Here is a 57,671-nt window from a genome sequence, read left to right on the forward strand (position 1 = left end):
ATCAGGGATCAGGGATCAGGGATCAGTTAAGACTGAGTTTTTTTCAGCAATTTGAGTTCCCTAAATGCCCGTTTTTTTTACTTTATTCTTTACCTTTTTCCTGATTTCCGCTTTACTGTTCACCTGTTTTCCTGACCAACTGTTATACTGACTTCTGTTTTCCTGATTTCCTGTTATACTGATCAACTGAACACTACCCCCCAAATTTCCCCCTCAAAGCAGCCAACTTACTGGCCATATCGCCTTCTGATTCTTTTTGAACTTTGGCTTTTGGTTTAGCTCTTTCGCTTTTCTTTACCTGAGGTTTTGCTTCGCCCTTCATTGAAAGTGAAATTCGTTTTCGGCTGGCATCTACTTCGAGTACCGTAACCTCTACCCTTTGCTGAACACTGACAATGTCGGCAGGATTGCTCACAAATGTATCCGACAAATGGCTGATGTGGACCAAGCCATCCTGATGCACTCCAATGTCTACAAAAGCACCAAAATTGGTTACGTTGGTCACAATGCCCGGCAGTTTCATACCTGCCCTTAAGTCTTCTATACTATTCACGCCCTCCATAAAACTGAAGGCTTCAAACCGTTCCCTAGGATCACGACCGGGCTTGGCCAGTTCGCTTAGAATATCCTTTAAAGTGGGTAAACCAATTTGATCGGTGATGTACTTTTTCAGGTCGATTTGCTTTCTCAGTTCTTCTTTCTGAATAAGATCTGTAACCGAGCATTTCAAATCCTTCGCCATTTGGTTGACAATGGCATAAGATTCAGGGTGTACCGCACTCTCGTCCAATGGGTTGGCAGCCCCACGAATGCGCAAGAAACCAGCCGCTTGCTCAAAGGCTTTTTCACCCAAACGCGTTACATTTTTTATAGACGCCCTGTCCTTAAACGGACCATTCGTATTTCTATATTCTACAATATTTTTGGCCAGCTGTGGTCCCAAACCCGCCACATAGGTTAGCAATTGCTCAGAAGCCGTATTGACTTCCACACCAACGGCATTTACGCAACTCATCACCACATCGTCCAACGAATGCTTTAATGCGCCTTGGTCTACATCGTGTTGGTACTGCCCCACTCCTATGGATTTCGGATCAATTTTCACCAATTCCGCCAAAGGATCCATCAGCCTACGGCCAATAGACACCGCTCCACGCACGGTAATATCTTCATTCGGAAACTCATCTCTGGCGATTTGCGAAGCAGAATAAATAGAGGCGCCACTTTCATTCACCATCACCACGGTAATGGATTTAGGCAGCCCTAAGCTATTTACAAAAGTTTCTGATTCACGGCCCGCGGTTCCGTTGCCAATGGCGATGGCTTCGATATTAAATTTCTCGGCCAAATATTTAATGGTAGCGCCCGCTTTTGCGGTTTGCCTTTGTGGTTCGTGGGGGTAAATGGCTTCAAAATGAAGCAAACTTCCTTGTTTGTCTAAGCAAACCAGCTTACAACCCGTTCTAAAACCCGGGTCGATGGCCATTACATTTTTACTACCCAAAGGAGCGGCCATCAGCAGTTCTTTCATGTTTTTAGCAAATACCTCGATGGCTTCTTCATCTGCTTTTTTCTTAGAAATCATGCGCAGTTCGGTTTCCATACTCGGCTGAAGCAAACGTTTATAACCATCTCTAATGGCCAATTTCACCTGTTCTGCACTTTGCGAATTTCCTTGGATAAAGTGTCGATCGAGCAGTTCAATTGCATCCTCTTCTGGCGGAACGGTATCCAACATCAGAAACATTTCACTTTCACCCCTGCGCATGGCCAACACGCGGTGCGAAGGTGCCTTGGCTACACTTTCTTCCCAGTCGAAATAATCTCTGTATTTCTGCGCTTCTTCTTCCTTGCCTGGATACACACGGGCTTTGAAAACGGCTTTTTCTTGAAAGAACCTACGCATTTTGGCCCTTACCTCTTGGTCTTCATTGATCCATTCGGCCATAATATCACGAGCACCCTGTAAGGCTTGCTCAATATCTTCAACCTGCTTTTCAGCATCTACAAAGTCAGCGGCTTTGGTGTACGGGTCGGCATTGGTTTGTTCAAAAACAAGCTTGGCTAAAGGCTCTAGTCCTTTTTCGCGGGCAATGGTAGCCTTGGTTCTGCGCTTTGGTTTATAAGGCAGGTAAATATCTTCTAAGCGGGCCATGGTTTCGGCCTCGTTTACTTGTTTTTCAAGTTCGTCTGTAAGTTTTTCTTGCTCTTTTAGCGACTTTAAAACCGCCTCTTTTCTTTTGTCCAGTTCGCGCAATTGCAGCACTCGATCACGAATGGCAGCAATTTCAACTTCATCTAAACTACCCGTCAGTTCCTTTCTGTAGCGGGAAATAAAAGGCACTGTACCTCCTTGGTCCAAAAGTTCTACAGTGGTGGCTACTTGCTTTGGGTTGATAGAAAGCTCTGTGGCTATTCGCTGAAAATGTGCTTGCATGTATTTGGGTTTTTAAAGGCGACAAAACTAAACAAAGATGAATTGCGAGAAAGGGTTTGAAGGGAAAAGATGTAAACAATTCAGAGTTTAAAGTTTAAGGGTTACGAATAGACTCTTCTTTGGAAATGTTAAGGTTTTTCGATAAAGTATATACACATATTACTCACAAAGGATTGAAAAAATAAAATCACCATTAGACAATCTAAATATCAAAGTGTAGATTTAGAAAGTAAGCAATACATAACATCGGCAATAATTAAAAAATGAACGAATATTTAGACCAAATATTAGACTACACGAAAATTGTTTCATTTATATTTTCAATGGTTGCTCTATATGTTTCTCTAAAGGTGTACAAACTATTTTACTTCAGAGAAGTGCAAAAGAAACAACTTGATTTGGTGTTGAAGCTAATCAAAGATTTTCAAGAATTTGACTATGTAGTTTCACTAATGAGCTATGAAAATGGAACATCTTCAAGGGTATATATTTCAGATGGTAATATATTTTCGCTTGGTAAGACGAAAAGCGATTTAAAAATATCATTATTAAAAACGGACGAAGTTGCCGGATATCCAATATATCTCACAGAGGAAGCTACAAAACAGATTAATATTTCTGAATACACACACAACCCACTAATGCCTAATAAGATATCTAATATCTTAAGAGAGATATTTCCGGACAAAATAACCTTCTCTAAATTGGGAACTACTGTAGATAGAAGTTTTGTATTGATGGATATTTCGAGAGTTTTAGACTCTAAAGAAGCAGATGAATTACATTCAAAAAAAGCTTCACCATACGTAAGTAATTTAGGAACAGATTTAGGTTCATTTATTGAAAACTCAAATGACTTAAAAAATGAACTCGGAAAGTGGTTAAAAAAAATTGGAATAAAAGACTTAAACCTAAAATGGAACAAATAACTATTGCCAACACGAAATAAAACCCATTGAAAACGGTTTTTATTTAACCGTTGGGCATAATTAACAAACAGACATGTCAGCAGGACGTCCAAGAAAGAATTTCAGCAGTATTTATGTGAAGCAACAGCTGCTCACGTATCCAACAATGATTACCAAAAAGCTCCAGCAACAACTTTCCTAAAGTATGTAATCGAGGCTAAAAGTTCCATTGAACTTTGCGTAAGAAAATTCCCAAGAAATCTGGACGGTAATTATTCATCTGACAGTTTGGATAGCATGCAACATTTACAAGCAGCCGTCCTTCCAGCCATTATGGGACACTTTGAAACATATCAAAAAGCACTGTTTGCAGGTATGTTTGACTTAACTGTATATCGCCAAAGTTTCAATTTGGACGCGTTTATCAAAAAACTAAATGACGGTAATGTCAACATCGACCTGAAGCGATTATCCGCTTACCGAAACATTGGTGCTTCATCAGTGGGGTTTATTGTGGCAGATGCATTACATGGTTGGCATGACCCTGAAAAAGTAAATAAGCATTTTGGAGCGTTTAATCTCAATTTTAAATTCTTTTCAAATGATGCCGTTGATCGCTTGAGGGTTCTTTGGCAGCTTAGGCACTCCATAGTACATACAGGAGGTACGTTAACTTTACCTGACGCTCAAAAAGTCGAAAAACTCAAGGAACATGGCGACAAGAATATTGCCTTTGAAAACAACTTCATTTATGAAGTGTGTCGTAAGTTTCACCCAATAATCAAAAGCTCTACAGAAGGAATGGGAACAGCATTTAAAGCAGCCTTGCTTGCGGACATTGACCCGGAGGCCTTAGAAAAGATTGATGAATTTTTTGAAGTAAAATCAAGCATCAATGTTTGGTTGAGATAAATAAACTATTCCCAATCGAGTAGACGGCCGTGAGCCATAAGCCCACGGTGCGCCCCTCTGTTCTTAGGTCTCGCTGAGACCCTTAATATTTAAAAGCAGAAATGTAATTAGCCCTTCAATCTAAGTAACCGCCCCTACTGAAAAATCTAATCAGCTTTGACTTATAGTCTTAGCGAGACTACACTAAGACTAGTTGAGGTTTCAAACAACTATGATAAGAGAGCTATGCACGAGTACATCTCATTCTGCTTATCGTAAGTTCTGAGTAGATCAAATAAATTGCCTCGCTCCTATGTAACAATAGTCACAAAAAACACTGGCCTTCCTAAATACCTTTATTCCATAATCTTAAAGAAAACAGTTATGGAACAGATTCAAGAACAAGAAATAATTAGCATGCCAAGAATTGGCGATGCCGCACCAGAATTTAAGGCTATCACTACACAAGGCGAAATCAATTTCCCTGCGGATTATGCAGGAAATTGGGTGATCTTATTCAGCCACCCAGCAGACTTTACCCCCGTATGTACTTCGGAGTTTATGACCTTCGCTACTATGGAAGATAAGTTTGCAGAAGCCAATTGTAAACTAGTGGGCTTATCTATTGATGGTTTATACAGCCATATTGCTTGGTTAAGAACCATCAAAGAAAAGATTGAATACAAGGGAATGAAGAACGTAGAAGTAAATTTCCCTTTGATAGAAGACATCACAATGAATGTTGCTAAGAAATATGGAATGATTCAACCCAATGAAGACTCGACAAAAGCAGTTAGGGCCGTATTCTTTATCGATCCAAAAGGAATCATTAGAACAATCATTTATTACCCGCTTAGCTTGGGAAGAAACTTTGAAGAGCTGTACAGGGTGATTATCGCTTTACAAACCGCAGATGAATTTGGAGTGGCAACACCAGCAGATTGGCAGCCTGGTGACGATGTAATTATTGGCCCTGCTGGTTCGTGCGGAACAGCAAAAGATAGAATGGAAGACAGCGAAATCGATTGTAAAGATTGGTTCTTCTGTACTAAAAAGCTCGATAAAGACCTTGTATTGGGTAAAGTACTAAACAAGAGTAAAAAAGCATAGGCTGTGTTGTTTAGGCGACTTGTGGGCATTTAATTACCCCAGTCGCCTTTATCTTTTCTGGTACTATTTTCATCGATTGATATTTACCATTCATCGAAACCTTCTAAAAACATGTCGATTAATATGGAGTTTTGGTACATGAATACTTCGCCTAAACACTCCGATTTCAAAGTTCTTATTGTTGACGACAACCCGTTGAACTTAAAATTACTTTCTGTTTTCGCTAAAAAGTGGAATCTAGATTTCGACCTTTCTACCAATGGTAAAGAAGCACTTCTTTTGGCTGAAAAAACCAACTATGAACTAATTCTTATGGATGTTCAGTTGCCCGATATGTGTGGTATTGAAGTGGTAGAAATGATTAAATCAACAGGCAGTCAGAGCCACGTAATTTACCTTACAGGTATGGACAGCATGAAAGACACGGAAATGGATGTGCTTTTAAAGCCTTACGATCCTATGGTGCTGAAAGAGAAAATCAACATGCTGAAATTGAAAAAAATGGCAGCATAAATTTATCATTTGTCCATTCGAATCAAATAAATCGGTTCGTTGTGGTAATGAAACTCTTCAATTAGGGAATAGCCCTTCTTAGGCAAATCATCAGTATACACAAAATAGTAGCCGTCTTTCAGTTCATCTGTTTGGTATAAAACGGCTTCTCGTTCTGCTTCTAAGTAATAAACAATCGTAAGCGACATTCGCACATCGCCCAATCGGTACAAAGGCTCTCCTTTGGTAATTTCAGCAATTCTTAATCCTAAGGCTTTGTCTTCGGCAGCTCCCGTGGTTTTTTGCCGGGTTACAGGCACGGTAAACGAATAACCGAGACGAAGTACCAACAGTACTCCTAAAATGATCATATAGGCCTCAATTCCCTTCTTAAGGTATAACCACCATAGCAGAACCACCAACAACTCCAAGCCAATAACAATGAATAGCAAGTGATCCACTACTTCGAGTTCCTTCACAAAAAGCATGGCCGGGAAAGTTAAAGTAGCCACCGACACCAAGAAAACGGTGATCACTTTAGCGTATTTTCGCAGCCATATGGCATCTGTTTTTTGAATGCCATACAACAAAATCGCTATTAATAGAGGGAATAAAGGGTATAAATACCTTGATTTTGCTTCGGCCGAAAACCAATACACCACAAAATTGGCTACAAATAACAATACCAAAAATACCATCAACCGATTTGACATCAGCATTCCTCTCACCTTCTTAATAAAAAGTACTGGAATAAATAAGGTAACCGGTAGAAGGTTGGCCATTGTGGTCAACGGAAAAAGAGCAATGTGTTTTAATAAAGCCGAAAAACCACCTCCAACTGCCTTATCTGCAGACTCTGAGAAAAGTGTGGTGTACCAACCACTTGGATCTTCATGAAGCGAGTAGGTATAGAAATAACCAGTCAAGACAGCAAAGAATACCAAGATTGATACGATATGCTGTATAGAAAACAGCACCTTAAACTTCTTCTCATAAATAAAGAATACCAATAATGATATAGCCAGAAAAGGCAATGAAGTAAGTCCTTTGGTCAAGAAACCAATGGCCGTAAGCAGGTAAGCAAATAAGAACAAAGGCCAATATTGTTCTAGTTTTCCAAAATGATATATCGAAACAAAAACTAAAAAAGTAACTAAAGCATAAAATAAATCTATCTCTCCTATCATGCTGAAATAGAAGAGTATATCTACACATGACATAAAACTTATAGCGGAGTAAACCGCCAGTCGCCTTCCCAACCTAAACTTGAAGAATCTGTAAATCACAACACCCGTAACCAAGGCCGAAAGCACGGAAACAAGGCGAGTAGCAAATTCAGAATAGCCACCAAAAATTTGATAAGAAAGAATGATCAGCCAATTATAAAATGGTGGTTTTCGGTAGTATAAATCGCCCGTTTGGGTAGGCACCCAAAGGTTATCTTGAAACATCATTTCCAAGGCAATCAAACCGCGCCTGGGTTCTTCTAAATAAAGCGGATAAATACCAAGGTTAACAAACAGAGCACAAAGCAACAACACCAGCATACCAGCCAGCACCCATCGCTCATTACGGTTAAAATCGCCCTCCTTAATTAACATCGCTCAAAATTAGTGCTTTCTGCGATAATCCGTTCAAACGGAAGTAGAATCAACTAATCAATTTACTTTCAGAGTACGCGGATACGTTGGTTCACTGTTTTAGTTTAAGCGATTCCTGCTTACTTTCGCACATGAATTCTGAGCGCATATTCCTTGATCACGTAGCACAAACCACCCCTTACCCACTTAAAATTGAAGTGGCACGAGCTGAAGGCACGAGTATTTTCGATACTAATGGAAAGGAATACCTCGATTTTATTTCAGGCATTGCGGTCTCTAATATTGGCCACCGTCATCCGCATGTGGTAAAAGCCATCAAAGATCAGCTGGACAAATACATGCACGTAATGGCTTATGGTGAGTTTATCCAAAGTGCGCAAAACCGATTGGCCGAAAAGCTTGCCTCACTCCTTCCTGAACAGCTTAGCACCAGCTATTTTGTAAATTCTGGAGCCGAAGCCAATGAAGGCGCGTTGAAACTGGCCAAGCGAGTTACAGGCAGAACTCAGATTATTTCTTGCAAGAAATCGTATCATGGTGGCACACATGGCGCACTGAGCGTTTCGGGCAACGAAATGAAAAAATACGCTTTCAGGCCTCTATTGCCCGATGTCTACTTTATTGAATTCAATAATATTGAAAATTTAGCACAGATTACAGAAGATACGGCCTGTGTTATTATTGAACCCATTCAAGGTGATGCGGGAGTTCGCATTCCTTCCAAAGCTTATTTAAAAGCATTGCGCCAAAAGTGCACAGAAACTGGTGCGCTTTTAATTTTTGATGAAATTCAAACGGGTTACGGACGTACGGGTTCGCTCTTTGCTTTTCAGCAGTTTGATGTGATTCCCGATATATTGACGATTGCCAAAGCCATGGGCGGAGGCATGCCGATGGGCGCTTTTATTTCTTCTAAGAAGAATATGGAGCAGCTCACCTTCAATCCAGTATTAGGCCATATCACTACTTTTGGCGGACATCCAGTAAACTGCGCAGCTGCAGTGGCCAACCTAGAAGTGATTGAAAATGAAAACCTGATTGAAGGAGTAGAAAAGAAAGGTCAGCTGATTGAGTCACTGATCGGTCACCCTGATATTATCGAAATCAGAAGAATTGGTTTGATGTTCGCGGTAGAGTTTAAAAGTGCAGAACGTGTTGCCAGAATCGTAAATCAATGTCTGGAAGATGGATTGATCACTTTTTGGTTTCTCTCTTGCCCAGAAAGCTTCCGCTTAGCCCCACCCCTCACCATTTCAGAAGCAGATATCAAACGAGGCTGTGCGATTATCAAAAATGCAATTGAATTAACGAAGGAGGACTAAATACCCAATACCCAATACCCAAATCAACTAAACCGTATATCCGCCATCCGCTGAAATCACAGCGCCCGTAACAAATTTAGAAGCATCTGAAGCCAAAAACAGCGCTAATCCTGCGATATCTTCTGGTTGGGCGAGCATAGGCAAGGCTTGCTTCATCATCACCACTTTCATAATCTTTTCATTACTCGTGAGGGCTTCGCTGAACTTGGTATCAATAAGTCCCGGACAAATCGCATTCGCACGAATGTTATCACGCCCCCATTCCCTAGCCAAAACCTTGGTCAGTTGAATCAAAGCTGCTTTACTGACAGAGTACAGTCCCAAACCATGCCCGGGGGTAATTCCTTCGATACTAGAAATATTGATGACAGAACCGCCCCCGCGACTCTTCATACTTTCGTAAGCGTATTTGGCCAAATTGAGTGGCCCTTTTACATTCACATCCATGATTTTATCAAAAGCGTCATCACCAGCTTCTTGTACAGGCCCAAATACTGGATTGGCAGCCGCATTGTTCACAATAATGTCGATACCGCCTAGGTTTTTGATGGTGCTATCCACCAAAGCCTTGATTTGTTCATCATCTCCCATATGACATGGAAAAGCCACGGCTTCCAAGCCTTTCGACTTAAATTCTTCAGCTACTTCGGCCACCGCTTCTAACTTTCTGCTCGACACCACAACCGTTGCACCTTGTTGTGCCAAAGCCATTGCAGTGAATTTTCCAATGCCCTTACTGGCACCTGTGATGATGGCTACTTTTCCTTTTAATTCAAATTTCTCAGATATCTGCATGGGTTTTTCAGCTATTGTTACGCATAGCCAAGATAAATAATTTAATTTGTTATGCATGACGAGTATTCACCTTTCGTCACTGCGAGGAACGAAGCAGTCTTTTCAAAATAAATAGAACAAAATCATGAAAGCAGTCCAATTTACCTCCCTAGGCCTACCCACCGAAGTACTTAAAGTCGTTGAACTTCCAAAACCTGAACCTGCTGAAGGCGAGATTCGAGTAAAAGTCACCAAAGCCAATATCATTCCTGCCGACATAATGTTTATTCAAGGCAAGTATGGTATCAGACCAGAATTACCTCAAATAGGTGGGTTCGAAGGCACAGGAACTGTAGATGCATGTGGTGCTGGCGTAGAAATGCCATTAGGTACAGGGGTCATTTTCACAGGCTCAGGTGTTTGGGCAGAATATGTTTGCATTCCAGCCAAAACTGCCATACCAAAACCTCAGGCCATGAGCGATGATGTAGCTTGTCAGGCCTTTGTAAATCCGTTTACCGCCTACGGTATGTTAATGGAAGCCGATTTACAAGCAGGAGATTGGCTAATGTTAACAGCGGCCAACTCAGCTTTCAGCAAATTTGTCATCCAGTTGGCTTCACAACGTGGAATCAATGTAGTAGGCACAGTACGTAGCGATGAGCAAAAGCAAGCTTTACTCGATTTGGGTGCCAAAGCCATTATCAATGAAAAAACAGAAAACATCTATAAGGCTGTAAAAACTGCAACTGACGGTGTAATGGTGAAAGCCGCTTTTGATGCTGTAGGTGGAGAGCTTGGCGACAAGGTGTTGAATGCGATGCAAGCCAATGGAAAAATGTTTGTTTACGGACTATTAAGCCTTCAGCCTATTCCGTTGAATTCAGGACTCCTGATTTTCAAAAACCTGACCATCAAAGGGTTTTGGCTCAGCACATGGATGGCTAGCTTAACCAGAGAACAGCGTTCTACTATTATTCCTGAAGTATTGACCATGCTGACCAAGCAAGAATTAAAAGCAGACGTTGAAGCTTATTATGGAATTGATAATATCGCCAAAGCCATTGAGCATATGGAAGCTCCAGGAAGAAGCGGAAAGGTGCTATTAGATATGACCAAGTAATAAAGAGTTCAGGCGAAAAATTGAATGGATATTTCATAAACCCGTAAAACCGTTTATTCAATTTCATATATGAAAACAGACATATTTCAAGTCGATTTTTATTTTTTATTCTAATTTCAAAATACTGATATACAGATATTTAAATAATTAACTTAAGCCATAAGGACAAATTACCTAAAAATTTTATTTGGATATCAGAAATCAATTTCAGTACATTTGCAGCACAGAAAAGAAAATGAAAAACAATTACTCACATATCCTTATAGCACAGCCAATGGAGACATTGTTTAGTGATGATTGTGGTGTAATTAGGCTTGGGAATATACGTTGATTTCAACATAACGAAACTTCGAAACCCGGGCCATTTGGTTCGGGTTTTTTGTTTTAAAATGGTTTGAATATGCAAAAGAAAATAGAACGATTAAATATGTGGATTTCACCTATGGATAACCTGAGTCATTATGATTCTGGAGCCGGTGAAATACGTCTTTTGCAAAAAGATCGGGGAATTATGACTTGACAATACCGTACTCACGGCATTGAAAAGCCCGATCTGCACAAGGTCGGGCTTTTTTTATGGCCATTAATGGCTAGAAGTTAAGTCCCACTCCAACCTCCCCCAAGGGAGGATAGTAGCGGAGGTAAGTAAAACATTTCGGTAAAAGCCGACAATGCCAATCTCCCCCGCTGCCCGTATGCTGAAGCTAGAGCGCAAGCGTGGCGGGGGCAGAGGGTGGACAAAAAGTAAAATGTCCCATAGCTCAACTGGTTATAGTACCATTTTTATAAGCTGGTGGTTCGGAGTTCGAGTCTCCGTGGGACAACATACGGTGCCGTAGTTCAGGGGTAGAATAAATCACTGTCTATGATCAGGTCGAGGGTTCGAATCCCTCCGGTACCGCGCTAAAGGAGAGGCAGAACGAGTGTCTCCTCAATTTGGAGAGTGGTTAGAGCCCACAAGTAGCCTTTCGTTTGGGCTGCGATGTTTGAAAAAGCTCCAAAGCAAATAGCAGGTTATCCTGAACAAGGGATGGTTGATCGCCAGAACGATGAATGGATAACCTACATGGAAATGCGATAAAGCAGGAGAGTTATGTCGGTCTGTAAAACCGATGCGTAAGGCTGAGTAGGTTCGAATCCTACCATTTCCACGGGATTACAACAGGTAGAAGACCTGATGTGGGTTTCAGTAGAGCCCTCATAGTACCGAGCCAGTAGGCCACGGTATGCTGCTTATTATTTGGTGAAATCCCACCATAACTTGGTTGTCGGAGGTTCGAATCCTCCTCCCACAAAATGGGGTAGCTCAGTTGGTTAGAGCACCACGCTGTTAACGTGGATGGATTAGGGATCCATTTTCAGAAGTACCGACTTCTTAAAAAACGGTGACACCTGAAAGGGGTGTCGGGCAGACCCCATAGTAATCCTTAGGGAGAACTATGGAGCATTTTGAAAAATACCAGAGCAACAGGATACCGTCTGATGCAGTTGATGACTTTCTGGAAAAGAGATGATTGAAAAGAGAAGAATTTCTCCACTCATGATTCAAACTTTCAAAAACTCATTGGTGAATTCAGACTCAATGAAGCTCCCGTTTTAGACAAAAGGTTTGCCATCTCCCCTTTCTATTTTGAATGACATTATTTGGCCAATAGTGATAGATAACGTTAAACCGAGGTTTGACAAAAGGATTGAATGTTTTTGGAAGTCATCCTGAACTTGTTTCAGGATCTTTCTCAGTTGATTTTGACGGACGGATTCTGAAATAAATTCAGAATAACCAGTGATCATTCAAGCCTTTAAAGAAAGCCTCACAAACAATTGAAAAATGAAAAGGATACGAATCAACGAAGGAAAAGTGGGATTGGTTTTCAGAAAAGGCGATTACAGAACCGTAATCACCGCAGGTACCTACTGGGTATCCGTTTTCGATCAAGTAATCGAATATGACTTGGCCAAACCTTTCATTGCACCAAAAGAATTGAATATTCTTTTGAAAGATAACAAGTTGGCAGCATTGCTAGAGGTTGTCGATGTGAAGGATAATGAAATTGCAATGCAGTATGTAGATGGAAATTTCAAAACTGTATTATCTCCAGGAAAGTATGCTTTCTGGAAAGGGCTTATCGATTACAAGTTTGTGAAAGCTGACTTAAGTAAAATTGAAATTACTGAGCCAGTTGACCTTACAGTAATGAAGAGAAAGGAATTGGTGCCTTACATCAGGGTCTGCAAAGTGGAGACTTACGAAAAAGCCATCCTATTCGTAAACGGTGAGTTCTACAAGCAATTAAATGCAGGCGAATTTTACTTCTGGAAAAACGAAGTGACTTTAAGCTTGCTAAAAGCCGACATGAGACAATTGCAAATGGAGGTGTCTGGTCAAGAAATTTTGACCAAAGACAAAGCCCCATTAAGGATCAACTTTTACAGCCAATACAAGGTGGTGGATATTGTTAAAACCTTGGTGGAGAATAAGGATGCCGAAAAGCAATTGTATGTGTTAATGCAACTGGCCTTAAGAGAGTTCATTGGCATGTTTACTTTAGATGAATTGCTTGAGCAGAAAACTGCGATTGCTGATTACGTAAAAAGTACCCTTAAAGACAAGGCGAAAGACTTGGGGATTGAGATCAAGGACTGTGGTGTCAAGGACATCATTTTGCCTGGTGAAATCAAAGACATCATGAACCAAGTATTGGTAGCTCAAAAGCAAGCACAAGCCAACGTAATCACCAGAAGGGAAGAAACAGCTTCTACAAGAAGCTTGTTGAACACCGCTAAATTGATGGAAGACAACGAAATGTTGTTCAAGTTGAAAGAGATGGAATATGTTGAAAAGATCGCGGATAAGATCAACAACATCTCACTCTCTGGTGGTAACCAAGTGGTAGATCAATTGAAAGAGATTTTCTCTAGGTAGTTGATAACCGCTAAAAAGCTAATTATGAAACAATTAAATAAAACCTGAGGGCAGGTATCCCCTGCCCTCTGAATTTAAATACAATGGACATTTACGAAGAATACATCGAAAATGTGATTCAGTTGGCAGAAGATGCCATGTATGATGGACGCTATGAAGAAGCCAAAAGACTGTTTGAAAACGGGCTGATGGAAGAACCAGGCTACCCGAAATTACACGCTAAATTAGGTGACATGTATCATTATCACCATATTAATCTGGCATTGGCCGAAAGGCATTATCAATTGGCCTTACGTTTTAAACCAGATTATAAGGAGGTATATGAAGAACTCACAGCACTCTATCTGAATCATAAAAAGTACGAAGGAATTAAAGTATTAATGAAAAAAGCCATTAAGGTTGATTGCATTGACAAAACCTTTGTTCACGAAAAACTCGGAATGGTTGAAGAAGCCCTTGGGAATTATAAGGAAGCAATTGCCCATTACCGAAAAGGCCTTTTTGCTTCATTCGACAATGACAATGTGGATGAACTAAAAAAGCATATTAAGAGGAATAAGTACAAGAGAATTAAAAACCGTTGGAAATTATGGCAACGAGAAAATTAACTGGAAAAGACTTAAGAAAGCTCGGATTTCCTGAAGGCAGAGCCATTGGCGAAGCCATGAAGGTATTGGAAGAGCATTTCAAAGGAAAATCCATTCTACATAAGAAAGCTGCTTTAAAGAAAGTGGTTGAAAACCCTGGCCTATATTTGAAACATGAAGCACTTGGCCCTGTGGCAATGGCTTTAATCATTAAAACAGAGCATAATGAAACTTTGGCTTTGAGGGAAAAGCGGATACCATATAGTATATATGGAGCGGAAGGTATTGAGCAAGGCGCAATCAACCAAATGGAGATTGCAATGAAACTGCCAGTAACCAAGCATGGAGCACTAATGCCCGATGCGCACCAAGGCTATGGTTTACCAATTGGAGGCGTATTGGCCACAAACAATGCGGTAATTCCTTATGCTGTCGGTGTCGATATCGGATGTAGAATGTGTATGACCATTTATGACATTCCACCTGCTTTTGCCCATCAAAGTACTGAAGCTTTGAAGAACATGCTTTTGGAGAATACCAAATTTGGTCAAGCGGTTTTTAAAAGACCAAAGGACCATGAGGTGTTAGATAGAGGACTTTTCAATGAAATCAATATTTTGAAATCATTGAAAGACAGAGCTTGGATGCAAATTGGTTCTTCTGGTGGTGGCAATCACTTTGTGGAATTCGGTATTGCTGAAATTCTGAATGGTGACAATGAATTCAACCTGCCAATTGGCAAATACCTTTCGGTGCTTTCTCACTCGGGATCGAGGGGAGTTGGTGCTAATATCGCGAGACATTACACCAAGCTGGCCATGGATATGACCAAATTACCGGGAGAAGCCAAACATTTGGCTTGGTTGGATTTAGACACTGAAGCTGGACAGGAATATTGGTTGGCCATGAATTTAGCAGGCGACTATGCTTCGGCTTGTCACCATCAAATTCACGAAAGATTGGCTGCTGCCTTGGGAGAAAAGCCTCTAGCATTGATTGAAAACCACCACAACTTTGCTTGGAAAGAGCAAGATTTAGATGGAAATGAAGTCATTGTGCATAGAAAGGGAGCCACTCCAGCGGGTGAAGGAGTTTTAGGAATTATCCCGGGTTCAATGACTTCTCCTGGTTTTATTGTAAAAGGCAAAGGGAATCTAGAATCCATCAATTCAGCTTCGCATGGAGCTGGAAGGGTACTTTCTAGAACCAGAGCCAAGCAAACGCTTTCTAAAAAGGAAGTCAAAAAGCACATTAAAAAAGCTGGGGTAACGCTGATCGGCTCAGGTTTAGATGAAGCCCCTCAAGTATATAAGAATATTCACGAGGTAATGGCGCACCAAACCGAGTTAGTTGAAGTTTTGGGCACCTTCACACCCAAAGTGGTAAGAATGTGTGGAGATGAGAGGTTTGGAGAGGTGGATTAGTTCCACCTCTTCTTTTTTGTTTAAAGCCTTTTGTGCTGAGTATGTGTTATATACTTACTTCATTCAGTAGTTATCAACCAACTATTCGTGCCAGAAACAGGAAAAATTAAAGTTGAAACCATTTTCTTGTAACAGGCAAAGACGGTAGCTGCCAGTAAATCTTTAAACTTTACCTTCTTGATTTATCAAGGATTGATTGTATCTTTCCAACCATCAACTAACACAAGCCTGAGTATAATCATATACGTGAGTATATCTGAGATTAGAGTTCAGGGATCTTTCTCCGCGTTTAACTTTCATCTTGTTACTTTAAAATATCATATATTTAAATTTATGAAAAGCGTTTTGATCATTGATGACCATGAAGACATGCGTAAAACAACAGCCGACTTTGTGAGTATGTTGGTCGATGGTGAAGTCGAAATTGACGAAGCCCAAGATGGAGACCATGCGCTGTTATTAATAGAAAAGAAAAAGTATGATTTGATTATATCCGATCAGAATATGCCTAAATTATCAGGTACTGAATTAGCTTCAATACTTAGCAAATCTGGCAAATTTAAAACCGATAAATTTCTAATTATTACTGGTGCTGATGCTAAGGACATTAACTTAAACCCGGACTTGAAAGTTGAAGTGTTTGACAAAGCTCACCTTATTGAAAAAGTGATTCCTAGAATTAATGAATTATTGACTTAGTACGTTTAAGCGAATTTAGTCGACTTTTTTAACCTCTAACAGTCTATACTTTTCACCATAATCAAATACATCAACCCCTTCGTTTCGCTTTAACCATTTGGTAGCATAATTTGTGAGTGGCAAGGCAATAATTTCATACACCATTTTTGTCAATATTCCCGAACCAATCATAATAAGAAGTTGATTAAAAGAATAAACTCCATAAAAAGCAACTATAGTAAATACTATAGAATTAAGCCCCTGACCTACAAGTGAAGAACTAAGCGCCCTTAGCCAAAATCGCTTTCCTCGATCCCATATTTTCATTTTCGACATTACCATTGCATTAAGGTATTCACCAATAAAATAGGCTATCATTCCTCCGGCCACAACCCTAGGTACAAAGCCTACAATTGCTGAAAATTCACTCTGAAGCTCCCAGTATTCAGGGTAAGGCAGTGCATCACCGATTAAAAACATAACACTCATCAGTAATTGACAAAAAAGACCTGTCCATATCACTCTGCGTGTAATCTTAAACCCATAAACTTCTGCCAGTATATCGCCAGATATAAATGCAATTGGGAAAGTAATGATACCAGCTGGTGCATCTAAAAAGCCGAGTGTAATTACTTTCATCGATAATATGCTGGATATTAAGAGTGTGGTAACAAAAAACATACTTACAATATGTAAGTACTTAAAGCCTTCAATGGGCTTCATTTCAGTATTTTTTACGTCTAAGCTCATTCGTACACCTTTTTAAAAAAAGATAAAGCTTGAAAAATAATGGTGTTAACTATATTCATATTTACACGCGGTTAATGTGTACGTAACTCGATGGAGCAATGAATAGTTATTAGTCGTTCTGATTAAGAGGAATACAAAAGTACAATTTGTAGACGATTAAAAATACCCAAAAACCGATATTCTTGTTTAGGTTCACTGTATTACTGATTTAATAAAAACAGTAACCACTAAAACTCTAACATAATGATCACCTACAATAACCGTATCAAATAGATTTCACCTATTCGATATCTTTTCTTCCAATAGCACTTACCTACTTCAAATCTATATCTTTGCGGCCAAATTAATCCCTTATGATTTCAGTAGATGCCGTTGGTGTTGAGTTTAGTAGCACCACCCTATTTAGCAATGTTACTTTTAATGTGAACGACAATGACCGTATTGCCCTAATGGGGAAGAACGGGGCAGGAAAATCCACTTTGTTAAAAATTATTGCTGGAGAAAGTAAACCTACCCAAGGCAAAATTTCGGCTCCTAAAGATGCTGTTGTGGCCTACTTACCGCAACATCTACTGACTAAAGACGAGTGTACTGTTTTTGAAGAGGCTTCTAAAGCCTTCTCAAAAATCATCAACATGAAAAAGCAGATGGATGATTTGACTCATCAGCTAGAAACTCGTACTGATTACGAATCTGATGCGTACAGTAAAATCATAGAGCAAGTTTCTGAACTCAGCGAAAAATACTACAGCATTGAAGAAATCAATTTTGATGCTGAGGTAGAAAAAACCTTAATGGGATTGGGTTTCGTTCGTTCCGATTTAAACCGCTCTACCAGCGAGTTCAGTGGTGGATGGAGAATGCGTATTGAATTGGCTAAAATCCTTTTGCAGAAACCTGACCTTATTCTTCTCGATGAGCCTACAAACCACTTGGATATTGAATCGGTACAATGGCTAGAGGATTTCTTAAAAACCAGTGCTAAGGCGGTAATCGTAATCAGCCACGACAAGGCCTTTGTCGATAACCTCACCAACAGAACCATAGAAATTACGAGAGGCCGTATTTACGATTACAAAACCAATTATTCACATTATTTAGAGTTACGCAAAGAAAGGCGCGAACAGCAGCAAAAGCAATTTGACGATCAAGCCAAACAAATTGCAGAAATTCAGCAGTTTATAGATCGTTTTAAGGGCACTTATTCTAAAACTTTACAAGTTCAATCTAGGGTAAAAATGCTTGAGAAAATGGAAATTGTGGAAGTAGATGAAGTAGATTCTTCTGCTTTAAATTTGAAGTTCCCTCCTGCTCCTCGCTCTGGTAATTACCCAGTAATTGCAGATGGCTTAACCAAAAAATATGGTGACCATACGGTTTTCAAAGATGTATCACTCACCATCGCCCGTGGCGAAAAAGTAGCTTTTATTGGTAAAAATGGTGAAGGAAAATCCACTTTTGTAAAAGCCATGATGGGCGAAATTGATTTTGATGGAAGCTTACAGATTGGGCACAATTCTATGATTGGCTATTTTGCGCAAAATCAGGCTTCGCTCTTAGACGAAAACCTCACCGTTTTTCAAACCATAGATGAAATTGCGCATGGCGATGTGCGTACAAAAATCAAAGACCTTCTTGGCGCTTTTATGTTCTCTGGCGATGCCATTGAAAAGAAAGTGAAAGTACTTTCAGGTGGTGAACGTACCCGTTTGGCAATGATCAAATTACTGCTTCAACCGGTAAATGTTTTGATTCTGGATGAGCCTACCAACCACTTGGACATTCGCACCAAAGACATTTTAAAAGATGCGCTTAAAGCATTCGAAGGTACATTAATTCTAGTTTCTCACGACCGTGATTTCTTAGACGGTTTAGCTACCAAGGTATTCGAGTTCGGAAATCAACGCATTAAAGAACACTTCGAAGATGTTACAGGATTCTTAAGAAATAAGAAACTTGAGAATTTAAGAGAAGTGGAACGTAAGAGTTAGTGGCTGGTGCTCAGTGTTTAGTTACGTCACTGCGAGACGCAGGCCATGCGATAGCAATGGCCTGCAACGAAGCAGACTCACTTTCGATTTTCAGCAAAAAACTGGTTACGTATAGAGAACAGATTACTGCATCATAGTCTTTCACTATCGCGAAGCCTATTTCTCGCAATGACAACAAAAAAGGGCTTACTAAATCAATTAGCAAGCCTTTTTACAATCTACTGTGCACGGAACACTAAATATTACCTCCTATTTGTTTTCCCAAACGTTGTCCGCAGCATTGTTGTCTGGGAATCTGCCGTCAGGGTCAAGCGTGATCTTCTTGATTTTTCTTCCACCAAATTTCAATTCAGCATTGAAAGTACGATCGCCATTAAACCAAACGCTGGCTGGCCAAGTAACAACGGCTGTATTGGCGTCAATCATTTTTGCATTGCTCATTGACTTGATGGCCGGACCACTCGTTTCAAATTCAACCTTAAGGACCACTGGTGAAGGCATTTGACCAGCTTGGTGTACCGTAACATTGGTAGTTGATCCTGTACTCACTTTCTGTATTGAACCATTCACCGACTCGGTAGTCCATAACCAATAGTACCAAAACCACTCAAGATTTTGCCCTAATTCATTATTCATAAAGAACACGTAATCCCAAGGCGAAGGGTGTTTGAAAGCCCAAGTTTTGGTGTATTTCTTCATGGCGTTGATTACAGCTTCATCTCCCACTATTCCTCCTAACATTGATAGCATTAAAGGCGCTTTACTGTAAGTTTGGAAGCTATATCCGTCTCCAGCGTAGTTTGACAACCACATCATTGTCGCTTCATCATCATCTCCACTTCTACGACCGTAGCTCGCTCCTCTTCCATTCAAATTAGCAGGTTGGCCTCTACTATCGGCAGCAGAAAGAATGTTCATGTAGGTATTAAAGCCCTCGTCCATCCAGCCATAACGGGTTTCGTTGGTACCCACCATCATTGGCCACCATTGGTGCGCCACTTCATGATCGGCAGCTCCTTGGTTAGAGTTTACCACCATCGGGTATTCCATTCCAGCACTTGGCCCATCTTGCATGGTCATTTGGGGGAAAGGATAAGGCGCCCAAAGCTCAGAATAGAATTCCAAAGCATGTCTTGTAATCTCTCCGGCTCTTTCGAAAAGTCTTGCTCTTTCTGGTAAGTATACCATGTGAATTGGAATTGGTCCTTTTTCAGGAATAGTAGCTCTTGTGGCTGTCCACATAAAGTCTGGCGAAGCAGCCCAAGCAAAATCATTCACTTTATCAGCTACAAAACGCCAAACCAGGCTTTCTCCTTCTGCAGTAGCTTTTCCAGCTCCTCTTTCATCTTCACCTACAATTACAATTTCATCATCAGAATCAAGCACTTTGGTTAAACGCTCTCGTGTTTGGGCTGAAAGCACTTCTTCAGGGTTTTGCAAAATTCCTGTTCCACTTACGATCCAACCTGCAGGTACGTCAATACTTACATCAAAACGACCGAAGTTATTGAAGAACTCAGTTGGGCCTAAATAAACATTCGTTTCCCAACCACGCATATCGTCAAATTTAGCCAAACGCGGAAACCACTGTGTAGGCTGAAAAACATTGCTTCCCCAACGTTGGGTCATTCTATGCCCTCTACCGTTTTCGCCACCTGGTAATTTGGTATTCCAATCAATTTCTAAAGTACCAGTGCTTTTTGCTGGAATTGGCTCAGCCAGAAAAATGGTAGCAACGGTTTGTTGCAGACCCATTACCTGTAATTTCGGCTCCCCACCTCTTCTTCTAAAGCTAGTACGAGCGCCTAAATCTACTTGGTCGCCATTCACCACTATACGTGTAACGACCATTCCCTCAGTAGTTTCTGCCGGAACAGAAGAACCTCTAGGTACATCTGCACGGAAAATATTATGATCCAACCTCAGTACAATTCTGTCCATCGGCTGATTGCTATTATTATGAATCTTAATCACTTCGCTACCCCAAATGGTCTGAGTTTGCGGGTTTAAAGTGGCTTTAATGGTATAGTCAGTTTCTAATTGCCAATAATTTGGCCCGGGTTTCCCTGAGAAACCTCGAGTCTTGGCCTCGAAAGCATTCATAATAGGATTAGGAAGCGGCACATCCATTCGGATAGCACGCTTTGAAGTTTCTACAGACTTCCTTAATGGAAGTGGGTTCTGCGCCATCACTACTGTAGTAGTGATCAGCATAAGAAAGGTAAACAGGCGTTTGATCATTGTTTGAGTTTTTATAAAAAATGAGATAATAAATTACTTAATAAAGCACAATATAACTGCGAAACACGACAGACAAAAATGATCTTTGTTTAGTGGTTTCAATTTTTAAAATCCGTGTAGCTCACTAAATTAGGGGTAAACAAAACAATATGACCAAAAGGAAGATCACTCAAAACTTTATCATTTTCAGCTTATTGCTTCTTAATTTCTCATTCGCCAATGGGCAAACCATTCTTGAAGACAGTGTAATGAATGGAAACAACTTCCAAAAAGCAGCTTTTCGCTTATGGATTGGAAAGGACATTCAAAGAGTAAGAGGTGTAATCGTGATGGTTCCCGGCTCGAATGGCAATGGCCGTGACATGGTATACCAGCCAGAGTGGCAAGCCTTGGCCAATAAACACAACATGGCAATTTTGGCGGCAGACATTAAAGACAAACGCAGCCCGAATATGGCTATTGAGCAATATGCTGATGTGAAAAACGGAACGGGTCAGGCCATGTTAGACGTACTGAACCGATTGGCGACAAAAAGTGGACACCCTGAATTGAATACTGTTCCATTTGCTTTATGGGGTATGTCGGCTGGTGGTGAATTCAACTATGAATTTGCTTGCTGGAAGCCAGAAAGGGTAATTACGTTTATCGTGAATAAAGGAGGCGTTTACTATACGGCCTTGGCTTCTGAGGCCACACGGGCAGTGCCAGGCGTTTTCCTCACAGGTGAAATAGATAACCCATATCGTAATAACATTGTAAAAGGTATTTACTCTGTCAACCGCAGGTTTGGCGCTAAATGGATTTTTGCTGAAGAACCCGGCCAAGGACATGAATTTGCTAAATCTGAAGCATTCACCTTGAAATACTTTGACGAAATCATCCCTATTCGACTTGATGAAAACGGCAACCTAAAAGCATTAAGCGAAAAGGCTTTTCTAGGCGAAGTAGGCACTGGAAAAGTAGCCGCTACTGGCTTTAAAAACTCATTTACAGACATTACTTCTTGGTTACCAAACACTGCTATTGTTGATTTGTGGAAAACGCTTTTTTAGTAAAAAACTATCCTAGTTGCCGCGTCTCCTCCGGTCGCTGCGTCTCGCTGCGACCTTACCACTGTAAAAACTGAATTGTTATAATCTCTTTTCAATCTCAGTAACCACAGCTACTAATAAAATTTAATCAACTTAGTCTTTTAGTCTTAGCGAGATCAAGACTAGAACAATGGAATTATCCTTCGATCCTCACTCCTTTCCACAGCAATGCTTGTACTTCTTTCCGCTGCCGCAGGGACAGGGTGAATTGCGGCCAATGGCTTTGGGTCTGGAGTAAGAATCCTTGTCAATTACAGCGGTTAAATCTTGATGAAACACTTTGCTGAGGGTTTCATACAATTGAGGATGCTTCTCTTTGAGCAAATGGGGTCTTTCAAAAAAGTATTCACTGGCTACGGCAAAAAACTCTTGTCGGTTGGTGGTGCCATAACCATCAATATCGGAGTGACTGGCCAGTATTTCGTCTGTTTTCTTTTTCACAAAGTCCAACCAAGGTAATGCGTAGGCTTTGTCTTCAAAGCCGGGAGGAATACCGTCTACTTCACCGTTTTCTTTATCGAATAAATGTGCAAACTCATGAATGCCCACATTCTTCTTGTCGTTGGTAATATCGAAACCCGCATGCAAAGCAGGTTTGGATAGGATCATTTTACCTTCCATAGCACCTGTGCCCACCATTCCAGTAATGATTTCGGTTTTACTTCCAATATTATAATTCCGGTCGAAGGAGCTTGGGTAGAGCAGCACTTCATCTAAGTATTTGTAATTCCAAGCCGGAAAGCCAAACAAGGGAATAACGGCACTACTGGCCACCAAAAGCCGATCTACCAAATCCACTTCGGTTTGGACTCCTGTAACCCGTGTTTCGGCTAAAAACCGTTGAATATCCGATTCGAACTGCTGCTGCTGATGGGCATTTAGATTACGGTAAAAGTGGACATGCTCGGTGAGAACGGCTTTCCATTTAGATGGAGTAGCCATAAGTTGAGTTACCTCTTTATCACTCTTGTTGGACTTCTTGAGTGCTAAAATCAAAATAATAATCAGACCAAGGATAATACTAAATACCATAAGCTGCAAAGTATTATAAATCCTTTACCTCAGCAATCAGTTTTTCCAATGAATCTTTTTCTGCAACAATAAGCAGACTGATTTGACTCTTAAAATTTAGTGACACGCAGTAATGAATAGAAAGGACAATTGATTTCGAGTAAAAATATTTGAAATATTTTGAACTATATGTACGTACATATAGTTTGATGTCTTGAACGTGAACATAAAAACAAATTAGCATATGGAAACTTTAACAAAAACCACATGGAAAATTGACCCTACACATAGCGAGGTTCAATTCAAAGTAAAACACTTAGTAATCTCAACTGTAACGGGCTCCTTCAAAAGTTTTGAAGGTGGATTATCAACTAATGGAGACAATTTTGATGGAGCAAATGCCACCTTCAGCATTGACACATCTAGCGTAGACACCAATGTAGCAGATCGTGATGCACACTTGAAAAGCCCTGAGTTTTTCGATTCAGAAAATTATCCAAACATGATTTTTAAAGGTGTTTTAAAGCAAGTTTCAGGAGACGATTACAAATTAGTAGGTGACTTAACCATCAAAGAAACTACTAAACCTGTGGAATTGGCTGTAGAGCATGGTGGTATTATGAAAGATGGCTACGGACAAACCAAGGCTGGTTTTGAGATTACTGGCAGTATCAACCGTAAAGAGTTTGGTTTAACCTGGAGCATGGTAACCGAAGCTGGTGGAGTTGTGGTTGGTGACAATGTAAAATTGTTGCTCAACGTGCAGTTAACCAAAGCATAATTAAAAAGTAGAGTAGAGTAATAAAGCCAGTTTAGACGATGTTTAAACTGGCTTTTCTTTTTTACCCTTTTTGCATTTGCTGTTCAAAAGTGATCAGGATAAACTCAGCAGGGTGTGTAACTGCAACCTGTACAGACACCCTCATAATGCCGTTCAAAATATCCTCGCCTGTCATTGTACTACCCAAACCTACCGATACACTAAAAGCGTCTGCAGGTTTTGCCCCCACAAGTCCACCCTGTTTCCAAACACTGTTTAAAAAACTACTGATCATCGATTGAACACTCACCCAAGTATTGGCGTCATTCGGTTCGAATACATAAGCCATAGTTGCCGCTTTAATGGACTGTTCGATCATAATCATCGTTCTACGCACATTAATATAGCGCCAATCATTACTGTTGCCATCAAGGGTTCTTGCGCCCCAAACCAAAACACCCATACCCGTAAATGAGCGAAGCGCATTGACCGCCTTACCATCTAAAGGAACATTCAAGTCTTCTTGCATTCTATTATTTATATCCAGTGTAGGCTTAATTACAGCATTAATCGACACATTTGCTGGAGCGACCCATACGCCTTCATTGTTATCAACTACAGTGTATATACCCGCCATGGCACCACTGGGCGGAAGTACATTCACTTCAGACAACAAGCTATTAAACAGTTGATTATATACTTTACTCGCAATCATCAAAGCCTGATTCATATCTCCAATATTTGCGTCTGTTGATGCATTTTTGATTAGCGCTATGGCCTCTTCTAATGCAGGATTGGCTCCTTCTAATTTTTGTAATAGTGCAAATAATGCATCCGTATTTCCGCCATTAAAATTGGTGTAATCTAACTCGCTTGCTTGGGTAATGGTGGTTGTCAGAAACGGATAATAAGCCGCCCCATAACTCAGTCCTATGTTGCCAACGCCTTCTCTAAAATCATCAATACCTTGGGTATAAAGCACAGGGTCGGGTGAGTGACCTCCCAAAACATCTAAAATAGAAACTGCGGTTTGCATTTCTTCACTCTGACCTAGCATGGCCTGCATTAGACTGGCATTGTCGTCCTTACTGAGCAAAGTGGCTTCGGGCACCACATACATAGTGGGTTCTGTTTCTTTAATAAGGGTTTGTAAGCCTGCCTTCAATTCCGAAAGTTTAACATTGGGGTTGAATATATTTTCACCCTGCACCATTGCTGCTCCAGAAGGGCTTCCATAACCGCCAACCGACACAATGTAGGCTGTTCCCCCTCCATTCTGATAAAAGAGCCTTACACTGTTGTATAAATAGTAAATGGTGTTTGGGTCAGGGTTTAACGTGTAAACCTTATTTCCTAAAGTGAGGTAATCTCCGTTAGCTGGTGCTGCGCTCTGCTCCGTAATGTAGTATTGCGGTCTGTATTGCTGCGCAGCATTTGGTAGCATAAAATATTGTGCGAACTCAAAAAACGAATTCACTTTAACGGGTTTGTTTAAATAATTCTTGCCTTGGAATTCTGCCTTTGGCGTATAGCCAATAAAGGCAGGAACAGCCGTTGGAACTTGTACTACTGAATTGGGAAAGGCATTTGCTTCGTTTATATAAACGCCAGGGGTTTTTCTAGATCTAGGGTCAGTCATGGTAAAAAATTAAGCAGATGGATTGACCACAAACAATAATACTAAAACGGCCAGCCACCTGGTAGTGAAATTGATGAAAGTTAGCTCTTATTGGACAATAAAACCTATGAAAAATAACTTTATGTTGAAAAAAATCAAGACAGATCTATTGCCAATTTACCATAATGGCTTTCGGCATCCAGAAAAATTTAATTGGAGTTATACTAAGTGGAAGTCGATCTATTAACATATCGTAGACATTTCTTTCAACGGACAATACCCAATTTTCTTCCATTTCTTCGAGCTTCCCTTTTCTCCACAACCATGAACCACGAAAACCCTCAATTGAGCTTTTCCCAATTGCCGACCAATGAGCAATAACGGCTTCAATTAAACTATGAATCGTATTGAGTTCATCAGGTGTAACTGAAAAGTCGTTTTTGATTTCATGGTCTAGTGGCAATCCAGCAAACAGTTTATTTAAAACCAAATGGTGTTCTTCTTTTGGAGGGTTATCTAACAAAATATACTGAAGCAACAAAGCTGCTTTCTCTTGATCTTCTACCGAATTAAAAGCTGAATCCATGACCAGCCCCAGTCTTTCAAAAAGCAATGGAATAAAGCTTGACAGGATGACCAAGCCAGCATTCTCTATATAGGTTTCATTGTACATGGTTGTAATATTAAGAAAGAATCGCCTTTTATTGATCCTGTTCTTCAAACCCTCCAGGCAACTCTAAAGCTTTCACAGATTGAATGGCGTTGCCAGCAATGCCTTTGATGGAGCCGTACATGTCGATGGTATTGGTTACCACTTTATCAATTTGTTTTTCGCGTTCTTTCCAAATGCGTTGCATGGCCCTTTTCTCACTGTCCAAACCATTTTTCATAGAAGTGAAGCCTTCAACAATGGCTTCTACCTGCATGCGGAAGGTATTGCTGGTAAGGAAATCATAAAGCATATGCATTTTATCGCCTTTGTTTTCCTGTGAACTTACCGCCATACTGAGTTGTACAATGGATTCACGCAGCACCGCACAAAGCCCTTTAAATTCGTCATAATTACAAATCCAAATGCCGTCTCTTAAGCCCATCCGGTCCATTCCTGCAGGCATTACCTCAGTAACTAAAACACCAATATTGGCACCTCTTTCGCGGATATCCGCTTTGAATTTTTCAATCCAGCTGGGCTGAAAGTCTTTGGTGCGTTTACTTTCGTAGTAAATGGTGCCGCAATTCTGGCGGGCGCGGGTATTCACTACTTGAATACAATCGCCACCTCTGGCGCCTTTCTTGATCTCTTCAATGCTGTCTAAAGGAAATTGCCCCATCAGCCATTCTTCAATCGCCAGTTCTTGCACTTCGCCTTGCAGCTGCATAGAGCCCTGCTCCTGCTTACGCTTCATTTCTTCGGTAAGCTTCTTTTGGTCTTCCAGCTGCTTCTGCATTTCTTTAAAACGCATTTCATTCTTTTCTTCCTCAACTTTCCTAATTTTCTCCCTTTCGGCAATTAATGTGGCATTGAGGTTTTTCTGGGCTTCGGCTTCTGCAATTTCCTTCAGTTCCGATTTCTCGCGTTTTAGCTTTTCTATCTCTGCTTTGGTGCGGTTCAGCTCTTTAATCTGCTCTGATTTTTCGTTAAGCTCTTTTTGAAGTGTTTCAAATTGATCCAATTGCTCAGCCTGAAGTTGATGCTTCAACTTCTCTTCCATGGCCTTACGTTCTTCGCGTAGCTGCTTATCGAGTCGCTCTTTGAAAAGTTCATTGGCCTCCTTCTTCTTCTGTTCAAACTCCTCTTTCGCTTTGTTCAGTGTTTCAACTTCAGATTGATATCGCTGCTTTTCTTGCGCCAACTGCGCCTGATATTTCTGTTTGATCTCATCTTCTAACTGATGAGCGAGAATATCTTGCACATCGATACTGGTTCCACAATTAGGACATTTGATCTGATTATTGTTCTGCATGAGCTTAAACGTTCTTCAATTTTTTGTACTAATTCAATTAATGATTTTTAGCGTTTCTTTTTTCTTCGTTTCGATCTCTTGGCTTCAAATTCTGCTTTTTCTTTGTCGGCTTCCTTGATCAACTGCTGCCAGTTATTGGCTTTTGCATCCGATATATCCAAGGTATATTGGTAATCGTCATTCGTCACTTCCATGCGCTGAATAGGCTTGCCCAAGTTCTGTTCGATTTCGGCCAACACTGGTTTTTCTTCTTCGGCACAAAAAGAAAGCGCCTGCCCTTTTTGGGAGCCTCGCCCTGTTCTTCCCACGCGGTGAACATAATTGTCGGACGACTCTGGCATGTCATAATTGATTACATATTCCACATTGGGAATGTCAATTCCCCTAGCACTTACATCCGTGGCTATCAGTACTTTTAAGTCGCCAGACCTAAAGCGTTGCATGACTGATTTTCTTTCCTTCTGTTCTCTATCACTGTGAATGGTATCCGTTTCCAACTGCACACGCTCCATGGCTTTCTTCACCCTTTCTGCCCTTACTTTAGTGCGCACAAAAACGAGAATCTTTTGGTCCTCATGTTGCTTGATAAATCGCTCTAAGAAGAAACGCTTATCATCCATTTCAATAAAGGCAATTGCATGCTCAATATTCTTGGCAACAGGGTCTTTGGGGGAAATTTGAATACGAATAGCCCGAGTAACAAGCGAATATGCCAAGTCCTTAATTTCTTCATTAATGGTGGCCGAAAAGAAAAGCGTTTGGCGCTTCTTCGGCAAGTGCTTCATCAAATCACGAATGTCTTTGATAAAACCCAAATCGAGCATATGATCGGCTTCATCTAAGACCAAAATCTCTACTCGTTTTAAACTCAGGGCGCCCTGGCTCACCAAATCAAACATGCGGCCTGGTGTGGCAATCAACACATCCACTCCTTTTTCCAATTGCTTGATCTGTGGCTCTTGGTCTACCCCACCGTGAATACAATAAGTCACCACTCGGGTGTGCTTGCCCAAAGTTTTAAAAGTCTGCTCAATTTGTAATGCCAGCTCGTGGGTAGGCGCCATTACCAAGCATTTTACGCCATCGGGCCGACTTCCCAGTTTTCTTTCCTGAAGAATATGTAGAATTGGAATGGCAAAAGCCGCAGTTTTACCCGTACCCGTTTGGGCAATGGCCAATACATCTTCCCCCTTTAAGATGGGTGGAATAGATTTGTACTGAATATCGGTTGGTTTTTTATAGCCCAGTTTTTCAATACTGGTTTTAATGCCTTCGGCAATGCGGTATTCTTCGAATTTCATATGTATTGTAGTTGTAGATGAGCAAAGCCCACTTGGAATAAAGCCTTTAGGTAAAGTACTTTTTAACCGATGGCAATTTACGCAAAATATACTCCAACTTTAGCAGATGAAGCAGTGGGTTTCAGTTGAGGTTGGGAACCTCCTCACATTAGATTTTGAGATAGGGCGTGACTTCAAACCATGTTGTGATTAGCCACAAAAGGGCATAAAAAAACAAATCACATACTAGAGATTGAATTACCCTTGGGTTTTTCAGTGGTTTGGCATAACACCAAAACCGTTCTAAGTATATAATTTGTCTTTCTTAATTAGGTATAAAAGAGATTAATCGATTACAGTTACGTTAACTGCGTTCAATCCTTTTTTGCCTCTTTCTACTTCATATTCAACTTTATCGTTTTCACGAATTTCGTCAACTAGACCTGAAACGTGTACGAAAATATCGCTGCTTGAGTCTGATGGAGTAATGAATCCAAAACCTTTGGTTTCATTGAAGAATTTTACTGTTCCTTGCATTATTAATTAATCATTGTTATTAAAGCGGCTCTGAGTTAGCGTAAACTAAAGTGGCACTCAAATCCATGTTTTTATAGGGCCAAATCCTATTTTTTATCTTGTAACGGCCTTAAGCCGAAAAGGTCATATATGTGAAGTAAAAAAACCGAATTAAATTAATCTAGATGAGAACAAAGAGACAATCGAGGTGGGTTATTAACTTTTACAATGGCAAAGATACGGAATTAGTTGGTCTTTCATGTATTTTTAATTAATTGGCAAAGAAATAGTCAATTAATTAAGTTTAGCTTGTTTAAACGGTGAATTGGCTTTGAGAATACTCTGATTTTCAGGCTCATCTCCTGCTATAAGTAGCAAAACAAATTTCAAAGCATAAAAAAACCCGCCACAAAATGGCAGGTTTTCGATATGTAATTCAAGATCCTATAATCTTCTTCTTCTTTTTGGTCTTCCTTTATCTCGATCAGGACGCTTGTCACGATCTGGGCGTTTACTTCGGCCTCCGCCTCCATAACTGCTACCACCACCGTAACTACCTCCTTTGTTGAAAGAATCGCTACGTCTTTTGCGAGGTCTTCCGTCTTCGTCTCTATTTACACGAATACTTCTACCTTGAATTTCAGTACCTTCAAAACTTTCACCAAAACCTTTGTCTTTAGTACTGTCTACATCAAAGTAAGAACAGTTTTTCTGTAGCGATAAATCGCCAAAGAATTTTCTATCTACTCCAGAAACATCTGACAAGAAGTGAATGATATCGGCATTGGTCATACCATCAATCTCGCCTACATTAATGAAGTAACGATTAAAGCCGCTCTTATCGCGATTGGCAGGCGATCCACCGTGCGTTTCGTTCAAGTTTACATCCTCGTCTGGAGTCATAATGTGATCCAACTGAGTAGTAATTAAACGTTTAAGCAAATCTTCCTTACTTAAATCGCTAAAGCGCTCACTTACGGTTTTTAGAATACTGTCTGCTTGGTCGTCTACTTTAGTATTGATGATTAGATTTGCCCAGCTGTTAATTCTGCTCGACTTCATTTCTTCTAAAGTAGGTACTTCAATACGTTCAAATTTTACTTTGATACGTCTTTCAAGCTCAGTGATTTTACGGCTTTCTCTTGGGTTAATAAACACCAATGAAGTTCCTTTATTACCCGCTCTACCTGTTCTACCACTTCTGTGCGTATAGCTTTCCAGTTGATCGGGAATAGAATGGTGTAAAACGTGTGTTAAATCGTTTACATCAATACCTCTTGCTGCAACATCGGTAGCTATCAATAATTGCATTGAACGCGTTTTGAAACGTTTCATTACAGCATCTCTTTGTGCTTGGGAAAGATCACCGTGAAGTGCCTCTACCCCGTAGCCCATTTGGCCTAGTTCGTCTGCAATCTCTTGTGTTTCGCGTTTGGTTCGACAAAACATAATACCGCGCATGTCGGGCTGAATGTCTAAGAAACGTTTAAGCGAAGGTATCTTATTGGCCGCTTTAGTGATTACATACTTATGCGTAATGTCTACATTACTTTTCTGCTCAGTGTTTACCGCAACCTCTAATGGGTTGTCCATGTACTTACTAACAATCCTTCTGATCTCCTTCGGCATAGTAGCCGAGAAAAGCCATGTCACTCTATTTTCTTGCGTATAAGATAGAATTTCATCTATGTCTTCTTTAAAGCCCATATTGAGCATTTCATCTGCTTCATCGAGCACGACATATTTTACATTTTCTAAATTCACCGCTTTCCTTTTGATCAAATCAATCAAACGACCTGGAGTTGCTACAATAATCTGCGTTGGTCTCTTTAGCGCCTTAATTTGGCCCATGATGGCCGCACCACCATAAACCACTTCAATATTAAGGGCTCTATTATTTTTCGCAAAACTTACCAGTTGTTGCGCTGTTTGTTGCCCTAGTTCACGTGTTGGAGCCATTACAATGGCTTGAGTTGTAGGATCATCCAGATCGATTAAGTCAATCAATGGGAGTCCAAATGCAGCTGTCTTACCTGTACCCGTTTGAGCCAATCCAATAAAATCTGTTGGGTCGTTTTGCAACAACATTGGAATGGCCTTTTCTTGTACAGGGGTTGGAGTATCGAACCCCAGTTGATCAAGAACTTCAATAATGGATTGAGAAAGTCCTAGTTTGCTAAAATTATTCAATAATTCTTTGTTAAATGAGCCGCAAAGGTAGCTAGATCATTTTGGATTAGCGGTGTAATTGACGGGTTATTTGGTAGTTGGCTACTGAGAATCTAACAAAGCCCATTTTTTTGAGTTTAATGCGACTAATTTTACTGAAAGCCTTGAATTACAAATGACTAGCTACTGGTAAAATGAACTCGATCTTAAGATTCTGCAAAAAAAAGAGCCGGCTCCCAAACGGAAAGCCGGCCCCGGTCAATCTCAAAACAACAATTTATCTTCGATAGGCTACAGTATTACAAAAATCGATGTAGCTGTTACTTCTTAAATCTTCTACAGAATAGGTAAGCACGATGTCGCTATATTCTATATGGCCAACGCCTTTAATCAAATAGCCGTTTACTGTTTGACGGGGAATTCTTAATTCGTCACCATAAACATTGGCATATATTTCAATATCTGCGCCATAGAAATTTCTTAAGTAGATCACGTTACTATACGGGTCACTATTTTTTACTACACGCATATCGTATAGTGTTAATTCATCATAAGTCTCGCTATATTCTTCTACCTCATACCGACCAGTAAAGAGGTTTCTTGAATCTATAGGAGCTTCTTCTACATAAACAATATCACAACTGGATATTAGAAAGAGTAGGCTTAGACCGAGTAATGCTTTTTTCATTTTGAGTTTTATTTGGTTGTAATAGGTACTTTTCCAAAAGCGTGCCAAAGTGAAAATAACCACGAAAATGGAGCTCTAACCGCAAAGAGCGCGGAGGGGCGCAAAGTCCTGTTAATAGGATGAGTTTATTAAACATTTGCTCGCCACTATTTCAGAAGATATTGCTTCGTACCTCGCAATGGCGGTGACCGATGGAGCTACTCAAAAAACAAACATTTGTACTCCCAACATCTACTACATCGTCATGGCGAACCAATCCATGTCCATTGAAAGGAAAGTGCCAACGTGAAGCCATCTCACAGATTATTTAACCGCACAGGGAGCTAAATATCGCTAAGTAGATATGAAGATAAAGGCTTAAATGATACGGACAGAGTCCTCAAGCCCATAATGAGTCACAGGTTTGGAAAACCTGCGACAGTGGGCTTCAGTAGTTAGTGTCTTTTTGATACAAACATTCTTCAACACTATACCTCTTTATAGGTATTGACGAGAACCACCCTTTTAGGGTAACGCTTTACTATTACAGTTATCCAAATTTGAATTGACTTTGAAACTAGACAACTCAAGTTTAGCGTCTGACTATGACAATGGTAAAAACAGAAGTACATCTGAAAAGCCTAACAAGTAGTAAACTAACCAAGTAAATTTTTATGAGAATACTTGAACTTTATGCACGATTGGCTAAAAGCACTTCACCCCAGGAATCACTCTTTACAGGTAAATTTGAGGGGATTAAAAGTATCAACATGAGGCTCTCCGAGTCTGCAACAGGAACTGCCCACTTTGCTATATTTCAAAATGGTGTAGAGAAAATCAGCAAAAACATAACTGCTGGTCAAAGTATTAAATACACACACCCCTCAGGTACAACTGTAGAGTATTACATCAACAGTTACAGTGAAACTGACTTACCCAAAGCCCACATTATGATCTCGTAAAAAACGTTGCTATTGCCAAGGTTATACAAACTAAAAACTCCAACCACTTTTCAGTAGTTGGAGTTTTTAGTTTATTAACTGACAGATGCTTTCCTTTTCCCCCTAAGATCGGCAACTCAGCATGATGGTTCTAGGCTATTCCTATAGAAGAAGTTATTTATTGAATAGATTCCTTTGATAAAAAGAACTGAATTTCTTTTAACTCTTCAATCTCAATTTCAATCAAATCCGAAACATCAAAAAAACGTTGACCAATAAAGGACAGATACAAATTTTCCAAGTTCACATCTAAATATGAAGAGAGGCTTGACATCGAAACACTCCCACCTTCGTTTTTATCACCACCTAACCCCACTAAGTTGAGATCCCTTAAAACGGTATAATCCATCATTATCCATTTAGTTTTCGGAGTTAGAGAATCAGGCTTGTTTCTACTATTTGATTCAAAAGATATTGGGTTAAAGTCAGCAATTGAACTGATTCGCCCAATAAATGCAAGGAGCTTTATTTGTTCGTAAGTCAATTTTTCAGCTATTGAAAGAAGAGTGTTGGCAATACCTGGCTCACAATCCTTAAATGCAACATTACCTAACAAATTAGCATAGACCAATAACTTATTCTCTCTATGCTCCTCTAATGATTTACGCATAACTCCCTCTTGAAACTCCTCCATTTCAGTTCTTCCGAACTTTGTCAATGAATCAAATTTACAGGAAGGAGCTAAGCCTAATTCAATGTTTTTTCTGTATTTATCCCAAGCTAAAATAACAGTGTGTGACAACTTCGTTTTTTCTCTTTTACTCAGGTTCTTTTTAAGAAACTCCTCTACACCAATATTCAAGGCAGTCATGGAGATTACTTCAATTATAGCAGGGAAATTAACTTGATCTGCTACTTCTGAAAGTAGTTCTTTTGAAAGTTCAGAAATCACATTATTCAAATGCATTACCCTACATTGGTATACACCGCTTGTACATCATCATCTTCGTCAATCTTATCAATCAGCTTATCGATTTCTTCCATTTGCTCTTCAGTAAATTCTACCGGAGTAGTTGGGAAACGCTTTAAGCTGGCGCTTTTAATTTCTATCCCTTTTTCTTCCAAAGCCTTTTGTAACTGACCAAAGTTGGTATAGTCGCCATATATAGCCACCATCATTTGATCTTCGTCTTCTTCAGTTGGGTATTCCTCAATTTCTTCAAGACCCGCATCAATAAATTCGAATTCCAACTCTTCCAAATCCATGTCATCAGTCTTCAAAAATTCAAAAACCGACTTTCTATTGAACATGAATTCTAAAGAACCATTAGGCACTACTGCCCCACCCGCTTTATTAAAATATGACTTCACATTGGCCACCGTACGGTTTTGGTTGTCGGTTGCACATTCAACAAAAACCAACACACCATGTGGGCCTTTGCCTTCGTAGTTCATTTCGATATAGGCCTCAACATCTTTGCTTGTAGCTCTTTTAATGGCCGAGTCGATGTTGTCTTTAGGCATATTTTGCGCCTTAGCATTTTGGATAGCCGTTCGCAAAGCAGAATTCATATGAGGATCGCCACCGCCTTCTTTAGCGGCCATAGTAATGGCTTTGGCTAGTTTTGGAAATACTCGGGACATCATGCCCCATCTTTTCATTTTTCTACCCTTACGAAATTCAAATGCTCTTCCCATAATTTCAAATGCTTAATTCTACCCGAAGCCTAAAAATTGATATCTAAAACTGCTCAGGGTTTTAACAAAGGCAAAAATAAGAAGACTTGGGAATTAGGCTTTACACAAGGGTGCTTTTTTTAAGCATAAACAAATTAGCTAATAAAACTAAAGCCCCAAAACTCTCGCATTGGGGCTTTCGCTAATTAACAAACCACTAACAAACTCAGATAATCGTGCTGAGACCAATCTGAATGTTATTTTGAGAGCCAGAGGCTTCACCGTCCAAAATATGGTTGACAATAAAGTCGCCCACCCTGTCGGTGCCAAAGCCTTGGCCTTTTGATAAATCTTGTGTTACCATTCCATTGCGTAGCGAAGCATTTACCGCTTGTCTCACTTCTATGGCTTCATCTATTAAATCTAAATGATCCAATAACATGGCTACGGATAAAATTGTGGCAATTGGATTGGCAATATTTTGGCCTGTCGCCTGTGGGTATGAACCATGAATAGGCTCAAACATCGCAGTTTTATTTCCTACCGAAGCAGAAGGCAATAAGCCCATGGAGCCACCAATTACCGAAGCTTCATCAGAAATAATGTCGCCAAACATATTTTCAGTAAGTACCACATCAAACTGCTTTGGATTCTGGATCATTTGCATGGCCGCATTATCCACAAACATGCAATCGAGCGTTACATTAGGATATTCCTTGGCCATGGCAGTCACTTTCTCTCTCCATAAGCGGGAAGTTTCCAACACGTTGGCCTTGTCGATCAAAGTCAGTTTTTTCTTTCTGTTTTGGGCAGCTTTAAACGCCAAATGCGCAATACGCTCAATTTCGGCATAGGAATATGTGCAATGATCGTAAGCAGCATCTTCCGTTCTGCCTTTTTCACCAAAGTAAATCCCGCCAGTCAGTTCTCGGTACACCACAAAGTCAACCCCTGTAATTCGATCAACTTTAAGTGGCGACATGTGCAAAAGGCTATCATAAGCCGTTACAGGACGAATATTGGCAAAAAGCCCAAGTTCCTTTCTTAGTTTAAGCAAACCCTGCTCTGGCCTCACTTTAGCCGAAGGATCATTGTCATATTTTGGGTGACCAATGGCACCAAACAAAAAAGCATCTGATTGTTTACAAACCGCCAAAGTTTCATCGGGCAATGGATTTCCCGTTTCGTCAATGGCCGCTGCGCCTACCAAGGCGTATTCATAATCAAATTGGTGGTTGAATCGGGAAGCAATTGCATCGAGCACTTTGATTCCTTCCGCTACCACTTCTGGGCCTATGCCATCTCCTGGCAACACTCCTATTTTCTTCTTCACTCCCATTATATTGTTATCGCCTGTTTTTCAAAGGCTTCTATTTCATTTTTAATACTTACTAAATAATCAATGTCGTCATAGCCGTTAATCAGACATTCTTTCTTGTAAGGATTCACTTCAAACGATTCTTCAAATCCATTGAAAGAAATGGACTGATTTACCAAGTCTACTTCTACCTTAGTATCTGGAATCAATATTATTGTTTCCATTAACTCCTCCAGAAAACCTTCAGAAACTTGAACAGGTAATAAGCCATTATTCAAGGCATTGCCTTTGAAAATATCGGCAAAGAAGCTAGACACGACTACTCTAAAACCGTAATCATAGAGCGCCCAAGCGGCATGTTCACGAGATGAACCACAACCAAAATTTTTGCCCGCCACAAGAATACTTCCCTCATAAGCTGTATCATTTAATACAAAATTTGCTTTAGGACTATTGTCTGAATTATATCGCCAATCCCTGAAAAGGTTCTCTCCAAAACCTTCTCGGGATGTGGCTTTTAGAAAACGGGCGGGTATGATTTGATCCGTGTCAATATCTTCATGAGGCAATGGAACTGCCCTGCTAAGTACTTTTACAACTTTCTCCATCTCAATTCAAAAATTCAGTGATGTCAACAATTTTACCTTGCACGGCCGTAACCGCAGCCACCAACGGACTTGCCAATAAGGTTCTAGAACCAGGGCCTTGTCGGCCTTCAAAGTTTCGGTTGGAAGTAGAAACACAGTAAGCTCCAGCAGGCACCTTGTCATCGTTCATTCCCAAACAGGCAGAACAACCCGGTTCGCGAAGCTCAAAACCTGCTTCTTTCAACACAATATCCAAACCTTCGGCAATGGCTTGTTTTTCTACTTGTTTAGAGCCAGGAACAATCATGGCCTGAACGTGTGCTGCTTTTTTCTTACCTTTCACATAGTCAGCCACAATCCTCAAATCTTCGATTCTGGAATTGGTGCAACTGCCTATAAAAACATGGTTAATTTCTTTACCCAGTAACGATTCGCCCGGAAAAAAGCCCATGTAATCAAGAGATTTACGATAGCTATCCTGGTTAGAAGCTGCCAGTTTCTCTGGAATATTGCCCTTGATTTTAATGCCCATACCCGGATTCGTACCATAGGTAATCATAGGCTCAATGTCGGCTGCGTCAAAATGGTATTCTTTGTCAAAAATTGCATCAGCGTCAGAATAAAGGGTTTTCCAATAGGCAACAGCTTGTTCAAATGCTTCGCCTTTCGGTGCAAACTCTCTTCCTTCAATGTAATTGAAAGTAGTTTGGTCAGGCGCAATCATTCCGCCCCTCGCTCCCATTTCAATACTCATATTGCAAATGGTCATTCGGGCTTCCATAGAAAGCGAACGAATAGCAGAGCCAGCATACTCAATAAAGTAACCTGTACCTCCAGCGGCCGTCAATTCAGCAATAATGTGAAGAATGATGTCCTTGGCCAAAACGCCTTTATTCAATTCGCCATCCACAGTAATGCGCATGGTTTTAGGCTTAGATTGCAACAGGCACTGCGAAGCCATTACTTGGGCTACTTGGCTAGTACCAATACCAAAAGCAATGGCTCCAAAAGCTCCGTGGGTAGAAGTATGTGAATCGCCACAGACCATGGTTCTGCCTGGTAAAGTAATGCCCAACTCAGGCCCAATTACATGCACAATGCCTTGAAATGGATGCCCTAAGCCATACAATTCTACGTCAAACTTGGCGCAGTTTTCTAACAAGCGATCTACCTGATGTTTAGATAGCGCATCTTTAATAGGCAAATGCTGGTCTTTTGTAGGAATGTTATGGTCGGGCGTAGCCACCATTTTCTCCTTACGGAAAAGTGGCAAATTCCTTGTTTCCAGTTCCGAAAATGCCTGAGGGCTGGTTACCTCATGGATCAAGTGGCGATCGATGTATAATACATCCGTTCCGCCATCAATTTGTTTCACCACATGGGCGTCCCAAACTTTATCAAAAAGTGTCTTTCCCATATTAAACTGCCATTTGATATTTCAGATCTGACAATTGATGTAAGTCCTCATCAAAAACCTCTTTTTTACTGTCGGCTACCTGAAGGAAATTAGCGTAAACCACATCCAGTTCATCGCGGGTAAGTTCATAACCAATATTTTTCATTCGGTAAGCCAATGCAGCCCTTCCGCTACGAGCAGTAAGCACGATGGAAGAGTGATCTACCCCAACATCTTTAGGGTCGATAATTTCATAGGTATCTCTTCGCTTAATCACACCATCTTGGTGAATTCCAGAAGAATGAGCAAAAGCATTTGCCCCTACAATGGCCTTGTTAGGCTGTACTGGAACCCGCATAGTTTCCGACACATACTTCGACAAGGCTGTCAATTGTTTGGTATCAATTCCTGTGGTTTTTCTAAGGTAAGGGTGTTGTTGTAAAACCATCACTACTTCCTCTAAAGCAGTATTTCCTGCCCTTTCGCCAATACCGTTAATGGTACATTCTATTTGCGTTGCGCCATTAATTACGCCTGCAATTGAGTTGGCCGTAGCCATGCCCAAATCATTATGACAATGGGTAGAAATGGTTACATTTTCGATACCTCTTACATTGAACTTGAGGTAGGCAATCTTCTCTCCATATTCACTCGGCAAACAATAGCCTGTAGTGTCTGGAATGTTCACCACTGTTGCGCCAGCTTTTATGGCCTGCTCGCATACATAAGCTAAAAATTCATTGTCGGTTCTTCCTGCATCTTCTGCATAAAACTCCACATCTTCTACATACTTTTTAGCCAAAGACACTGCTGCTACTGCGCGTTCAACAATTTTCTCTCTGGTGGTATTGAGCTTGTATTTGATGTGTGATTCGGAGGTTCCAATTCCAGTATGAATTCTTGGTCGTTTGGCATACTTAACAGCCTCTGCAGCTGTAATTATATCCTTTTCAACCGCACGACTTAATGCACAAACGGTGGCGTTTTTTACCAATTTTGAAATCGCCTCAACTGACTCGAAATCTCCTGGGCTTGAAATAGGGAAGCCAGCTTCAATTACGTCAACACCAAGAAGCTCTAGCCTTTCTGCTACTTCCAATTTCTCCTTAGTATTCAACTTACAGCCAGGCACCTGCTCGCCATCGCGTAATGTCGTATCAAAGATTTGTATTTTCTGTCTATCCATCGTTTATTTGGGCTCTGTACTTTATTCTTTAAACACATTTTTATTCTTAATTGAAATTAGTGGGCGCCTACTGCGAGGCCAAAACTGATGCTAGAGATTCTACTATTTTTATAGCGAACTCTGTATTTCTATATTACTGTATATCAATTAATTGAAAAGAATAAAATACAATGGCTAACCCCAAGCAGGATTCATTATTTGAGCTAATAAAATCGCTAACAAAATCAGAGAAGCGACATTTTAGAATGTTCGTTAACCGCAGTGGCAACTCAGAAGGTGTAAAGTTTGTCAAGCTTTTCGATGTAATGGATAGCATTAAACACTACGATGACAAGCTTATTTTAGACAAAGTAAAGAGCATTAAAAAAGAACAACTGTCTAACCAAAAGGCCAACCTTTTTAAGCAGATACTAGCCAGTTTAAAGCAATTTCATATTGGGCATCATGTAGACATGCAGTTGCGCGAAAGTCTAGATCATGCTAAACTTTTATACAACAAAGGCTTTTACAAACAAGCCTTAAAACTACTCGACAAAGCGAAAAATCAAGCCAAAGACACAAAGCATCATGCTTTGGTTTTGGAAATATTAGAGTTCGAAAAAATGATAGAGTCGCAGTACATTACTAGAAGTATTGAAACCCGTGCAGAGCAATTAACTAATGAGGTGAATGAAACTTCCGACTTACTCGTTTCTACACACCAATTGTCCAATTTGACACTCAACCTTTACAGCCTTTTCCTTCAAAAAGGTTATGCTAAAAATGAGGACGACTTTATTGAAGTAACAACCTACTTTAAGGCCAATTTTCCTAAGCTGGATATGTCAAACCTCAGTTTCTATGAGCAAATGTATTTTCATCAGTGCCAGATTTGGTATAATAACATTGTTCAGAACTTCCCTAACTCCTACAAACATGCCAAGGCTTTGGTTGACTTGTTCAAGCAAAACCAAGACATGGCCACCAAACAGCCCGTGTTGTTTATCAAGAGTTATAGCAATTTGCTCACTGCCCTATTCCAGCTTCAGTATTATTCTGTTTTTTGTGAAGTGTTGAACGAAGTAGAGGAACTTTCGAAAAATAAAGACATAGTAAAAGACCTAAATACCGAGGTGTTGATTTTTAAGTTTATGTGGGTTTCAAAAATCAACAAAGCCTTTATGGAAGGTAACTTTGAGGAAGGAACGTACATGGTGCCAAAGCTTTTGAAAAAACTCAATGAATATGAAGATAAGATCGACCCAGAGCGTGTATTGCTCTTTTATTATAAAATAGCCACGCTTTATTTTGGTTCAGGAAATAACCGAAAAGCAATTTTCTACCTGAATAAGATTATCTACTTTAAGGACATTAGCTTAAGAGAAGATATTCATTGTTTTGCTAGAATCCTTAACCTAATTGCTCATTTCGAGGATGGGCAAGATTTTCATTTGGAGTATCAAATTAAGTCTACTTTCCAGTTTATTGGAAAAATGAACGACCAACAGGCTGTTCAAAAAGAGATTTTCAACTTCTTAAGAAAAACAGGAAAAATTAAGCCTAACCAACTGAAACAAGAGTTTCAGCTACTTTATGATAGACTGGAGATACTTAACAACAACCTTTATGAAAGGCGTCCTTTCCTTTATTTGGACATTCTTTCGTGGCTCAAAAGCAAAATTGAAAACCGACCAGTACAAGAGGTAGTACAAGAGAAATTCAAAACTTTAAAATAGTTTTTCGTTAAGTATCACTATTAAGAAAAAACAAGGCCATTGAACTTCATTGTGCCTATTTTAAGGCAATTATTGATTCAGGTTTAAAAATGCACATTGAAGACATATTTAAAGGACTTACTCTAACAGAGTCAGAGAAACGACTAATTCAAGATCGAATACATTCCGTAGAGGCTAAAAAAGGCGAATTACTTTTAGAACCTGGGCAAACTGTGCATTACCAATACTATGTGGCCAATGGCTGTTTACGTTCCTTTTTCGTGGACCATTCAGCAAAAGAGCACACCATTCAATTTGCCATAAAAGATTGGTGGATTAGCGACTATACGGCCTTCTATAAAGAATCAGCTGCTATTTTGAGTATCGAATGTATTCAGAACGCTACATTATACCGTTTCTCCAGAACAGACATGGAAGAAATCTTCAACCAAATTCCCAGCGTAGAACGTTTTTTCAGGTTGAAAACAGAATCTTTTATCAGTTCGTTTCAAAAAAGAATTATTGGCGATTTAGCCAAGTCGGCCACTGAACGCTATACAGACTTTGTTCACGACTACCCTAATATTGAATCATTAGTTAAGAATTATCACATCGCCTCATACCTTGGAGTCACTTCTGAAAGTCTAAGCAGAATTCGTAAAGAAATTGCAATGCATTAGCGTTTCTTATCATACATCATTTTTCTGGCGCAGCCTCCGTTTTACCTTTGTCATCGTATCATCCTCAGTAGAGGACCCTAATTGATAAAACGTAAGACATGAATAATTTCGAATTTAAGAATCCAACCAAAATCATTTTTGGAAAAGATCAAATACAAAAAATAGCTACAGAACTTCCTAATGACGCAAAAATACTTTTGCTCTATGGCGGAGGAAGCATTAAGAAAAATGGAATCTACCAGCAGGTAATTCAGGCTCTCTCTGGTTTTGAGTTCGAAGAGTTTGGCGGTATTCCTGCCAACCCAGAATATTCCATTCTACTAGATGCGCTGAATGTTATTAAAACTAAAAAAATAACATTCTTATTGGCCGTAGGTGGTGGCTCTGTTATTGATGGAGTGAAATTCTTATCGTCCGCTGCACTTTATGAAGGAATCGAGCCTTGGGAGATTCTTTCAAAGAGAATTCCAACGGTAAAAGGAATGCCTTTTGGAACAGTACTCACCTTGCCAGCTACAGGTTCAGAAATGAATTCTGGGGCGGTAATTACCCGTGCTGAAACCAAAGAAAAACTCACCATGGGAGGTTCTGGCTTATTCCCAGTGTTCTCTATTTTAGATCCATGTGTGGTAGCTTCAATTCCCGAAAGACAAATTGCAAACGGACTGGCAGATGCGTTCACGCATGTATTAGAACAATACATGACCTACCCTATTAACGCTCTATTGCAAGATCGATTTGCGGAAAGTATTATGCAAACACTGATTGAAGTAGCTCCTGCAATTCTCAAAGATCCCTCTGATTACAAAGCAGCCTCTAACTTTATGTGGAGCTGTACTATGGCACTAAATGGATTGATTCAAAAGGGAGTTCCAACCGACTGGGCTATTCACATGATGGGACATGAATTGACCGCACTTTACGGAATCGATCACGCACGTACCTTGGCTATAATTGCAGAAAGTCACTACACGTACAATTTCGAAGCTAAAAAGAAGAAGTTGGCGCAATATGCAGAACGTGTATGGAATATCACAGAAGGTAATCTGGAAGCAAAAGCTTTAGCAGGAATACGTAAAACCACTGAATTCTATCAATCAATTGGCATTGACACTAAGCTTTCTGATTACATAGATAACTATGAAGGTACAGCAGAAGAGATTGCACGCAGGTTTGAAGAACGAGGCATGACGGGCCTAGGCGAACATAAGTCGTTGTCACCAACCGATGCAGAAAACATCGTAAAAATGGCTTACTAGATGTCAAGCATTAACGCATAAATCAAATCGGTTTATGCCATTTCAGAATTAAAAAACAAACGATGATAAACGAAAATACAAATCAGAAAAAAGTACTTTTTGTACTTACCAGTCATTCAGAATTAGGGAACACAGGTGAAAAAACCGGTTTCTGGATTGAAGAATTTGCAGCCCCTTATTACTTTTTAAAAGACAAAGGTGTTGACATTACATTGGCCTCGCCAAAAGGTGGTCAACCTCCTATCGATCCTAAAAGCGAATTGGCCGATTTTCAAACGCCTGCCACAGATCGCTACAATAAGGACGAGGAGACTCAGTTATTAATTGCCAATACTGTGGAATTAAGCAAAGTAAGCTCAGCCGATTATGATGCAGTATTTTACCCTGGAGGACATGGTCCACTTTGGGATTTGGCGGAAGATAAAGAGTCCATTGCCTTGATAGAGTCATTCTATAGCAGCAACAAACCTGTAAGTGCTGTTTGCCATGCACCTGCAATTTTTAAACACACCAAAAATACTGAAGGCCAGCCCTTGGTTAAGGGAAGAAAAACAACTGGTTTTTCTAATACCGAAGAAGATGCGGTAGCGTTAACCAATGTAGTTCCATTTTTAGTAGAAGATATGCTAACGGCAAATGGAGCCATCTATTCAAAAAGTAATGATTGGGCACCATATGCTGTTGAAGACGGGCTTTTGATTACAGGCCAAAATCCAGCTTCTTCCGAGTTAGTAGCAGAAATGCTATTAAAACGGTTAGGTTAACTAATAATACTCTACCGTAACGGTTCCGATGTAACTCTAGCTAATAATAGACTTATAAAAATGAAGAGACTGCTGTAAATGGCAGTCTCTTCATTTTTATAGTTAACCTTATGTAATTGCCTACTCAATTGTTGTAGCACTTTTAACCGTTGATGGGGTTGAAGTGACTGTTCCTTTTTTAGCATACACTCGGTAATAGTATTTGGTTTTAGCAGTCAAACCAGTAACTGTAGCACTTGTTGTGGTGATTTCCTTTTTGTCGAAACTGGTCACTTTCGTGCCAAAGTGCGCTTCTTTAGAAACATCCAGTAAATACTTATCGGCTCCCGTAACCTCCGTCCAGCTCACCTTAAAAGTAGTGGCTGCAATTTCAGTGGCTGCATTAACTGTGGGGCTAGCTACACTTGGCGCTGGGTCGTCATCGTCTTTGCAAGCGTTAACACTGAACAATACTGTAAGCAATAAAGCGAATGAAATCATTTTCAATACGCTGGTCTTTTTGTTGATCATTTTCATTTGTTTAATGTTGTTTATGCCCCTTTGACTCACATATTTTGATTTCCGTTGGAATGAAAATTTCAGAATTGACTAAATATTTTTGGTGGATGAAATTTCGGTTTTGTAATACAATTAGAAGCAGATAGTTTTCGTTTTAAGCGGTTTAACTGATCTAGTTGATCTCTTAAAAAATTCTAAAAACGTAATAATATTGCTAGAAAAGCTGGTTCTCAGGAATGAGTGTGAGCACACCTTTTACATCATCGGTATGTCTGAGTTTAACATAGATTGATATCTTCGACCACAATCCAAATTTATCAAGATGAAAAAAACACTTAAATTATTTATGATTTTGGCGTTCTGTCTGAGTATCAATACTTATGCTCAGGACACTAAAGCCGTTGTAGACAAAATTGTAGCAGAAGCTAACAACAACTCTCAATTAGAAAAGCTTGCCTACGAGTTATTAGATAAAAACGGACCGCGTTTAGTGGGTACACCACAAATGAATTCTGCCAACGATTGGGCTGTGGCCAAATACAAAAGCTGGGGAATTGATGCCCGAAACGAGAAATGGGGCGAGTGGAAAGGATGGGAACGTGGAATTACTCACGTAGATATGATTTCTCCTCGTGTAAAAACATTAGAGGCTATGCAGTTGGCATGGAGCCCATCTACTAATGGTAAAGATGTAACAGGTGAGGTTGTAGTTATTCCTGATGTAGCTAACGAAGCTGAGTTCAAAACTTGGTTAAAAGGCATTAAAGGAAAATTTGTAATGATCGACATGGCACAGCCAACTGGTCGTCCGGATTATAACTGGGAGAAAAACGGTACTGAACTTTCTGTTGAAAACATGAGAAAAGACAGAGCCGAACTATCTAGAGCATGGTCTCAAAGAGTTAGAAATACAGGTTTAACCTCACGTAGCTTACCTGCTGCTTTAGAAGAAGCTGGTGCGGCTGGTATTTTGATTTCTAACTGGTCAAGAGGTTTTGGTGCTAACAAAATTTTTGGTGCCTCTACTAAAAAAATCCCTACCATCGATATAGGATTAGAGGATTACGGAACACTTTTCAGAATGGCTGAGTATGGTGACGCTCCAAAAATTACTGTAAAAACTACTGCGAAAGACCTTGGCATGATGCCAACCTTTAATACTATAGCTGAAATTAAAGGTTCTGAGCTACCTAATGAATATGTTGTGCTTTCTGCACACTTCGATTCTTGGGATGGTGGAACTGGTGCTACTGATAACGGTACTGGTACTTTAGTTATGATGGAAGCTATGAGAATCTTAAAAAAGGTTTATCCAAACCCAAAAAGAACTATTCTTGTAGGACATTGGGGTAGTGAAGAGCAAGGATTAAATGGTTCTTCTGCTTTTGTTCAAGATCATCCAGAAGTAATAAAAGGCTTACAGGCTCTTTTCAACCAAGACAACGGTACAGGTAGAGTAGTAAACATTAGCGGACAAGGTTTCCTTCACGCTTATGAATTCATCAACAGATGGTTAGCTCCAGTACCTAGCGCTATTAGAAGAGAAATTGACACTAACTTCCCTGGTACTCCTGGAGGAGGTGGTTCTGACTACGCATCTTTCGTAGCTGCCGGTGCTCCTGGTTTTAGCTTAAGTTCTACTAGCTGGGATTATGGCGCTTACACTTGGCACACCAACAAGGATACTTATGATAAAATCGTATTCGAAGATGTAAGAAACAATGCTATTCTTACGGCTATCATGACATACATGGCTTCTGAGGATGATAAATTCTTCCCAAGAGATAAAATTGTGTTGCCTGTTAACCCAAGAAACGGTCAGCCAATGGAGTGGCCAAGCCCAAGAAACCCAAATAGAAAAGGTGGCGAATAATTTGCTTCTGAATCTACAAAAATTGAAGAGGGTGTCTAAAAAGTAAAATAAACCCTCTGAGAATCGCGTATTTGAAAGCTTTCTCAGATAGGTATCCGAATAAAAAAGAGGCTGTCTTGACTTTTCAGACAGCCTCTTTTTAATACTTAGGGGGCTTACGCATTTCCTTTTTTTCGGAATGACTCTTTTTGCTTGTTAGTCGTTTTTCAATAGCGCCTTTAGAAGGCTTGGTTTTCTTACGTGGCTTAGCTTTGGTAAAGGCCTGCTCCACCGCCTTTCTAAACTTAGCAATTACTTCATCTTTGTTCCGCAACTGGGTTCTATGTGCTTCCGAACTGATCAGTAAATCACCTTCATTGGTCAATTGCTTTGCCCACTTCTTAAGTAAAGTCTCCTTTTCTTCTTCAGAAAAAACATTGGAGCTTTCAATATTGAAGCGCAAGGTTACTCGGGTTTCAAGCTTATTTACATTTTGACCACCTGGCCCAGAACTGCGCGAAGTCTGAAACTGAAGTTCAGGCAAAAAATCTCGTGAGGCTATGGTTTTTGGGTCTTTCACAATTTTTAAAACTAATCTCTTTTAAACAGCAAGTTACTTTCATCAGAACCAGCTTCATCAAAATAATAACCTTCGTAATCAAAGCCTTTTAATAGCTCTACTTCGTTGATTCTATTTTTAATAATGTACTGCGCCATTAAACCCCTAGCCTTTTTGGCAAAGAAGGAAATGATTTTGTACTGACCATTTTTAAAATCCTTAAACTCAACGTTAATCACCTTGGCTTTAAGTGCGGGCCTGTCGATGGCTTTGAAATATTCTTGAGAAGCCAAATTGATGAGTACTTTATCACCTTGCTTTTTTAAATCACGATTGACCTGATTGGCAATGGTGTCTGCCCAATAATTATACAATGTGGTATAATCATCAAAAGCCAAACGAGTACCCATTTCTAAACGATATGGTTGAATCAAATCGAGTGGTCTAAGTAAACCATAAAGGCCAGAAAGAATACGTAAATGATCTTGAGCATACAGAATATCTTCATTCGAAAGTTCTTCGGCCTCTAAGCCTACATACACATCACCTTTAAAGGCATACACTGCTTGCTTCGCTACTTTTGGGTCTTTAGATTTCCTGAATTTATTATAGCGGTCTACATTCAGTTCTGCTAAATTCTCACTGATGTCCATCAATTCTTGAATCTCTTCAGGCGTTTTCTTTTTCAATACACCAATCAATTCCAACGTTTCTTTCTGAAAACGAGGATAAGATTTTTCGGCATTACATGGAGTTTCGAAATCGAGGGTTTTGGCAGGAGAAAGTACAAATAACATAGTTGAAATTAAGCTTTATACAAACATACCATTTGAAGCCCTGACTTGTTTGTGAAAACTATTGAAAGTTTAAATATGTGATTGAAAACCTAAAGCGGACTGCAAAAGAAAAAAGCCCTTTCGGGCTTTCTGATTGATTTATCTCTGGATTTGTTTACCCCCAGCTTGCCAAGCGACAATGCCGCCTTGAAGCTCGTAGATTTTCTTGAAACCCATTTCCTTCATCATTTCAAAGGCTTGATTACTTCTAGCCCCTGAATGGCAATACACCGCCACGGCTTTGTTCTTGTTTAAACCTTCTAGCTGTGTTTTAAAACTAGGGCCATTGAAGTTGATCAAAGTCGAATTTTTAATAAAACCTTGAGCGTATTCATCTGGTGTTCTAACATCAATCACCTGCACAGTAGCGTCATCAGCCATTAATGCCTCAAACTCATTGGCATCTACTTGCTTGGCCACTTGTTCGGTACACCCTAGGGTTAAAAAGGCCATACCTAAAATGAAAAATATCGTTTTTTTCATCATGTCAGTAAATTCCCATCATCGTCCCAGGTAGCAATATCCATTCGTTTTGACTGATCAACACATTTTGCCAGCCATTCTTCTTCATAAGCCAAGCCTTGTTGTTTCAGTACATCTTCCGGAATACCATCCCAAACTCCTGGCATATTGCCTTTATAGCCCAAGTCCTTCACTCCCATTTCGGAAGTAAAGTAACCCGTCATAGTAAGGTTTCTCATGTTGGTAAAGAACCTTTCACCATGCTTTAATTCAGGAGCGGTTTTGCCTGGGTAAGCAATGCTATCGCAAATGGTTTTGTGTTGTTCATCATTCAGCTTTTTGAATTCCATTCCATATAATTTATTAGAATGAGAATCCAGCCAAGCCAAACCACCACGAATAGGCAGTTGGTTATTCGGCATATCTTTGGCAATAAATTCAATAAACTCAGGAACACCTGCATCACTTGCCGACCCAAATTCTGCATTTGCAGGAAGAATGATATCGCACAATACCGCAATGGTTTCCAGTTCATGTTCGGTGAAGAATGTTTCTGAAAGTACTTTGGCATCGTGCTCTTTTTCTGCTTCATTTCTTCCATAACCTGGAAGTTGCGGCTTTTCAGGTGTTTCAACTGTGCTTTCTGGCGCACAACCAGTCACGAGCAGGCCACCTGCTACAGAACCGACCAATAAAGATTTTAATGATTCGCGTCTATCCATGACTTAAATATTTCTTTGTTTTACTTGTTCAACTAAATAATCTGATGCTCTCCAAGCCAAGGCCAATATGGTCCAAGTTGGGTTTTTATCGGCTTGCGACACAAACGGGCCTGCATCCATAACAAATACATTCGGACAATCATGAAGCTGATTGTATTTATTGGTCACCGACTCTTTTTTGTCGTTACCCATTCTGGTAGTTCCTACTTCGTGAATAATTTCGCCAGGAGCGGTTAATCCATAATTTCGGTCTTTTCCAGGTTTATCTCCTAACAGAATACCACCTGTAGCATCCAAAATTTGCTCGAAAGTATCTTGCATATGTTTGGCTTGGTTCACTTCATGCTCTGTCCATTGATAATTGAACTTGAGCACAGGTATCCCCCACTCATCAACTACATTATTATCAATCTCGCAATAATTATTGCGTTGCGGAATACTTTCTCCTCGACCTGACACGCCCAATACTGCACCATAGTACTTCTTAACATCAGCCCTGAGGGATTCGCCATAGCCACCTACTTCGCCTCCCATTATCTTATTCAAATTATTTGGGTTGAAACCAAAGCCATAACTTGGCATTCCCATTCCGCCCCAAACCTCAATATGGTAGCCTCTAGGAAAATCTAATTTCTTATCATTTAACCACCAAGGCGTGTAAACATGCATTCCACCTACTCCATCTTCATTATAAATCTTACGATCCATCAGTTTTGGAAGGAATACAGAACGACTAGCTCCTGTAGAATCGTGCAGATATCTACCTACCAAACCACTGCTGTTGCCTAAGCCATCTTGGTGAACACTGCTTTTTGAATTCAATAAAATTCGAGCCGAAGAACAAGCCGAAGCCGCCATTACTACTACTTTGGCCTTTAGGTGATATTCTTTTCTATCTAGTTTATTAACATAGTTTACCCCTGTGGCTTTTCCTTCTTTATCTGTGGTTACTTCGCGCACCATAGAATTGGTAAACAATTCAATTTTTCCTCCATTCTTTTGGGCTGGAAAAATCAAACAAGTTCCAGAAGAAAAATCGGCATAGGCTGAGCAAGCACGATTACACTGACCACAATAGAAGCAGCTTCCTCGCTGATTATTAATTCGTTTAGTAAGAATTGAAAGTCTTGAAGGAATTACAGGAATTCCTGCTTTTCTTGCTCCATTAATATAGTATAGCTCGTGAAGCCTTGGTTTTGGCGGAGGCAAGAAGAAGCCATCTGGTTCATTGTGAATATTTTCTTTACTACCGAAAACACCAATAAGTTTATCCACCTTATCGTAATAAGGTTTTACATCATCATAGCCAATCGGCCAGTTATCGCCAAGGCCATCAACGCTTTTTCGCTTAAAATCTAATGGCCCAAAACGAAGTGAAATTCTACCCCAATGGTTGGTTCTTCCCCCCAACATTCTGGAGCGGAACCAAGCAAAGCGAGTCCCTGGGGCTTCGGTATAAGGTTCTCCGGCCAAATTCCAGCCTCCATAGGCGGCATCATAATCACCAAAAGACCTTCGGTCTGAGCTGGCACCACGCCTAGGAGACTCCCAAGGCCAACGCAATTGGGTTCTATATTCATCTTGTGCGGGGTCAAAAAATGGACCGGCTTCGAGTACTGCTACATCAAAACCAGCCTCTGACAATATCTTAGTTGCCATTCCCCCACCGGCTCCTGAGCCGACAATGACAACATCATAAACTTTTGAGGATTCTATAACTTGCATAAGGTACGGTTGATTTCAGCTTAAAATTTAAGGAATTCAACTGTAACCAAGGCCTTTCACCAAAGAAGTTTTTATGAAAGGTAAATTTAGGAGTCAACAAAACACTGACTTTCAATTGTTTTAACAAACTAGATTGATTCTAAATTAATGAACGCGACATCATTCCAAATGAGCATACATGTTCATACAGACAAACCTATTACCGTATAGTATATTCCTTTAATGTAAAACCACCTTTAAAGCTTCAATTAAATTTTTCGTTGTCGTTAAACTTTAATATTTTCGATAAACACTTTGTACTCTCTTTATGAAAAAACAACTTCTGTTTTGCATGGCTTTTAGTTTTTTAATCTTCACAAGCTTTGCACAAACACCACCTGCCGACACAGAAATCTTCGTTTTCGACCTAAAAGAAAAAAAAGGCAGTGTGTCGATCGAAAAAGGTAAGAATGTAACCAACCGAAAAGGCTATGATAATCAACCTTATTTTTATGGGGAAGATTATATGCTCTACACTGCCTACGAGAATGGTCAAACAGACATTATTATGTTAGACTTACTTGAAGGAAAGAAAACCAACCTGACCAACTCTAAAGAAAGCGAATACTCTGCCGCAATGGTTCCGGGCTTCGAGTCGTTTGCAGCGGTAAGGGTGGAAGAAGATGGTACACAAAGGCTTTGGTTGTTTCATTTAAACACAAAAAAAGCTCCGCAACTTGTATTTGAAGACATCGCTCCTGTTGGCTATCATGCATGGAGCGGTTCTAATGTAGCCATGTTTATTTTAGGTACACCCATAACTTTATTAATGGCCGATGCCCGACAACCTGGTGAAAAAAAGATTACTGACAACATAGGCAGAACTATAAAACTTATACCAGGTTCAGCCGACTTTGCCTTTGAAAGAACGGAAGAGAATGGTGATAAAAACATTTACCGACTAAACTCAAAAACCGCAAGGTTTGATGTAACCGTAAAAAAACCTGATAATTCAAGTGATTGGACCATCACAAATGAAGGCACTTACGTAACCAGTGTGGGCTCTAAAATACTGACCTTCAACCCGAAATATGACAAAGACTGGAACGAGGTTACAGACTTGAGTTCTATGGGGCTTTCGGGAATCACCCGAATGGCTGTAAATGAAAACAACACAAAAATTGCGATAGTAATTAACCAATAGCAGATTTTCAGTTTTTAAATCAAAAAGTTTTTCAGAAATTCCAGCGATTTTTCAATGATACAGCCAAAAAAAAGCGATTAAATCGTATTATTGTCTTTCGTTCAAACCGCTCAAAAATATTTGCATACCAAATCATTAACTATGTTCAAAACCTATACTTTCCCAAGTGTCTTTGAAGGAAATAATACTGACCTCAAAAACGTATCACCTGACCTGATCAACGGACTGAAAATTTTTCATAATGGTGAAGGTTATGTGATAGGCAACCTAGCCTTAACTGAAGGAGTTTCCCCACATAAAAATATCAACAGTGCTCCAGACGAACTGGATTACCAAATTCTATTGAAAGCGGCACTACTTATTGCCAACCAAAAGTTAGGCAATCCAATTACAATCACCACAGGATTTCCTTTTTCAACTTTTCAATTGAATAAAGAAAAGGCCACGCAACTTATTGATGGGCAACATACTGTTGAATATGATGCGGCAACCTACGGGGGTGGCATCAAAAAGAATGTTCAAGTTGAAGTAGCGGGTGCACAGGTAATACCTGAAGTTATTGGCTGTACGATTGCTTTGAGAAAAGGCATTACAAAAGCACAAGGCAACTTCTTTGTAATGAGTTTGGGTTACGGAACACTCGAAGGACTTTTGAGCACTGAGGGCGGAATTGTACAAAGAACTTCACTTTCAACTTACGGCCTTCGTTACGCTGTAAACTTGCTTGAGAAAGAATTAGCCAAGGAACACTACTTAGAATTGAAAACGGAACATCAAATTGATGCTGCTTTCCAAAAAGGAGTGATTTTCCTGAACAGAAAAAGAATTGACATCAGAAGCATGCGCGATAGAGTGCTGAAGCAATATTATGAGGATGTAATATCACCAGCCATGCGCAAAGCATTCAATGATAATGACTTTATGACAAGTCAGATCATGTATTTAGCTGGGGGTGGCGCTATATACACCGCGCTTGTAGATTGTTTTAAGGAAGAATTCCGTGATGTACTTGACCTTGAAATCGCCCATGAACCACAATCTTTGGCGAGCCGTGGTTATTGCATCAACTCCGCACAGCTCAACGGTGGTGTAAAAAGCACTGCGGTAGGTTTAGATATTGGAAATGCAACAACAGTCGTTTCAATTTTTGACGACAACAATACCATATCTGAAACTTCAATTCCTTCTGAATATTAATAAAGCATTATAAATGGCTGCTATTACTCCATCTACGCATATCACTCAAATTAAGCAAGGTTCTATTATTACAGGAAACTTAAAGTCTAGTCAGAGTATACGCGTAGATGGTAATATTACCGGAGATTTACTCTCTGATGAAAAAATCATCATTGGTATTAATGGTGAAATTGGTGGAAACCTTAGAGGTATTGATATTACTGTTGAAGGCTTTGTGAATGGAGATGTAATGTGTAAGGGTTTTTTACATGTTACTAAAAGTGCCAAAATTTTTGGTAAAATCTACGCCAAAGAAATCTCAATAGAAAAAGGTGCCGAACTGAATGGAAAAGTGAACGTAGGTAAGGAAATAGAAATTCCAGAGCTCAATACTTCATCCCCTTCTCGTTCTTCTAGCCAAGATAAAACCAAAAGCATTTCTTCTCAACCTGAGAAGAAGGATAATTACGGCTCTGTGGCTTGGTAGCGTAGCCCTTACAAACTTATTGATTTTTAATCCCCATCTTCTATTTCAATTGACAGATGGGATATTCCCTGTTTCTTTCTGACGACCACATTTATTTAAGTCAAAGCAGTTTCACTTCATTCAGTGAATGAGTAACTTCAGTAAATGAATTGAAAATTGTGCTTAGCAAACAATTCAATTGGTTGTTTCGAGAGTTTTTGGCAACTTAAAAGTGAATCTAGAACATTCTAAAAAGGACATTTGGAAAACCATTATCTTAGATTATCACTTTTAAGAATTATATCTGAATCAAAGACTCAGAGTGTTACTAAACAGTCCCATAACCTCATATGAAAAAATGGACTCTCATATTGCTACTCAGTTTTAATTTAACTTCCCATGCTCAAGAAAGTCCCCAAAACCTAGTTGATAAGGTTTTAACTATCTTGAAAATAGAAAAAGAAGCATGCCTAACGGATTTCATCATTGAAAAGCCCATTTCAGACTCTGAATCCATTATTCTGATTCCTGAAGTCTTAAACAAAGAAGAATATATTTCTATTAACGCACATGTTTTGATAGTCAACCGCACAAATTCCGAGATAAAATCTCGTTTCTTCGAAAAGGAATCATGGTATAGTGACGCTATTAGGTTAAATAAGATCGAAGTCATCTACCAGCCTTATATCATCTCACAAAATCATGAAACCGTAGGCATAGTAATTGATTATTATGGCAGCAGCAGAGTCAATCCATATGAGTCAACAGAACTTTCTTTATTCGTTCGAAACGGAGCTACATTAGAGAGGGTACTTAAGGATTACTCAATTTCTCAACTCAATGGAGAAACTGATGGAATGAGTAGTGGAGAATATATAGAGCATAAGAAAACTATTAGTCCAATTATTAACTCGCTATCAAAATTTTACGATTTATCAATAACGGACACAATTACCACAACAGTAATGGAAGACGGTACAGAAAAAAGTGTTAAAACGGTTACAACTACGGAAACTTTGAAGTACAAAAACGGTGAATACAAAAACAGTTTTTAATCAAAACCCAATTTACTTAATATCCATCCTAAAACTTTAATTTTCGCACATTAAGATAATCAGAAACTGTTTTGAGCAAATTACGTTTGCAGAGTTCATTACTGACTTTAATTGATGATTATTCAAGTTTTGTTGCTTATTTCAGGCCTGGCATTATTGATTACCGGAGCTCACGGTTTAGTAGATGGCGCCTCTGCCCTAGCCAAGAAATTCAAAGTTTCTGACCTAGCCATTGGGCTTACCATTGTGGCCTTTGGCACCTCTGCTCCTGAATTGGTGGTCAGTATTTTTGCCTCATTTCAAAACCATCAAGATATTGTTTTTGGCAATGTCGTTGGCAGTAACAACTTCAACCTATTTATTATTTTAGGTATTACAGGTCTGATCGCCCCTATGGTAGTGCAATCAAGCACTATTTGGAAGGAAATTCCAATATCATTTTTAGGTATTGCACTCGCTTACATACTTACCCATCATATTTTTGGCACCGACCAAAATATACTTACCCGCATAGATGGCTTAATACTATTAATACTATTTGGTTTCTTTCTCTACTATGTAAACAAACAACTGAAATCCGACCCAGTTACAATTGAAAATAAAGCAGCTACTTATTCAAACCTCAAGACCTACAGTTATATCATATTTGGGCTGGCGGGGTTGGTAATCGGAGGCCGACTATTGGTAACTACCGCGGTAGATATGGCTACCACAATTGGAATGAGTGAAAAATTGATCGGGTTGACCATTGTAGCAGCAGGTACATCATTGCCTGAATTGGCTACTTCAGTAGTGGCGGCATTTAAAAAGAACAGCGATATTGCCGTAGGTAACATTATTGGCTCAAATATCTTTAACCTATTTTTCATTTTGGCCACCTCGGCTGTAATTCGACCAATAGTCTACGATACCGTTTTCGACCTAGATTTATACATTCTAGCTGGAGGAACCATATTCGTTTTCATAGCCATGTTTACTGGTAAAAAGAAAAAGCTCGACCGATGGGAAGCGGCAATACTACTAGTGAGCTATATTGCTTACTTGGTATATGTAATTCAGAAGTAAGGCTTACTCAACTTTCAATTAAGCAAACACCCTTTCTCTATTTATTAGATTAGAATAGGTTAATTAGTGAGTTTTACGCAATTTTCAGAAAACGTAAATAAATGAAAGAGGGCTTAATTAAAGATGCCTACGAAGCCATAATAAAGGAAATTCAAACCGTAATTACCATTTGTTATCTTCTTACCGTAGGCATCGGAATGCTTTTCAATTATCAACTCTATTCTGAGTTTGGTATCAATATATTTGATTATTCAGATGTGTTTGATTTTCTAATCGCACCCTTTGCCGATTTCAAGATATTGCTCTTCTCCTTGGCCTCTATTGGAATTTCATCCTTTCTACTACAAATGGATATCGTTTGGAAAAGGAAATTCCCGGTCTCCTATTCGAGATCTAATTTTGGTTGGGATAAAAAACCTTGGTTTAACAGATATCGCTATTTTGCTTTTGGCTTTCTCTTTATAACTTATCTATTCCTTTCAGCAGATTTATATGGCAGCTATGTGAGCAATCAAATTAAGGAACAATCACCTATTGAGATTCGATTTGCAGACGATGAAATTAAAACGGGTATTTTAATTGGTAACACGGCCAAGGTAATGTTTCTTTTAAATGATGGAAAAGTAACCGCTATTCCAGTTACTTCCATGGTAAAGGAATTTGAAATCAAATAAAAATTGTTCTAAAATTGACTCATGGAAAAGAGAGTGAAGTTTGACTTTGAGATTTACTTCTCAAATGGAGGAAGTTTAAAAGGAGAAGACTTTCGGTTAGATATTGAAGGCGACTCCATTTCTGACGAGGCATTGGCCGACTATATCGTTGAAGACATGCGATTGCTAATGGTTGGTGAGGTGAGAATACTTAGGAAAGAAATTTTTGAAGAAGCACACAAACGAAAATAGGCCTTAAAGCACCCTAAGTGGAACCTATCAATCCACTATCTTGCAACATGAAACGGATTTTAGCTGCCATTTTCATTTTTCCAATTCGGGTGTACCAATATGCCATTTCACCAATGTTAGGTGCTAATTGTAGGTTTAGTCCCACATGTTCGGCATATACAGTGGATGCCATTAAAGAATGGGGAGCTTTTAAAGGGCTTTGGTTAGGCCTTAAGCGATTTAGCAAATGTCACCCTTGGGGCGGCCATGGCTATGACCCTGTTCCGAAAAAAGACCATAAGCATTAAGATTACAGTTTAAAATCCCTGTACGGAACACCCTCAAACAGTTTAGTTCTTCTCAATAATTTCTCTCGGTGTCCAAACTTCGTAAATAGGACTTCCAGTACTGCTCAAACCACTATGGTGCCAAGCCTTATCAACTACTTTATAATCAAACTCTAAAGAAGCCCCTACTCGGTTTACATCTCTTGAGAAGAACTCAATATTTTCAGTATACTTTCCATTGATGGTGGTGTAAGTTCCTCCGCCCGTTCCAGAAAACTCTCCAGTATCTACATTGTAGGCTATCCATTGAAATCTAGTTCCAGACAATATTTTCATGGTTTTTCTAGCCCTAATCGGACGCTCTACAATTTCTCCATTCTGTTGTCTACCAGTAATAAGAAATGCATTAGCTAAATCACCACCTGTACCATTATCAATCCTTGTCCAAACTCTACTATCTCCTTTAAAAGTCAGTTTGTTTCCTTCAATCTTATATTCATTAGACTCTGATTTGCCTACCATCTCAGAATCTTGGGTATTGAACTCATAAGTCTGAATTATTTTATTTCCCTCAACCTTCCATGAACCACCCATGGTGTATAAAAATGAATTATCATCGGTATAATAAGCAGCAGAGCTCACATAGCCACCACTCATTATGGCGACTGCATGTACTTCCCTTCCATCATCATTTTTGAAAGTAGTTTCCCAAGCCCCAGTTAAAGCCTCTGGCGAAATAGAATTTCCAGTTGATGGAAACAAACTAAACAAAACAGCAGCGATAGAAAGAAATAAAGTTTTCATAGGTTCAAAATTTTGAGATATTACAAGATATTGAAGGGTATTGACATAACCAATAGCGAAGTATATTGACGGTCAAATGAAGAAATTAATTTGAAGTTATGTTTTTAGAGAATTAGTGACTTGAACCGATGACACCTATTTTGACAATAGTTTTAAAACATATTTTGTATCATAAGACGTTTTCTATTAAAAGCTCGGAATTATGAAATGGACGTACAGCATAAAAAACAAAATAACTGCGGCAGTACTCCTTGCGGCAGTGCTCAT

54 protein-coding genes and 3 tRNA genes (1 of these 57 running past the window's edge) are annotated in these 57,671 nt (G+C 39.7%); 31 read left to right on the forward strand and 26 right to left on the reverse strand.

The window, feature by feature from the left end; translation table 11 throughout:
- Positions 1-193: 193 nt before the first annotated feature.
- A complete protein-coding gene (locus OB69_RS12460) occupies positions 194-2,437 on the reverse strand; it encodes a Tex family protein (protein WP_053224075.1) in 2,244 nt (747 codons plus the stop codon).
- A 263-nt stretch (positions 2,438-2,700) separates the two neighbouring features.
- On the opposite strand from OB69_RS12460, the gene OB69_RS12465 reads away from it, so the two are divergent.
- From OB69_RS12465 to OB69_RS12480, 4 genes are all read left to right on the forward strand, one after another.
- Complete coding sequence (locus OB69_RS12465; RefSeq protein WP_053224076.1) at positions 2,701-3,366, forward strand: hypothetical protein; 666 nt, start codon at positions 2,701-2,703, stop codon at positions 3,364-3,366.
- 276 nt (positions 3,367-3,642) lie between these two features.
- On the forward strand, positions 3,643-4,257 hold the full coding sequence (locus OB69_RS12470) for a hypothetical protein (RefSeq protein ID WP_185096906.1): 615 nt from the start codon (positions 3,643-3,645) through the stop codon (positions 4,255-4,257).
- A gap of 363 nt (positions 4,258-4,620) precedes the next feature.
- A complete protein-coding gene (locus OB69_RS12475; RefSeq protein WP_053224077.1) occupies positions 4,621-5,346 on the forward strand; it encodes a peroxiredoxin in 726 nt (241 codons plus the stop codon).
- 111 nt (positions 5,347-5,457) lie between these two features.
- Complete coding sequence (locus tag OB69_RS12480; protein WP_053224078.1) at positions 5,458-5,859, forward strand: response regulator; 402 nt, start codon at positions 5,458-5,460, stop codon at positions 5,857-5,859.
- A 5-nt stretch (positions 5,860-5,864) separates the two neighbouring features.
- Here the strand turns inward: OB69_RS12480 and OB69_RS12485 are convergent, their stop codons facing one another.
- A complete protein-coding gene (locus tag OB69_RS12485; protein ID WP_053224079.1) occupies positions 5,865-7,439 on the reverse strand; it encodes an ArnT family glycosyltransferase in 1,575 nt (524 codons plus the stop codon).
- 131 nt (positions 7,440-7,570) lie between these two features.
- Here OB69_RS12485 and OB69_RS12490 point away from each other — a divergent pair, with 131 nt between their 5' ends.
- Positions 7,571-8,761, forward strand: a complete 1,191-nt coding sequence (locus OB69_RS12490; RefSeq protein WP_053224080.1) for an aspartate aminotransferase family protein — start codon at positions 7,571-7,573, stop codon at positions 8,759-8,761.
- A 27-nt stretch (positions 8,762-8,788) separates the two neighbouring features.
- Here OB69_RS12490 and OB69_RS12495 read toward each other — a convergent pair whose 3' ends face one another.
- Positions 8,789-9,613 (reverse strand): glucose 1-dehydrogenase, encoded by an 825-nt coding sequence (locus OB69_RS12495; protein ID WP_316931884.1) that lies wholly within the window; start codon positions 9,611-9,613, stop codon positions 8,789-8,791.
- Positions 9,614-9,680: 67 nt separating this feature from the next.
- On the opposite strand from OB69_RS12495, the gene OB69_RS12500 reads away from it, so the two are divergent.
- The 8 genes from OB69_RS12500 to OB69_RS12535 all read left to right on the forward strand — a co-directional run bounded on the left by OB69_RS12500 (position 9,681) and on the right by OB69_RS12535 (position 16,291).
- Positions 9,681-10,658 carry a zinc-dependent alcohol dehydrogenase family protein gene (locus OB69_RS12500; RefSeq protein ID WP_053224082.1) on the forward strand — a complete coding sequence of 326 codons (978 nt, stop codon included), beginning with the start codon at positions 9,681-9,683 and terminating at the stop codon, positions 10,656-10,658.
- A 750-nt stretch (positions 10,659-11,408) separates the two neighbouring features.
- Positions 11,409-11,482: transfer RNA gene (locus tag OB69_RS12505), tRNA-Ile, on the forward strand.
- 5 nt (positions 11,483-11,487) lie between these two features.
- Positions 11,488-11,559 (forward strand) — tRNA-Asp (locus tag OB69_RS12510).
- Between the two features lie 167 nt (positions 11,560-11,726).
- Positions 11,727-11,809: transfer RNA gene (locus OB69_RS18620), tRNA-Tyr, on the forward strand.
- A 677-nt stretch (positions 11,810-12,486) separates the two neighbouring features.
- Positions 12,487-13,581 (forward strand): slipin family protein, encoded by a 1,095-nt coding sequence (locus OB69_RS12520; RefSeq protein WP_053224084.1) that lies wholly within the window; start codon positions 12,487-12,489, stop codon positions 13,579-13,581.
- 83 nt (positions 13,582-13,664) lie between these two features.
- Positions 13,665-14,189, forward strand: a complete 525-nt coding sequence (locus OB69_RS12525; RefSeq protein ID WP_053224085.1) for a tetratricopeptide repeat protein — start codon at positions 13,665-13,667, stop codon at positions 14,187-14,189.
- Positions 14,171-15,592 (forward strand): RtcB family protein, encoded by a 1,422-nt coding sequence (locus tag OB69_RS12530; protein WP_053224086.1) that lies wholly within the window; start codon positions 14,171-14,173, stop codon positions 15,590-15,592. Before OB69_RS12525 ends, OB69_RS12530 begins: the two co-directional genes overlap by 19 nt.
- 333 nt (positions 15,593-15,925) lie before the next feature.
- On the forward strand, positions 15,926-16,291 hold the full coding sequence (locus OB69_RS12535) for a response regulator (RefSeq protein ID WP_053224087.1): 366 nt from the start codon (positions 15,926-15,928) through the stop codon (positions 16,289-16,291).
- 15 nt (positions 16,292-16,306) lie between these two features.
- Here the strand turns inward: OB69_RS12535 and OB69_RS12540 are convergent, their stop codons facing one another.
- Positions 16,307-17,020 (reverse strand): queuosine precursor transporter, encoded by a 714-nt coding sequence (locus OB69_RS12540; protein ID WP_053224088.1) that lies wholly within the window; start codon positions 17,018-17,020, stop codon positions 16,307-16,309.
- A 353-nt stretch (positions 17,021-17,373) separates the two neighbouring features.
- On the opposite strand from OB69_RS12540, the gene OB69_RS12545 reads away from it, so the two are divergent.
- Positions 17,374-19,011: an ABC-F family ATP-binding cassette domain-containing protein gene (locus OB69_RS12545; RefSeq protein ID WP_053224089.1), complete on the forward strand. Its 1,638-nt coding sequence runs from the start codon at positions 17,374-17,376 to the stop codon at positions 19,009-19,011.
- Between the two features lie 249 nt (positions 19,012-19,260).
- On the opposite strand, the gene OB69_RS12550 is transcribed toward OB69_RS12545, so the two are convergent.
- The gene (locus OB69_RS12550; RefSeq protein ID WP_053224090.1) at positions 19,261-21,252 is read right to left on the reverse strand and encodes a M1 family metallopeptidase; all 1,992 of its coding nucleotides are present in this window, start codon (positions 21,250-21,252) and stop codon (positions 19,261-19,263) included.
- 149 nt (positions 21,253-21,401) lie between these two features.
- Here OB69_RS12550 and OB69_RS12555 point away from each other — a divergent pair, with 149 nt between their 5' ends.
- Positions 21,402-22,304: a hypothetical protein gene (locus tag OB69_RS12555; RefSeq protein WP_053224091.1), complete on the forward strand. Its 903-nt coding sequence runs from the start codon at positions 21,402-21,404 to the stop codon at positions 22,302-22,304.
- A 189-nt stretch (positions 22,305-22,493) separates the two neighbouring features.
- On the opposite strand, the gene OB69_RS12560 is transcribed toward OB69_RS12555, so the two are convergent.
- Positions 22,494-23,375, reverse strand: coding sequence for a M90 family metallopeptidase (locus tag OB69_RS12560; protein ID WP_053224092.1), 882 nt, complete (start codon positions 23,373-23,375; stop codon positions 22,494-22,496).
- A gap of 223 nt (positions 23,376-23,598) precedes the next feature.
- On the opposite strand from OB69_RS12560, the gene OB69_RS12565 reads away from it, so the two are divergent.
- On the forward strand, positions 23,599-24,135 hold the full coding sequence (locus OB69_RS12565; RefSeq protein WP_053224093.1) for a YceI family protein: 537 nt from the start codon (positions 23,599-23,601) through the stop codon (positions 24,133-24,135).
- Between the two features lie 61 nt (positions 24,136-24,196).
- On the opposite strand, the gene OB69_RS12570 is transcribed toward OB69_RS12565, so the two are convergent.
- The 7 genes from OB69_RS12570 to OB69_RS12600 all read right to left on the reverse strand — a co-directional run bounded on the left by OB69_RS12570 (position 24,197) and on the right by OB69_RS12600 (position 32,349).
- Entirely contained in the window at positions 24,197-25,753 is a 1,557-nt protein-coding gene (locus OB69_RS12570) for a phage tail sheath family protein (RefSeq protein ID WP_053224094.1), read from the reverse strand.
- A 145-nt stretch (positions 25,754-25,898) separates the two neighbouring features.
- The gene (locus tag OB69_RS12575) at positions 25,899-26,405 is read right to left on the reverse strand and encodes a contractile injection system tape measure protein (protein WP_053224095.1); all 507 of its coding nucleotides are present in this window, start codon (positions 26,403-26,405) and stop codon (positions 25,899-25,901) included.
- Positions 26,406-26,433: 28 nt separating this feature from the next.
- Entirely contained in the window at positions 26,434-27,696 is a 1,263-nt protein-coding gene (locus tag OB69_RS12580) for a DUF2130 domain-containing protein (protein ID WP_053224096.1), read from the reverse strand.
- A 47-nt stretch (positions 27,697-27,743) separates the two neighbouring features.
- Positions 27,744-28,997 (reverse strand): DEAD/DEAH box helicase, encoded by a 1,254-nt coding sequence (locus OB69_RS12585; protein WP_053224097.1) that lies wholly within the window; start codon positions 28,995-28,997, stop codon positions 27,744-27,746.
- Positions 28,998-29,321: 324 nt separating this feature from the next.
- A complete protein-coding gene (locus tag OB69_RS12590; protein WP_053224098.1) occupies positions 29,322-29,516 on the reverse strand; it encodes a cold-shock protein in 195 nt (64 codons plus the stop codon).
- 420 nt (positions 29,517-29,936) lie between these two features.
- On the reverse strand, positions 29,937-31,682 hold the full coding sequence (locus OB69_RS12595; protein ID WP_053224099.1) for a DEAD/DEAH box helicase: 1,746 nt from the start codon (positions 31,680-31,682) through the stop codon (positions 29,937-29,939).
- A 256-nt stretch (positions 31,683-31,938) separates the two neighbouring features.
- Positions 31,939-32,349: a hypothetical protein gene (locus OB69_RS12600; protein ID WP_157608569.1), complete on the reverse strand. Its 411-nt coding sequence runs from the start codon at positions 32,347-32,349 to the stop codon at positions 31,939-31,941.
- Between the two features lie 653 nt (positions 32,350-33,002).
- On the opposite strand from OB69_RS12600, the gene OB69_RS12605 reads away from it, so the two are divergent.
- The gene (locus tag OB69_RS12605; RefSeq protein WP_053224101.1) at positions 33,003-33,290 is read left to right on the forward strand and encodes a hypothetical protein; all 288 of its coding nucleotides are present in this window, start codon (positions 33,003-33,005) and stop codon (positions 33,288-33,290) included.
- 157 nt (positions 33,291-33,447) lie between these two features.
- On the opposite strand, the gene OB69_RS12610 is transcribed toward OB69_RS12605, so the two are convergent.
- From OB69_RS12610 to OB69_RS12635, 6 genes are all read right to left on the reverse strand, one after another.
- Positions 33,448-34,221 (reverse strand): hypothetical protein, encoded by a 774-nt coding sequence (locus tag OB69_RS12610; RefSeq protein WP_053224102.1) that lies wholly within the window; start codon positions 34,219-34,221, stop codon positions 33,448-33,450.
- Positions 34,222-34,235: 14 nt separating this feature from the next.
- Positions 34,236-34,967 (reverse strand): YebC/PmpR family DNA-binding transcriptional regulator, encoded by a 732-nt coding sequence (locus OB69_RS12615; RefSeq protein WP_053224103.1) that lies wholly within the window; start codon positions 34,965-34,967, stop codon positions 34,236-34,238.
- 205 nt (positions 34,968-35,172) lie between these two features.
- Positions 35,173-36,279 carry a 3-isopropylmalate dehydrogenase gene (gene leuB, locus OB69_RS12620; RefSeq protein WP_053224199.1) on the reverse strand — a complete coding sequence of 369 codons (1,107 nt, stop codon included), beginning with the start codon at positions 36,277-36,279 and terminating at the stop codon, positions 35,173-35,175.
- Positions 36,280-36,284: 5 nt separating this feature from the next.
- On the reverse strand, positions 36,285-36,872 hold the full coding sequence (gene leuD / locus OB69_RS12625; protein WP_053224104.1) for a 3-isopropylmalate dehydratase small subunit: 588 nt from the start codon (positions 36,870-36,872) through the stop codon (positions 36,285-36,287).
- Position 36,873: 1 nt separating this feature from the next.
- Positions 36,874-38,268 carry a 3-isopropylmalate dehydratase large subunit gene (gene leuC, locus OB69_RS12630; RefSeq protein ID WP_053224105.1) on the reverse strand — a complete coding sequence of 465 codons (1,395 nt, stop codon included), beginning with the start codon at positions 38,266-38,268 and terminating at the stop codon, positions 36,874-36,876.
- 1 nt (position 38,269) lies between these two features.
- On the reverse strand, positions 38,270-39,433 hold the full coding sequence (locus OB69_RS12635; RefSeq protein ID WP_053224106.1) for a 2-isopropylmalate synthase: 1,164 nt from the start codon (positions 39,431-39,433) through the stop codon (positions 38,270-38,272).
- 170 nt (positions 39,434-39,603) lie between these two features.
- Between OB69_RS12635 and OB69_RS12640 the strand changes: the two genes are divergently transcribed.
- The 4 genes from OB69_RS12640 to OB69_RS12655 all read left to right on the forward strand — a co-directional run bounded on the left by OB69_RS12640 (position 39,604) and on the right by OB69_RS12655 (position 43,830).
- A complete protein-coding gene (locus OB69_RS12640) occupies positions 39,604-41,148 on the forward strand; it encodes a hypothetical protein (protein ID WP_053224107.1) in 1,545 nt (514 codons plus the stop codon).
- 89 nt (positions 41,149-41,237) lie between these two features.
- Positions 41,238-41,807, forward strand: coding sequence for a Crp/Fnr family transcriptional regulator (locus OB69_RS12645; RefSeq protein ID WP_053224108.1), 570 nt, complete (start codon positions 41,238-41,240; stop codon positions 41,805-41,807).
- A 98-nt stretch (positions 41,808-41,905) separates the two neighbouring features.
- Positions 41,906-43,066 (forward strand): iron-containing alcohol dehydrogenase, encoded by a 1,161-nt coding sequence (locus OB69_RS12650; RefSeq protein WP_053224109.1) that lies wholly within the window; start codon positions 41,906-41,908, stop codon positions 43,064-43,066.
- Positions 43,067-43,128: 62 nt separating this feature from the next.
- Positions 43,129-43,830 carry a type 1 glutamine amidotransferase domain-containing protein gene (locus OB69_RS12655; RefSeq protein WP_053224110.1) on the forward strand — a complete coding sequence of 234 codons (702 nt, stop codon included), beginning with the start codon at positions 43,129-43,131 and terminating at the stop codon, positions 43,828-43,830.
- 120 nt (positions 43,831-43,950) lie between these two features.
- Here OB69_RS12655 and OB69_RS12660 read toward each other — a convergent pair whose 3' ends face one another.
- The gene (locus OB69_RS12660) at positions 43,951-44,340 is read right to left on the reverse strand and encodes a fibronectin type III domain-containing protein (protein WP_185096907.1); all 390 of its coding nucleotides are present in this window, start codon (positions 44,338-44,340) and stop codon (positions 43,951-43,953) included.
- A gap of 310 nt (positions 44,341-44,650) precedes the next feature.
- Between OB69_RS12660 and OB69_RS12665 the strand changes: the two genes are divergently transcribed.
- Entirely contained in the window at positions 44,651-46,201 is a 1,551-nt protein-coding gene (locus OB69_RS12665; RefSeq protein WP_053224112.1) for a M20/M25/M40 family metallo-hydrolase, read from the forward strand.
- A gap of 139 nt (positions 46,202-46,340) precedes the next feature.
- Here the strand turns inward: OB69_RS12665 and arfB are convergent, their stop codons facing one another.
- From arfB to OB69_RS12690, 5 genes are all read right to left on the reverse strand, one after another.
- The gene (gene arfB, locus OB69_RS12670) at positions 46,341-46,760 is read right to left on the reverse strand and encodes an alternative ribosome rescue aminoacyl-tRNA hydrolase ArfB (protein ID WP_053224113.1); all 420 of its coding nucleotides are present in this window, start codon (positions 46,758-46,760) and stop codon (positions 46,341-46,343) included.
- Positions 46,761-46,771: 11 nt separating this feature from the next.
- The gene (gene yaaA / locus OB69_RS12675) at positions 46,772-47,536 is read right to left on the reverse strand and encodes a peroxide stress protein YaaA (RefSeq protein ID WP_053224114.1); all 765 of its coding nucleotides are present in this window, start codon (positions 47,534-47,536) and stop codon (positions 46,772-46,774) included.
- A gap of 138 nt (positions 47,537-47,674) precedes the next feature.
- Positions 47,675-48,061 (reverse strand): rhodanese-like domain-containing protein, encoded by a 387-nt coding sequence (locus tag OB69_RS12680; protein WP_053224115.1) that lies wholly within the window; start codon positions 48,059-48,061, stop codon positions 47,675-47,677.
- On the reverse strand, positions 48,058-48,759 hold the full coding sequence (locus OB69_RS12685) for a gluconate 2-dehydrogenase subunit 3 family protein (protein WP_053224116.1): 702 nt from the start codon (positions 48,757-48,759) through the stop codon (positions 48,058-48,060). The genes OB69_RS12680 and OB69_RS12685 overlap by 4 nt, the downstream gene beginning before the upstream one ends.
- A gap of 3 nt (positions 48,760-48,762) precedes the next feature.
- A complete protein-coding gene (locus OB69_RS12690; protein ID WP_053224117.1) occupies positions 48,763-50,484 on the reverse strand; it encodes a GMC family oxidoreductase in 1,722 nt (573 codons plus the stop codon).
- A gap of 307 nt (positions 50,485-50,791) precedes the next feature.
- Between OB69_RS12690 and OB69_RS12695 the strand changes: the two genes are divergently transcribed.
- The 8 genes from OB69_RS12695 to yidD all read left to right on the forward strand — a co-directional run bounded on the left by OB69_RS12695 (position 50,792) and on the right by yidD (position 56,621).
- Positions 50,792-51,667, forward strand: coding sequence for a TolB-like translocation protein (locus OB69_RS12695; RefSeq protein ID WP_053224118.1), 876 nt, complete (start codon positions 50,792-50,794; stop codon positions 51,665-51,667).
- A 141-nt stretch (positions 51,668-51,808) separates the two neighbouring features.
- Positions 51,809-52,864 carry a ParM/StbA family protein gene (locus tag OB69_RS12700; protein WP_053224119.1) on the forward strand — a complete coding sequence of 352 codons (1,056 nt, stop codon included), beginning with the start codon at positions 51,809-51,811 and terminating at the stop codon, positions 52,862-52,864.
- Between the two features lie 13 nt (positions 52,865-52,877).
- Positions 52,878-53,330, forward strand: coding sequence for a bactofilin family protein (locus OB69_RS12705; RefSeq protein ID WP_053224120.1), 453 nt, complete (start codon positions 52,878-52,880; stop codon positions 53,328-53,330).
- A gap of 425 nt (positions 53,331-53,755) precedes the next feature.
- Positions 53,756-54,364 carry a PA3715 family protein gene (locus OB69_RS12710; RefSeq protein ID WP_157608572.1) on the forward strand — a complete coding sequence of 203 codons (609 nt, stop codon included), beginning with the start codon at positions 53,756-53,758 and terminating at the stop codon, positions 54,362-54,364.
- Positions 54,365-54,478: 114 nt separating this feature from the next.
- On the forward strand, positions 54,479-55,429 hold the full coding sequence (locus OB69_RS12715; protein WP_053224122.1) for a calcium/sodium antiporter: 951 nt from the start codon (positions 54,479-54,481) through the stop codon (positions 55,427-55,429).
- Positions 55,430-55,530: 101 nt separating this feature from the next.
- On the forward strand, positions 55,531-56,103 hold the full coding sequence (locus tag OB69_RS18720; protein WP_071426780.1) for a hypothetical protein: 573 nt from the start codon (positions 55,531-55,533) through the stop codon (positions 56,101-56,103).
- 21 nt (positions 56,104-56,124) lie between these two features.
- Complete coding sequence (locus OB69_RS12725; protein ID WP_053224123.1) at positions 56,125-56,334, forward strand: hypothetical protein; 210 nt, start codon at positions 56,125-56,127, stop codon at positions 56,332-56,334.
- A 47-nt stretch (positions 56,335-56,381) separates the two neighbouring features.
- Complete coding sequence (yidD, locus tag OB69_RS12730) at positions 56,382-56,621, forward strand: membrane protein insertion efficiency factor YidD (protein WP_053224124.1); 240 nt, start codon at positions 56,382-56,384, stop codon at positions 56,619-56,621.
- 42 nt (positions 56,622-56,663) lie between these two features.
- On the opposite strand, the gene OB69_RS12735 is transcribed toward yidD, so the two are convergent.
- The gene (locus OB69_RS12735) at positions 56,664-57,404 is read right to left on the reverse strand and encodes a hypothetical protein (protein WP_053224125.1); all 741 of its coding nucleotides are present in this window, start codon (positions 57,402-57,404) and stop codon (positions 56,664-56,666) included.
- 202 nt (positions 57,405-57,606) lie between these two features.
- Between OB69_RS12735 and OB69_RS12740 the strand changes: the two genes are divergently transcribed.
- On the forward strand, positions 57,607-57,671 hold the 5' portion of the coding sequence (locus OB69_RS12740) for an MCP four helix bundle domain-containing protein (protein ID WP_053224126.1). Its footprint extends 604 nt past the window's final position; the window shows 65 of its 669 coding nt (coding positions 1-65); the start codon lies at positions 57,607-57,609; its stop codon lies beyond the right edge, outside the window.

This window comes from Roseivirga seohaensis subsp. aquiponti (assembly GCF_001267955.1).
In the GTDB taxonomy this organism is placed as follows: Bacteria; Bacteroidota; Bacteroidia; order Cytophagales; family Cyclobacteriaceae; genus Roseivirga; species Roseivirga seohaensis.

Coding starts and splice junctions, on each gene's coding strand:
- OB69_RS12460 (WP_053224075.1), bottom strand. CDS start 2,437: ATGCAAGCACATTTTCAGCGAATAGCCACAGAGCTTTCTATCAACCCA.
- OB69_RS12465 (WP_053224076.1), top strand. CDS start 2,701: ATGAACGAATATTTAGACCAAATATTAGACTACACGAAAATTGTTTCA.
- OB69_RS12470 (WP_185096906.1), top strand. CDS start 3,643: ATGCAACATTTACAAGCAGCCGTCCTTCCAGCCATTATGGGACACTTT.
- OB69_RS12475 (WP_053224077.1), top strand. CDS start 4,621: ATGGAACAGATTCAAGAACAAGAAATAATTAGCATGCCAAGAATTGGC.
- OB69_RS12480 (WP_053224078.1), top strand. CDS start 5,458: ATGTCGATTAATATGGAGTTTTGGTACATGAATACTTCGCCTAAACAC.
- OB69_RS12485 (WP_053224079.1), bottom strand. CDS start 7,439: ATGTTAATTAAGGAGGGCGATTTTAACCGTAATGAGCGATGGGTGCTG.
- OB69_RS12490 (WP_053224080.1), top strand. CDS start 7,571: ATGAATTCTGAGCGCATATTCCTTGATCACGTAGCACAAACCACCCCT.
- OB69_RS12495 (WP_316931884.1), bottom strand. CDS start 9,613: ATGCATAACAAATTAAATTATTTATCTTGGCTATGCGTAACAATAGCT.
- OB69_RS12500 (WP_053224082.1), top strand. CDS start 9,681: ATGAAAGCAGTCCAATTTACCTCCCTAGGCCTACCCACCGAAGTACTT.
- OB69_RS12520 (WP_053224084.1), top strand. CDS start 12,487: ATGAAAAGGATACGAATCAACGAAGGAAAAGTGGGATTGGTTTTCAGA.
- OB69_RS12525 (WP_053224085.1), top strand. CDS start 13,665: ATGGACATTTACGAAGAATACATCGAAAATGTGATTCAGTTGGCAGAA.
- OB69_RS12530 (WP_053224086.1), top strand. CDS start 14,171: ATGGCAACGAGAAAATTAACTGGAAAAGACTTAAGAAAGCTCGGATTT.
- OB69_RS12535 (WP_053224087.1), top strand. CDS start 15,926: ATGAAAAGCGTTTTGATCATTGATGACCATGAAGACATGCGTAAAACA.
- OB69_RS12540 (WP_053224088.1), bottom strand. CDS start 17,020: ATGAGCTTAGACGTAAAAAATACTGAAATGAAGCCCATTGAAGGCTTT.
- OB69_RS12545 (WP_053224089.1), top strand. CDS start 17,374: ATGATTTCAGTAGATGCCGTTGGTGTTGAGTTTAGTAGCACCACCCTA.
- OB69_RS12550 (WP_053224090.1), bottom strand. CDS start 21,252: ATGATCAAACGCCTGTTTACCTTTCTTATGCTGATCACTACTACAGTA.
- OB69_RS12555 (WP_053224091.1), top strand. CDS start 21,402: ATGACCAAAAGGAAGATCACTCAAAACTTTATCATTTTCAGCTTATTG.
- OB69_RS12560 (WP_053224092.1), bottom strand. CDS start 23,375: ATGGTATTTAGTATTATCCTTGGTCTGATTATTATTTTGATTTTAGCA.
- OB69_RS12565 (WP_053224093.1), top strand. CDS start 23,599: ATGGAAACTTTAACAAAAACCACATGGAAAATTGACCCTACACATAGC.
- OB69_RS12570 (WP_053224094.1), bottom strand. CDS start 25,753: ATGACTGACCCTAGATCTAGAAAAACCCCTGGCGTTTATATAAACGAA.
- OB69_RS12575 (WP_053224095.1), bottom strand. CDS start 26,405: ATGTACAATGAAACCTATATAGAGAATGCTGGCTTGGTCATCCTGTCA.
- OB69_RS12580 (WP_053224096.1), bottom strand. CDS start 27,696: ATGCAGAACAATAATCAGATCAAATGTCCTAATTGTGGAACCAGTATC.
- OB69_RS12585 (WP_053224097.1), bottom strand. CDS start 28,997: ATGAAATTCGAAGAATACCGCATTGCCGAAGGCATTAAAACCAGTATT.
- OB69_RS12600 (WP_157608569.1), bottom strand. CDS start 32,349: ATGAAAAAAGCATTACTCGGTCTAAGCCTACTCTTTCTAATATCCAGT.
- OB69_RS12605 (WP_053224101.1), top strand. CDS start 33,003: ATGAGAATACTTGAACTTTATGCACGATTGGCTAAAAGCACTTCACCC.
- OB69_RS12615 (WP_053224103.1), bottom strand. CDS start 34,967: ATGGGAAGAGCATTTGAATTTCGTAAGGGTAGAAAAATGAAAAGATGG.
- leuD (WP_053224104.1), bottom strand. CDS start 36,872: ATGGAGAAAGTTGTAAAAGTACTTAGCAGGGCAGTTCCATTGCCTCAT.
- leuC (WP_053224105.1), bottom strand. CDS start 38,268: ATGGGAAAGACACTTTTTGATAAAGTTTGGGACGCCCATGTGGTGAAA.
- OB69_RS12635 (WP_053224106.1), bottom strand. CDS start 39,433: ATGGATAGACAGAAAATACAAATCTTTGATACGACATTACGCGATGGC.
- OB69_RS12640 (WP_053224107.1), top strand. CDS start 39,604: ATGGCTAACCCCAAGCAGGATTCATTATTTGAGCTAATAAAATCGCTA.
- OB69_RS12645 (WP_053224108.1), top strand. CDS start 41,238: ATGCACATTGAAGACATATTTAAAGGACTTACTCTAACAGAGTCAGAG.
- OB69_RS12650 (WP_053224109.1), top strand. CDS start 41,906: ATGAATAATTTCGAATTTAAGAATCCAACCAAAATCATTTTTGGAAAA.
- OB69_RS12655 (WP_053224110.1), top strand. CDS start 43,129: ATGATAAACGAAAATACAAATCAGAAAAAAGTACTTTTTGTACTTACC.
- OB69_RS12660 (WP_185096907.1), bottom strand. CDS start 44,340: ATGATCAACAAAAAGACCAGCGTATTGAAAATGATTTCATTCGCTTTA.
- OB69_RS12665 (WP_053224112.1), top strand. CDS start 44,651: ATGAAAAAAACACTTAAATTATTTATGATTTTGGCGTTCTGTCTGAGT.
- yaaA (WP_053224114.1), bottom strand. CDS start 47,536: ATGTTATTTGTACTTTCTCCTGCCAAAACCCTCGATTTCGAAACTCCA.
- OB69_RS12680 (WP_053224115.1), bottom strand. CDS start 48,061: ATGATGAAAAAAACGATATTTTTCATTTTAGGTATGGCCTTTTTAACC.
- OB69_RS12685 (WP_053224116.1), bottom strand. CDS start 48,759: ATGGATAGACGCGAATCATTAAAATCTTTATTGGTCGGTTCTGTAGCA.
- OB69_RS12690 (WP_053224117.1), bottom strand. CDS start 50,484: ATGCAAGTTATAGAATCCTCAAAAGTTTATGATGTTGTCATTGTCGGC.
- OB69_RS12695 (WP_053224118.1), top strand. CDS start 50,792: ATGAAAAAACAACTTCTGTTTTGCATGGCTTTTAGTTTTTTAATCTTC.
- OB69_RS12700 (WP_053224119.1), top strand. CDS start 51,809: ATGTTCAAAACCTATACTTTCCCAAGTGTCTTTGAAGGAAATAATACT.
- OB69_RS12705 (WP_053224120.1), top strand. CDS start 52,878: ATGGCTGCTATTACTCCATCTACGCATATCACTCAAATTAAGCAAGGT.
- OB69_RS12715 (WP_053224122.1), top strand. CDS start 54,479: ATGATTATTCAAGTTTTGTTGCTTATTTCAGGCCTGGCATTATTGATT.
- OB69_RS18720 (WP_071426780.1), top strand. CDS start 55,531: ATGAAAGAGGGCTTAATTAAAGATGCCTACGAAGCCATAATAAAGGAA.
- OB69_RS12725 (WP_053224123.1), top strand. CDS start 56,125: ATGGAAAAGAGAGTGAAGTTTGACTTTGAGATTTACTTCTCAAATGGA.
- yidD (WP_053224124.1), top strand. CDS start 56,382: ATGAAACGGATTTTAGCTGCCATTTTCATTTTTCCAATTCGGGTGTAC.
- OB69_RS12735 (WP_053224125.1), bottom strand. CDS start 57,404: ATGAAAACTTTATTTCTTTCTATCGCTGCTGTTTTGTTTAGTTTGTTT.